This is a genomic window from Nodosilinea sp. AN01ver1 (assembly GCF_050565655.1).
In the GTDB taxonomy this organism is placed as follows: Bacteria; Cyanobacteriota; Cyanobacteriia; order Phormidesmidales; family Phormidesmidaceae; genus Nodosilinea.
Map to the genome: position 1 here is coordinate 1 of NZ_JBNXVS010000036.1, position 56,361 is coordinate 56,361.

Annotated in this window: 51 protein-coding genes and 1 tRNA gene (1 of these 52 only partly in view); 25 read left to right on the forward strand and 27 right to left on the reverse strand. The window is 58.5% G+C overall.

Annotation, left to right across the window (positions count from 1 at the left end):
- The 4 genes from ACQ4N7_RS21950 to ACQ4N7_RS21965 all read right to left on the reverse strand — a co-directional run.
- The coding region (locus tag ACQ4N7_RS21950) for a peptidoglycan-binding protein (protein WP_430713626.1) at window positions 1–1,082 on the reverse strand (1,082 nt) is incomplete at its 3' end.
- A gap of 123 nt (window positions 1,083–1,205) precedes the next feature.
- Complete coding sequence (locus ACQ4N7_RS21955) at window positions 1,206–2,522, reverse strand: MFS transporter (RefSeq protein WP_430713679.1); 1,317 nt, start codon at window positions 2,520–2,522, stop codon at window positions 1,206–1,208.
- Window positions 2,523–3,056: 534 nt separating this feature from the next.
- Window positions 3,057–3,704, reverse strand: coding sequence for an ATP phosphoribosyltransferase (hisG, locus tag ACQ4N7_RS21960; RefSeq protein WP_430713627.1), 648 nt, complete (start codon window positions 3,702–3,704; stop codon window positions 3,057–3,059).
- Between the two features lie 177 nt (window positions 3,705–3,881).
- Window positions 3,882–5,117, reverse strand: a complete 1,236-nt coding sequence (locus ACQ4N7_RS21965; protein WP_430713628.1) for an LL-diaminopimelate aminotransferase — start codon at window positions 5,115–5,117, stop codon at window positions 3,882–3,884.
- Between the two features lie 210 nt (window positions 5,118–5,327).
- Here ACQ4N7_RS21965 and purC point away from each other — a divergent pair, with 210 nt between their 5' ends.
- From purC to ACQ4N7_RS22030, 13 genes are all read left to right on the forward strand, one after another.
- Window positions 5,328–6,083 (forward strand): phosphoribosylaminoimidazolesuccinocarboxamide synthase, encoded by a 756-nt coding sequence (purC, locus tag ACQ4N7_RS21970; RefSeq protein ID WP_430713629.1) that lies wholly within the window; start codon window positions 5,328–5,330, stop codon window positions 6,081–6,083.
- Between the two features lie 130 nt (window positions 6,084–6,213).
- Window positions 6,214–8,610: a BamA/TamA family outer membrane protein gene (locus tag ACQ4N7_RS21975; RefSeq protein WP_430713630.1), complete on the forward strand. Its 2,397-nt coding sequence runs from the start codon at window positions 6,214–6,216 to the stop codon at window positions 8,608–8,610.
- Complete coding sequence (lpxC, locus tag ACQ4N7_RS21980) at window positions 8,610–9,527, forward strand: UDP-3-O-acyl-N-acetylglucosamine deacetylase (RefSeq protein WP_430713631.1); 918 nt, start codon at window positions 8,610–8,612, stop codon at window positions 9,525–9,527. Before ACQ4N7_RS21975 ends, lpxC begins: the two co-directional genes overlap by 1 nt.
- 106 nt (window positions 9,528–9,633) lie before the next feature.
- The gene (fabZ, locus tag ACQ4N7_RS21985; protein ID WP_430713680.1) at window positions 9,634–10,128 is read left to right on the forward strand and encodes a 3-hydroxyacyl-ACP dehydratase FabZ; all 495 of its coding nucleotides are present in this window, start codon (window positions 9,634–9,636) and stop codon (window positions 10,126–10,128) included.
- Between the two features lie 48 nt (window positions 10,129–10,176).
- A complete protein-coding gene (lpxA, locus tag ACQ4N7_RS21990) occupies window positions 10,177–11,001 on the forward strand; it encodes an acyl-ACP--UDP-N-acetylglucosamine O-acyltransferase (RefSeq protein WP_430713632.1) in 825 nt (274 codons plus the stop codon).
- The gene (gene lpxB, locus ACQ4N7_RS21995; protein WP_430713633.1) at window positions 10,991–12,220 is read left to right on the forward strand and encodes a lipid-A-disaccharide synthase; all 1,230 of its coding nucleotides are present in this window, start codon (window positions 10,991–10,993) and stop codon (window positions 12,218–12,220) included. Before lpxA ends, lpxB begins: the two co-directional genes overlap by 11 nt.
- Window positions 12,221–12,324: 104 nt before the next feature.
- On the forward strand, window positions 12,325–13,065 hold the full coding sequence (locus ACQ4N7_RS22000) for a MotA/TolQ/ExbB proton channel family protein (RefSeq protein ID WP_430713634.1): 741 nt from the start codon (window positions 12,325–12,327) through the stop codon (window positions 13,063–13,065).
- Entirely contained in the window at window positions 13,062–13,724 is a 663-nt protein-coding gene (locus tag ACQ4N7_RS22005) for a biopolymer transporter ExbD (protein ID WP_430713635.1), read from the forward strand. The genes ACQ4N7_RS22000 and ACQ4N7_RS22005 overlap by 4 nt, the downstream gene beginning before the upstream one ends.
- Before the next feature lie 317 nt (window positions 13,725–14,041).
- A complete protein-coding gene (locus ACQ4N7_RS22010; RefSeq protein ID WP_430713636.1) occupies window positions 14,042–15,283 on the forward strand; it encodes an ABC transporter substrate-binding protein in 1,242 nt (413 codons plus the stop codon).
- Between the two features lie 115 nt (window positions 15,284–15,398).
- Window positions 15,399–16,298, forward strand: a complete 900-nt coding sequence (locus ACQ4N7_RS22015; protein ID WP_430713637.1) for a carbohydrate ABC transporter permease — start codon at window positions 15,399–15,401, stop codon at window positions 16,296–16,298.
- Between the two features lie 95 nt (window positions 16,299–16,393).
- Window positions 16,394–17,281, forward strand: a complete 888-nt coding sequence (locus ACQ4N7_RS22020; RefSeq protein ID WP_430713638.1) for a carbohydrate ABC transporter permease — start codon at window positions 16,394–16,396, stop codon at window positions 17,279–17,281.
- Window positions 17,282–17,396: 115 nt separating this feature from the next.
- Window positions 17,397–18,464 carry an ABC transporter ATP-binding protein gene (locus ACQ4N7_RS22025; protein WP_430713639.1) on the forward strand — a complete coding sequence of 356 codons (1,068 nt, stop codon included), beginning with the start codon at window positions 17,397–17,399 and terminating at the stop codon, window positions 18,462–18,464.
- A 70-nt stretch (window positions 18,465–18,534) separates the two neighbouring features.
- The gene (locus ACQ4N7_RS22030; protein ID WP_430713640.1) at window positions 18,535–19,188 is read left to right on the forward strand and encodes an ABC transporter permease; all 654 of its coding nucleotides are present in this window, start codon (window positions 18,535–18,537) and stop codon (window positions 19,186–19,188) included.
- 104 nt (window positions 19,189–19,292) lie between these two features.
- Here ACQ4N7_RS22030 and ACQ4N7_RS22035 read toward each other — a convergent pair whose 3' ends face one another.
- The 4 genes from ACQ4N7_RS22035 to ACQ4N7_RS22050 all read right to left on the reverse strand — a co-directional run bounded on the left by ACQ4N7_RS22035 (window position 19,293) and on the right by ACQ4N7_RS22050 (window position 23,011).
- A complete protein-coding gene (locus tag ACQ4N7_RS22035) occupies window positions 19,293–20,309 on the reverse strand; it encodes an endonuclease/exonuclease/phosphatase family protein (RefSeq protein WP_430713641.1) in 1,017 nt (338 codons plus the stop codon).
- A 136-nt stretch (window positions 20,310–20,445) separates the two neighbouring features.
- A complete protein-coding gene (locus ACQ4N7_RS22040; RefSeq protein ID WP_430713642.1) occupies window positions 20,446–21,078 on the reverse strand; it encodes an ABC transporter permease in 633 nt (210 codons plus the stop codon).
- Window positions 21,075–22,034 carry an ABC transporter ATP-binding protein gene (locus tag ACQ4N7_RS22045; RefSeq protein ID WP_430713643.1) on the reverse strand — a complete coding sequence of 320 codons (960 nt, stop codon included), beginning with the start codon at window positions 22,032–22,034 and terminating at the stop codon, window positions 21,075–21,077. The genes ACQ4N7_RS22040 and ACQ4N7_RS22045 overlap by 4 nt, the downstream gene beginning before the upstream one ends.
- Before the next feature lie 62 nt (window positions 22,035–22,096).
- Window positions 22,097–23,011, reverse strand: coding sequence for a glycine betaine ABC transporter substrate-binding protein (locus ACQ4N7_RS22050; protein ID WP_430713644.1), 915 nt, complete (start codon window positions 23,009–23,011; stop codon window positions 22,097–22,099).
- A 197-nt stretch (window positions 23,012–23,208) separates the two neighbouring features.
- Here ACQ4N7_RS22050 and ACQ4N7_RS22055 point away from each other — a divergent pair, with 197 nt between their 5' ends.
- From ACQ4N7_RS22055 to ACQ4N7_RS22065, 3 genes are all read left to right on the forward strand, one after another.
- Window positions 23,209–23,337, forward strand: a complete 129-nt coding sequence (locus tag ACQ4N7_RS22055) for a hypothetical protein (protein ID WP_430713645.1) — start codon at window positions 23,209–23,211, stop codon at window positions 23,335–23,337.
- A gap of 70 nt (window positions 23,338–23,407) precedes the next feature.
- A complete protein-coding gene (gene pcrA, locus ACQ4N7_RS22060) occupies window positions 23,408–25,759 on the forward strand; it encodes a DNA helicase PcrA (protein WP_430713646.1) in 2,352 nt (783 codons plus the stop codon).
- 665 nt (window positions 25,760–26,424) lie between these two features.
- Window positions 26,425–27,123, forward strand: coding sequence for a tetratricopeptide repeat protein (locus ACQ4N7_RS22065; RefSeq protein ID WP_430713647.1), 699 nt, complete (start codon window positions 26,425–26,427; stop codon window positions 27,121–27,123).
- Between the two features lie 74 nt (window positions 27,124–27,197).
- Here the strand turns inward: ACQ4N7_RS22065 and ACQ4N7_RS22070 are convergent, their stop codons facing one another.
- Entirely contained in the window at window positions 27,198–27,416 is a 219-nt protein-coding gene (locus ACQ4N7_RS22070; protein WP_106921403.1) for a hypothetical protein, read from the reverse strand.
- Window positions 27,417–28,320: 904 nt separating this feature from the next.
- On the opposite strand from ACQ4N7_RS22070, the gene ACQ4N7_RS22075 reads away from it, so the two are divergent.
- A complete protein-coding gene (locus ACQ4N7_RS22075; RefSeq protein WP_430713648.1) occupies window positions 28,321–31,083 on the forward strand; it encodes a hypothetical protein in 2,763 nt (920 codons plus the stop codon).
- A gap of 103 nt (window positions 31,084–31,186) precedes the next feature.
- Here ACQ4N7_RS22075 and tatC read toward each other — a convergent pair whose 3' ends face one another.
- From tatC to ACQ4N7_RS22090, 3 genes are all read right to left on the reverse strand, one after another.
- Entirely contained in the window at window positions 31,187–31,975 is a 789-nt protein-coding gene (gene tatC / locus ACQ4N7_RS22080; protein ID WP_430713649.1) for a twin-arginine translocase subunit TatC, read from the reverse strand.
- Window positions 31,976–32,072: 97 nt separating this feature from the next.
- On the reverse strand, window positions 32,073–33,041 hold the full coding sequence (locus ACQ4N7_RS22085) for a helix-turn-helix domain-containing protein (RefSeq protein ID WP_430713650.1): 969 nt from the start codon (window positions 33,039–33,041) through the stop codon (window positions 32,073–32,075).
- A 118-nt stretch (window positions 33,042–33,159) separates the two neighbouring features.
- Window positions 33,160–33,429: a YciI family protein gene (locus tag ACQ4N7_RS22090; RefSeq protein ID WP_430713651.1), complete on the reverse strand. Its 270-nt coding sequence runs from the start codon at window positions 33,427–33,429 to the stop codon at window positions 33,160–33,162.
- Window positions 33,430–33,932: 503 nt separating this feature from the next.
- Here ACQ4N7_RS22090 and ACQ4N7_RS22095 point away from each other — a divergent pair.
- The 4 genes from ACQ4N7_RS22095 to ACQ4N7_RS22110 all read left to right on the forward strand — a co-directional run bounded on the left by ACQ4N7_RS22095 (window position 33,933) and on the right by ACQ4N7_RS22110 (window position 37,158).
- Window positions 33,933–34,244: a Mo-dependent nitrogenase C-terminal domain-containing protein gene (locus tag ACQ4N7_RS22095; RefSeq protein WP_430713652.1), complete on the forward strand. Its 312-nt coding sequence runs from the start codon at window positions 33,933–33,935 to the stop codon at window positions 34,242–34,244.
- Between the two features lie 311 nt (window positions 34,245–34,555).
- The gene (gene tadA, locus ACQ4N7_RS22100) at window positions 34,556–35,080 is read left to right on the forward strand and encodes a tRNA adenosine(34) deaminase TadA (protein ID WP_430713681.1); all 525 of its coding nucleotides are present in this window, start codon (window positions 34,556–34,558) and stop codon (window positions 35,078–35,080) included.
- A 196-nt stretch (window positions 35,081–35,276) separates the two neighbouring features.
- Complete coding sequence (locus tag ACQ4N7_RS22105; RefSeq protein WP_430713653.1) at window positions 35,277–36,074, forward strand: lysophospholipid acyltransferase family protein; 798 nt, start codon at window positions 35,277–35,279, stop codon at window positions 36,072–36,074.
- Between the two features lie 160 nt (window positions 36,075–36,234).
- On the forward strand, window positions 36,235–37,158 hold the full coding sequence (locus tag ACQ4N7_RS22110) for an L-lactate dehydrogenase (protein WP_430713682.1): 924 nt from the start codon (window positions 36,235–36,237) through the stop codon (window positions 37,156–37,158).
- A 141-nt stretch (window positions 37,159–37,299) separates the two neighbouring features.
- Here the strand turns inward: ACQ4N7_RS22110 and ACQ4N7_RS22115 are convergent, their stop codons facing one another.
- The 3 genes from ACQ4N7_RS22115 to ACQ4N7_RS22125 form a co-directional block, all read right to left on the reverse strand.
- Window positions 37,300–37,581 carry a TMEM165/GDT1 family protein gene (locus ACQ4N7_RS22115; protein WP_430713654.1) on the reverse strand — a complete coding sequence of 94 codons (282 nt, stop codon included), beginning with the start codon at window positions 37,579–37,581 and terminating at the stop codon, window positions 37,300–37,302.
- A 58-nt stretch (window positions 37,582–37,639) separates the two neighbouring features.
- Window positions 37,640–37,969: a TMEM165/GDT1 family protein gene (locus ACQ4N7_RS22120; RefSeq protein ID WP_430713655.1), complete on the reverse strand. Its 330-nt coding sequence runs from the start codon at window positions 37,967–37,969 to the stop codon at window positions 37,640–37,642.
- A gap of 286 nt (window positions 37,970–38,255) precedes the next feature.
- Complete coding sequence (locus ACQ4N7_RS22125; RefSeq protein ID WP_430713656.1) at window positions 38,256–38,612, reverse strand: YkgJ family cysteine cluster protein; 357 nt, start codon at window positions 38,610–38,612, stop codon at window positions 38,256–38,258.
- A gap of 160 nt (window positions 38,613–38,772) precedes the next feature.
- Between ACQ4N7_RS22125 and psb30 the strand changes: the two genes are divergently transcribed.
- Window positions 38,773–38,904, forward strand: coding sequence for a photosystem II reaction center protein Ycf12/Psb30 (gene psb30, locus ACQ4N7_RS22130; protein WP_106903744.1), 132 nt, complete (start codon window positions 38,773–38,775; stop codon window positions 38,902–38,904).
- Window positions 38,905–38,952: 48 nt separating this feature from the next.
- Here the strand turns inward: psb30 and ispD are convergent, their stop codons facing one another.
- Window positions 38,953–39,645, reverse strand: coding sequence for a 2-C-methyl-D-erythritol 4-phosphate cytidylyltransferase (ispD, locus tag ACQ4N7_RS22135; protein WP_430713657.1), 693 nt, complete (start codon window positions 39,643–39,645; stop codon window positions 38,953–38,955).
- Window positions 39,646–39,782: 137 nt separating this feature from the next.
- Between ispD and ACQ4N7_RS22140 the strand changes: the two genes are divergently transcribed.
- The 3 genes from ACQ4N7_RS22140 to ACQ4N7_RS22150 all read left to right on the forward strand — a co-directional run bounded on the left by ACQ4N7_RS22140 (window position 39,783) and on the right by ACQ4N7_RS22150 (window position 42,357).
- The gene (locus tag ACQ4N7_RS22140) at window positions 39,783–40,724 is read left to right on the forward strand and encodes a glycosyltransferase family 9 protein (protein ID WP_430713658.1); all 942 of its coding nucleotides are present in this window, start codon (window positions 39,783–39,785) and stop codon (window positions 40,722–40,724) included.
- Between the two features lie 99 nt (window positions 40,725–40,823).
- Window positions 40,824–41,342, forward strand: a complete 519-nt coding sequence (locus tag ACQ4N7_RS22145) for a hypothetical protein (protein WP_430713659.1) — start codon at window positions 40,824–40,826, stop codon at window positions 41,340–41,342.
- A gap of 331 nt (window positions 41,343–41,673) precedes the next feature.
- On the forward strand, window positions 41,674–42,357 hold the full coding sequence (locus ACQ4N7_RS22150) for a ferritin-like domain-containing protein (protein WP_430713660.1): 684 nt from the start codon (window positions 41,674–41,676) through the stop codon (window positions 42,355–42,357).
- Window positions 42,358–42,840: 483 nt separating this feature from the next.
- On the opposite strand, the gene glsA is transcribed toward ACQ4N7_RS22150, so the two are convergent.
- From glsA to lysA, 11 genes are all read right to left on the reverse strand, one after another.
- Window positions 42,841–43,797 (reverse strand): glutaminase A, encoded by a 957-nt coding sequence (glsA, locus tag ACQ4N7_RS22155; protein ID WP_430713661.1) that lies wholly within the window; start codon window positions 43,795–43,797, stop codon window positions 42,841–42,843.
- Between the two features lie 8 nt (window positions 43,798–43,805).
- On the reverse strand, window positions 43,806–44,870 hold the full coding sequence (locus ACQ4N7_RS22160; protein ID WP_430713662.1) for an LOG family protein: 1,065 nt from the start codon (window positions 44,868–44,870) through the stop codon (window positions 43,806–43,808).
- 198 nt (window positions 44,871–45,068) lie between these two features.
- The gene (gene trxA, locus ACQ4N7_RS22165) at window positions 45,069–45,389 is read right to left on the reverse strand and encodes a thioredoxin (protein WP_035985715.1); all 321 of its coding nucleotides are present in this window, start codon (window positions 45,387–45,389) and stop codon (window positions 45,069–45,071) included.
- A 545-nt stretch (window positions 45,390–45,934) separates the two neighbouring features.
- Window positions 45,935–47,644, reverse strand: coding sequence for an urease subunit alpha (gene ureC, locus ACQ4N7_RS22170; RefSeq protein WP_430713663.1), 1,710 nt, complete (start codon window positions 47,642–47,644; stop codon window positions 45,935–45,937).
- Between the two features lie 213 nt (window positions 47,645–47,857).
- Entirely contained in the window at window positions 47,858–48,814 is a 957-nt protein-coding gene (locus ACQ4N7_RS22175) for an RNA polymerase sigma factor, RpoD/SigA family (protein WP_430713664.1), read from the reverse strand.
- Between the two features lie 533 nt (window positions 48,815–49,347).
- Window positions 49,348–52,353 carry an AAA family ATPase gene (locus tag ACQ4N7_RS22180; RefSeq protein WP_430713665.1) on the reverse strand — a complete coding sequence of 1,002 codons (3,006 nt, stop codon included), beginning with the start codon at window positions 52,351–52,353 and terminating at the stop codon, window positions 49,348–49,350.
- Between the two features lie 140 nt (window positions 52,354–52,493).
- A tRNA-Ser gene (locus ACQ4N7_RS22185) sits at window positions 52,494–52,583 on the reverse strand.
- Window positions 52,584–52,705: 122 nt separating this feature from the next.
- The gene (gene pgsA / locus ACQ4N7_RS22190) at window positions 52,706–53,242 is read right to left on the reverse strand and encodes a CDP-diacylglycerol--glycerol-3-phosphate 3-phosphatidyltransferase (protein WP_430713666.1); all 537 of its coding nucleotides are present in this window, start codon (window positions 53,240–53,242) and stop codon (window positions 52,706–52,708) included.
- Window positions 53,243–53,321: 79 nt separating this feature from the next.
- The gene (locus tag ACQ4N7_RS22195; RefSeq protein ID WP_430713667.1) at window positions 53,322–54,077 is read right to left on the reverse strand and encodes an isoprenyl transferase; all 756 of its coding nucleotides are present in this window, start codon (window positions 54,075–54,077) and stop codon (window positions 53,322–53,324) included.
- Complete coding sequence (gene cdaA, locus ACQ4N7_RS22200) at window positions 54,074–54,994, reverse strand: diadenylate cyclase CdaA (RefSeq protein ID WP_430713668.1); 921 nt, start codon at window positions 54,992–54,994, stop codon at window positions 54,074–54,076. Before cdaA ends, ACQ4N7_RS22195 begins: the two co-directional genes overlap by 4 nt.
- A gap of 89 nt (window positions 54,995–55,083) precedes the next feature.
- Window positions 55,084–56,361 carry the 3' portion of a diaminopimelate decarboxylase gene (gene lysA, locus ACQ4N7_RS22205; protein WP_430713669.1) on the reverse strand. The gene runs 138 nt beyond the window's last position, so only the last 1,278 of its 1,416 coding nucleotides appear in the window; its start codon lies off the right edge, out of view; its stop codon occupies window positions 55,084–55,086.

Here is a 56,361-nt window from a genome sequence, read left to right on the forward strand (position 1 = left end):
TCTAGGAGCGAAATCAGCGTAGGAACTGTCTCCTTTGCATCAGCTCCTATCTCGCCCAGTGCGTTTGCCGCAGCGCTGCGATCTTGTTGATGTTGAGACTCTAGGAGCGAAATCAGCGTAGGAACTGCCTCCTTTGCATCAGCTCCTATTCCACCGAGCGCGTTTGCCGCAGCGTTGCGATCTTGTTGATTTTGAGATTCTAGCAGGGTGATGAGGGCAGGAACCGCCTCCCTTGCATCAGATCCTATGGCACCCAAAGTACCCGCTGCGTTCTGACGGTCGTCTGGATCCTGAGACTGTAGGAGTGCGGTGAGATTTGGAACGGCTTCTTTTGCATAAAGCCTCCTGCTACGTAGTTTCGCTATCGCAGCCTTCCGATGATCAGGGTTCTGAGACTCTAGAAGTGGAATGATCAAAGGAAGGATATCAGCTGGTGCTCCCTTAAGGTTTGGAAGCAGCGACGCTAGTACTTCTTGTCGAGGTTTCCAGAGCAGCGCAGAATCCAGTGGGTCTAGTATACTATCTGGCTTTAAGCCAAAAAAGTCTTCAAATTCCTTTAGAGCAACTTGGGTCGTTGGATCAAAGGTGCCAGTGGGCTGTAGGCGCTGCCCAGTCAGTGGAAAGCCCCAATTGCTAAGCTGAGTTTTTAGTAGGCGTACTTCCTCGCCCGCGTCTCCAAGCTTTAAGGCTGCGCTATCTTCTGGTGCATAACACATCTTGCCGTCTTCAATTACTTTAGCGGTCTGCTCATCCACAACGCCATTCATCAGCAAGCCATGCTGCCGCTGCAAACTTTTGACGGCTGCTGCTGTCACTTCGTCATAGTTATCATTATTCGTTATTGCTTGAGGTAAGCACCATGCTTTACGGAGGCGCTCTTTTAAGTACTCAACGCCTGCACCTGAATCTCCGGGCTGTAGAGTAGTGGTTGCCGCTTCGGTCGATTGGGAGCCTGTGATGTAGGCGCAAAATGCTAGTGACAGCCCCACTAAACCCTTGAGAGGTTTGAGGCTGATACGTGTTGTTTCATCGTTTTGTTCGTAGATGCAGCTACAGTGCAGGTAAGCTAAACCTTCCAGCATTGGCCAACCCTGTGGTAGTGAAAGGAAATTAACATATACCAGCAGGTTTAGTAAGAGAACAAGCGTTTTAGCTGCTTGCGACTACCTAAAGTGGCAAAGGCTTTGATCGCACCCAACACAGCCTTATTTCGCAACCGCCTCCGATTCCAGCGCCGATTGCAGCGTCGTTTGAACCACTGGTTGTGGAGTGGCTTCTTTCACCCGCAGCGTCAGAGGCACCGCGATCAAAAAGCAAACCCCACCCAGCATCACCGCCAGCAGACGATTGTTGTCGAGCAGATGGGCCATAATCCACCCCAGGCCCAAAGAAACAATAATCTCAGGCAGCACAATAAACATGTTGAAAATGCCCATGTAAATGCCGCCTTTGCGAGCCGGTAACGCCCCTGCAAGCATGGCGTAGGGCAACGACAAAAGGCTCGACCAGGCTATCCCCAAACCCAGCATGGGCAGCAGCACCCAGCGGGGCGACGGCACAAACCAGAGCGAAATCAACCCTAGCCCGCCGCAGGTTAGACAGAGCGCGTGGGCGATCGGGCGACTCGTAATCCTCGCCAGACGAGGCAGCAAAAACGACATGCCAAAACAGACCGCGTTGTAGGCTGCAATGCAGATGCCCGCCCACTCAATTCCCTGGCTGTAGAGGGCTGAGGCCTCATCAACTGCGCCAAACAGGTTATGGGCTACCGCCGTTGGAAAGTACAAAAAAACGCAGTACATGCCCAACCAGCTAAACCCCTGCACCCAAGCCAACTGCCGCATAGTGGCAGGCATTTGCCGAAAGGCGGTAAGAATTTCTCGGCCCGTGGCACCGATGCCCAACCGCCGTTCCTGCTGCTCTCGAAACGCATCCATATCGCGGGGAGGCCGTTCTTCAGTGGTGAATACGGTCCACAGAACGGTGCCCAGGAAGAAGACGGCTCCGGTGTAAAACGAAATTTTGACCGCTAAGGGAACATCGTTGGTGGTGCTGGCCTGCACCTTAAAGACATTGGACAACAGCCACGGCAGGGCGGAAGCGAGTACCGCCCCCAGGCCAATAAATAAGCTCTGCATGGCAAAGCCCTTAGTGCGCTGCTTGGGCGGTAGCAAGTCGCTGACAAAGGCCCGAAACGGCTCCATGCTGATATTGGCGGCGGTGTCTAAAATCCACAGTAGGCCAACGGCCATCCACAGGCTGCCCGCGTTCGGCATTAGCAGCAGCGCCAAAGAGCCGAAGATAGCGCCAACTAAAAAGTAAGGGCGGCGACGGCCCAATAGCCCCCAGGTGTTGTCGCTGAGGTTGCCGATGATGGGTTGCACAATCAGGCCGGTGAGGGGGGCCGCTAGCCACAGAATCGGAATTTGATCGGCATCGGCTCCCAGGTGTTCGAAGATGGCGCTGGTATTGGCCATCTGCAGCCCCCAGCCAAACTGAATGCCGAAGAAGCCAATGCTCATATTCCAAAGCTGCCAGAAGTTTAGCTCTGGCTTTGTCTGTGGGGAAGTCAAACGGGGTCTCCAAATGTCGCCGGGGGGGTGCGGTCGTCAGCAGCGACTGACTCGCTCGCAACTTATCGGCACCCAAATTTATGCCACAGCTGGTTGCAACAGATGGAAGGTCTTTATCTGCCGCTAGGCGCGGGATTGCCCAGCGCTATCTGACGGCAGCTCATATGATCTCGATAGGGGTCAAGATGCAACGTCATCTGGAGCCAGCATTGCCAAACAGACTACAGATGCCCCAACTAGGGCTTAGATGTACGGGCGGCGGCGGTTGCGCCAGCTCAAATCTGTAATCTGGATGCTTTAAACGCTAGCGCGTTTGCCGGATGCCGGAGCGGTCGATACACAAATCGTACTGCTGTCTTTATTGTGACGAAGTTTGGGCCAGAGCACCTGCTACCACAGACCGATTGACGGGGCGATCGCCCCCCAGTTTGCCTAAGTATTTCTCTATGAAAACGATTGAATTCAGGTGAATTTTCTGGCTGGTTACGCCGCAACGGCCTCGGCCTGCTCGCGCAGGCGATCGATCAGCTCCTTCAGACCGTAGGGGTTGACCCGGTAGCTGAGCGGGTGGGCGATCAGCCGGGCGGTGCTGTGGTAGAGCACTTCAAGTTCCATCAGGTTGTTTTCTTTCAAGGTTTTGCCGGTAGAGACCAGATCGACGATCGCCTCCGACATGCCGGTAATTGGCCCGAGTTCGACTGAGCCGTAGAGGGGCACAATTTCCACCGGCAAATCCAGGCTCTCAAAGTAGTCGCGGGCGCAGTTGACGTACTTGGAGGCGACCCGGCTGTGGGCGGGCAAATCTAGGGCCGAGCGGTAGGGGCTGTTGGTTTTGACCGCCACCGACAGTCGGCAGCCGCCAAAACCCAGGTCGGCCAGGTGAGCCACGGCGGGCTGTTTCTCGCGCAGCACGTCGTAGCCGACCATACCCAGCTGGGCCTGGCCGTATTCCACGTAGACCGGTACGTCTTGGGCGCGCACCAGCAGCCCTTTGGCCCGTCCGGTGGGGTCGGTAATTTGCAGCTGCCGGTTGGCGCTGTCCTGAAACAGGCTAAAGTCGAGGCCCACGGCCTGAAGCAGGCGAATGCTGTCTTTGAGCATGCCGCCCTTGGGCAGCGCGATGGTAAGCATGGGATTCTTCCTGAGCAATATCTGAATGGATAAGGACGCGCTGGCTGGTGGGCAATGACCACCCTACGGCAGCTCAATATCTTTGCAATTTACGGCGGTTCAGCTAGCGCCAGATCTTGTTAAAGGACTTTTGCTCTCAGCCCGGCCACTTCAGTGCCGGGCTGAGAGGGGATGTTGCTAAACCCGAAATTTTTCGGTGACGCGGCGCATGGCTTCGTTCACGTTGTCGCGGCTGTTGAAGGCCGAAATGCGGAAGTAGCCTTCGCCTGCGGCCCCGAAGCCAGAGCCGGGGGTGCCGACGACGTGGCAGCTGTGCAGCAGCTTGTCGAAAAAGTCCCAGCTGGTGAGGTCGTTGGGGGTTTTGACCCACACGTAGGGAGCGTTGACGCCGCCGTAAACGGCAATGCCTGCGGCGGTGAGCTGTTCGCGAATGATGCGGGCGTTCTCCATATAAAAGTCGATCAGCGCTTTGGTTTGGGCCTGCCCCTCAGGCGAGTAGACCGCCTCAGCTCCGCGCTGCACAATGTACGATACGCCGTTGAACTTGGTGGACTGGCGACGGTTCCACAGGCCGTGGAGGGCGACGTCGCTGCCGTCGGCGGCTTTGCCCATCAGGGTTTTGGGCACCACGGTAAGGGCGCAGCGGGTGCCGGTAAAGCCCGCATTCTTAGAGAACGAGCGAAACTCGATGGCGCAGTCCCGCGCTCCCTCGATCTCATAAATAGAGTGGGGAACCGCAGGGTCGGTGATGAAGGCCTCGTAGGCAGCATCGAACAGAATGATCGAGCCGTGGGCGCGGGCGTAGTTGACCCAGGCCTGCAGGTGCTCTTTACTGGCGACGGCCCCGGTGGGGTTGTTGGGGAAGCAGAGGTAGATCAGGTCTACCTTTTCGGTAGGGATGCTGGCGGTAAAGGCGTTCTCGGCGCTGATGGGCAGGTAGGTGAGGCCGCCGTACTCGCCCTTTTCGTTGGCGGGGCCGGTGTGACCAGCCATTACGTTGGTGTCAACGTAGACGGGGTAGACCGGGTCGGTGACGGCGATCGAGTTGTTGCTGCCGAAGATATCTAAGATGTTGCCGCAGTCGCACTTGGAGCCGTCGGAGATGAAAATTTCGCTGGCGTCGATGTCGCAGCCCCGGCTTTGAAAATCGTGCTGGGCCACTTTTTCGCGCAGCCACAGGTAGCCCTGCTCGGGGCCGTAGCCCTTGAAATTGTCGCGATCGCCCATATCTTCTACCGCTTTGACCATAGCGGTGCGGCAGGCCTCGGGCAGCGGCTCAGTAACATCGCCAATGCCCAGTTTGATAATTGGCGCGTCGGGGTTGGCCTCGGCAAAGGCCGCCACTCGACGGGCAATTTCAGGAAACAGGTAGCCCGCTTTGAGCTTGAGATAGTTGTCGTTGATGGTGGCCATGGGGCGTTGCGCAGTGGTTATGGGTAATGGTTACGGTTACTTAAACCAGGGTACAGCAAGGGTACAGCCCTACGGCGAACTGTTGCGTGTCCTAGGCCGCAAACCCTCGGTTACCGCCATCGTTGGGCCACTGCTTTTGGGTGTCACGGTAGATGCGTTGAGGAAATAGCCCCAAACGCTACTATGGGGTGTCGCTACTACGGCCCAACCATGTCCGGCAATACCTCTGGCGCGCCCCTGGGCGAAAAGCTCTACGAAGGCAAGGCCAAAATTATTTACGCCACCGATGACCCGGCGGTGTTGATCACTTACTTTAAAGACGACGCCACCGCCTTTAACGCTCAAAAGCGGGGGCAGATTGTCGACAAGGGGCCGATCAACTGCGCCATTTCTACCTATTTATTTCGCCAGCTGGAGGCAGCGGGGATTGCAACGCACTGGTTGGAAACCACGGGCGATCGCACTATGCAGGTCAAAGCTCTCCAGATCATTCCGCTCGAAGTGGTGGTGCGCAACCTGGCGGCGGGCAGCCTGTGCAAACAGACCGGCCTGCCCCTGGGCCAGCGCCTGGATCCGCCCCTGGTCGAGTTTTACTACAAAAACGACGAGCTGGGCGACCCGCTGCTGACGGGCGATCGCATTCGCGCTATGGCGATCGCCAGCGAGGAACAGATCGCCACCCTGCGCCGTCTTGCCCTCAGCATCAATCAAATCCTGACCGACTTCTTTGCGGGTTGCGCCATTACTCTAGTCGACTTCAAGCTAGAGTTCGGCGTTGACGCCCAGGGGCAGATCCTGCTGGGCGACGAAATCAGCCCCGACACCTGCCGTCTGTGGGATCAGTCCACCGACGACGAAACCCAGCGGGTGCTCGACAAAGATCGATTTCGGCAGGACCTGGGCCAGGTCGAAGCGGCTTACCAGCGTGTGCTAGAGCGGGTGCTGGCACAATCAACCAAGAATTAGCACCATCGATGCGGTAGAATTTGTCCGATTGCGGGGGCAGCGGCCCGCCCCAGGGCTATTTTCCCTGGCTCTAAGCCCGGGAGATGGGCCTTTGATTGGTGTGTGGACGTGTTTAGCAGGTGTGTTTTAGATGCGGGTATCTTCTAATTATTTATTAGCTGTTTTGGCGACTTCAGGGCTAGTAGGGCTGGCTCCAGCTCCAGCTCAGGCCAACCCAGCCGTTCCAGAACTGCGCCAAGACTCTTCTCCTGAATCTGGTCAGGCTGTTGATTCAGCCTATAGCCAGAGCGCCTCATCCCTAGCTGCCCCAGTAGTCGCCCCAGAGCCCAACTCCGCCGCAGCTAACGGTACCCTCGATTTTGGACTGACGCAGCCCGATGCGGGCAGTAGCCCTGTTGCTGAGGTACTGCAGGGAGCCATCGACAGCTACCGCGCTAGCGATGGCGAAGCGACGGCAGAGCCTGCGGCCGTTTCCTTGCCCATCGCCGGTCCAGACGCGATTCAGCCGCAGAGTGCCCAGCTAGCTCAGACCCCCAGCACTCCGCGCGAGATTAGCCCCGAAGAAGCCCAGCGCATTCTAGACGGAGCCGTGCAGCGCCGCAGTCAGCCTCAGCCTGCGCCCAACCAGCCGGGGCAAACCGAAACCCCTGACGAGTCAGACCCCGATAACGAAACCCCTGACGAAGCGGCGGAAGAAAATCCCGAAACTCCGGAAGAAGCAGCGGAAGAAACTGAGGAGGCTCAAGAAGCCGAAGAGCCTCGGGTGCTAGTAGCCGAGGTGCAGGTGCAGCCCACCCAGGGAGAGCTGGATCCCTCCCTCGAAAACCTCGTCTACAGCGTCATTGACACTCAAGCCGGACGCACAACTACGCGCACCCAGCTTCAGCAGGATATCAACAGTATTTTCGCCACTGGCTTTTTTGCCGATGTCGATGCCCAACCCGAAGACACCGACCTCGGGGTACGGGTGACATTCGTAGTGCAGCCCAACCCGGTGCTGACCGATGTGCGGGTGCAGGGCAACGAGGTGCTGCCCCAGACCGTAGTCGATGAAATTTTCGACGAGCAAAAGGGCGAAATCATCAACTTGATTGACTTCCAGGAGGGCATCCTAGAGCTCAACCAGTGGTATCAAGACCAGGGTTATGTGCTGGCCCAGGTAGTGGCAGCACCGCAGGTTTCGCCGGAGGGAGTCGTTACTCTAGAAGTAGCCGAAGGGGTGATCGAAAGCATCGAAGTGCGCTACATCAACGATCTGGGTCAGTCCGTTGATGATGAAGGAAACCCTGTTCGGGGACGAACCCGTCCGTTTATCATCACCCGAGAATTTGAAACCGAGCCCGGCGAGGTGTTCAACCAGGCCCGGATTGAGCAAGACTTTCAACGGGTGTTTGGCCTAGGCATTTTTGAGGATGTGGTGCCGGGGCTAGAGCCGGCAGAGGATGACCCCCGTCAGGTCAAAGTAATTGTCAACGTCTCTGAGCGCAATACGGGCTCGGTGGCGGCAGGTTTGGGCTTTAACTTTACCGGCGATCTGTTTGGTACCGTCAGCTTCCGGCAGGATAACTTTGGCGGTAACAATCAGAAGTTTAGCGCCGAGGCCCAGCTCAGCACCCGAGAACTTCTCTTTGATCTGTCCTTTACCGATCCCTGGATTGCGGGCGACCCCTTCCGCACCTCCTACACCGCTACCGCCTTTGCTCGTTCAGCCAACAACCTCAACTTTGAGGATGGCCCCAACCCCATTGATCTCCCTAACGGCGATCAGGTGCGCATTCGCCGTCTGGGTACCGGCATTACTTTCAGCCGTCCCCTCGACAACGGCTGGACGGTGGCCGTAGGTACTCTGTATCAAAACGTATCGGCTCGCGATCAAGGGGGCCGAGTCAACGCGGTAGATGCGGCGGGTAACCCCCTGACCGCCAGCAGTAGCGGGGTAGATGATCTGTGGACCTTCCCAGTTAGCGCTACTCTCGATCGCCGCAACGACGCCTTTAACCCCACCAGCGGCAGCATTCTGCGTCTCAATACCGAGCAGTCCATCCCGCTGGGGCGCGGCAGCATCTTTATGAACCGGCTGCGGGGCAGCTACAGCTACTACATTCCCCTCAGCCTGCTGAACTTCTCCGAGGGTCCCCAGGCGCTGGCTTTTAACATTCAGGCGGGCACCATCATAGGCGATGTACCTCCCTACGAAGCTTTTGCGCTGGGCGGCACCAACTCCATTCGCGGCTATGACGAAGGCGAGGTGGGCAGCGGCCGCAGCTACGCCCAGTTCACCGCCGAGTATCGGTTCCCACTGTTTTCGTTCCTGGGTGGGGCCCTCTTTGTAGACGTCGGTAGCGACCTGGGCAGCGGTAATGCCGTACCCGGTGCCCCCGGACCATCGCGGGGCAAGCCCGGCTTTGGTATTGGCTATGGGGCTGGGGTACGGCTCTCAACTCCACTAGGCCCTCTGCGCATTGACTACGGCTTTAGCAATGAGGGGCAAGGACGGATTCACTTCGGCTTTGGGGAGCGTTTCTAATGGCTCAAACCAGTTCTGAGGCTGCGATGTCGCGCCAGGACGGCTGGAGCTATACCCCAGCTCAAACTACCCTGGCTCGTGCTGTGACCCGCGAGGGCATTGGGCTGCATTCTGGGACTACCACCGCTGTCACCCTGCATCCGGCAGAACCTGGTCAGGGGCGCTGCTTTGTGCGTACCGATCTGCCAGGGCAGCCTACTGTGCCCGCCAATCTGGAGGCAGTGAAACCGACCATGCTCTCCACCGAGCTGCGCCAGGGAGAAGCGGCGGTGCGCACCGTCGAGCATCTGCTGGCGGCCCTGGTCGGTTTGGGTATTGACAATGTTCGCATTGAGATTACTGGCCCGGAGGTGCCGCTGCTCGACGGGTCGGCCCTGGGCTGGGTTGAGGCACTGCGTCAGGCTGGGCGACACATTCAGTCTGAGCCCCGGTCTGTAGCCCGCCTCAGTCAGCCCGTGACGGTTACCCACGGCGATGCCTTTGTGGCGGCCTTCCCGGCCCCAGCGCTGCGGTTTACCTACGGTATTGACTTTGAGGTGGCGGCCATTGGCAATCAGTGGTTTAGCTGGTCCCCCGAGGCTGACCCCTTTAGCCTTGAGGGATTTGCCACCGCTGTAGCCCCAGCCCGCACCTTTGGTTTGGCCCACCAGGTCGATCAGCTGCGGGCCAGCGGGTTAATTCAGGGCGGTAGCTTAGACAACGCGCTGGTGTGTGGTGAGGAGGGCTGGCTCAACCCGCCCCTGCGGTTTGACAACGAACCCGCTCGCCATAAAATGCTGGACTTAATCGGTGATTTAAGCCTGCTGGGCAGTCTGCCGATCGCCCACATTGTGGCCTACAAAGCTAGCCACCGTCTGCATGGCGAGCTGGCAGCCGCCCTGGTTTCGGCCCTGGACTACGGCGAGGGTACCCTCTAGTGGCAAAATCAAGCTAGACAACTTGCCTATTTCACCTATTGTTCTTGATCCATCTACTGTGATTGACGTAACTGCATCCAGCCCTGTGACTACCACCCTAGATCCAATCGAAGCGGCCCCGGCAGAGAGTACTGCGGCAAATTCCTGCAAGACCTGCTATAGTGCCGAAGAAATTTATGCGCTACTGCCCCACCGCTACCCCTTTGCCTTAGTCGATCGCATCATTGACTATGTGCCGGGTAAGCAGGCCGTTGGCCTCAAAAACGTCACCTTCAACGAACCTCATTTTCAGGGGCATTTTCCCGGTCGGCCGATTATGCCGGGGGTGCTGATTGTTGAAGCCATGGCCCAGGTTGGCGGCATTGTGCTGATGCAGGTGCCGGGGGTTGAGGGGCTGTGCGTTTTTGCCGGTATTGACAAGGTGCGGTTTCGCCGTCCGGTGGTGCCCGGAGATCAGCTGGTGATGACCGTCGAACTCCTGGCCATGAAGCGGCTGCGGTTTGGCAAAATGCACGGGCGGGCCGAAGTTGATGGACAGCTGGTCTGCGAGGGCGAGCTGATGTTTTCGGTGGTGGAGTCTCCGACTCCTCAGGGGAAATAGGTAAATAATGTGTCTATGTTGCAAACCCTGGGTTCTGGAGGCGGGCCGTTGACTACCCTGATTCATCCCACGGCAGTGGTTCATGAGGGCGCTCATCTGCATCCTACGGTTAAGGTTGGCCCCTATGCGGTTATTGGCGAGCAGGTAACGATCGGCCCCGGTACCGAAATCGGGGCTCACGTGGTGATCGACGGTGACACCACAATTGGAGCCCAAAACCGGATTTTTCCGGGAGCGGCCATTGGCTTAGAATCGCAAGACCTCAAGTATGACGGCTCCATGAGCCGGGTGGTGATTGGCGACAACAACCTGATCCGCGAGTACGTCACCATCAATCGGGCTACCGATGCGGGGGCTGCCACCCTGCTGGGCAGCAACAACTTGCTGATGGCCTACTCCCACGTGGCTCACAACTGCGTGGTAGAAGACCATGTGATCATTGCCAACTCGGTGGCCCTGGCTGGGCATGTATACGTGGAGTCGGGGGCGCGCATTAGCGGTTTAGTGGGCGTGCATCAGTTTGTGCATGTTGGCCGGCTAGCGATGATTGGCGGCCTCAGCCGCATCGATCGCGATGTGCCGCCGTTTACGCTGATCAACGGCAACCCGGCCTACGTGCGGGGGCTCAACCAGGTGGGTTTACAGCGGGCGGGCCTGACGGCTGATCCCCAGGCCTATCGGGAGCTGAAACAGGCCTATCGTCTGGTCTATCGCTCGGGCGAATCGCTGAGTAATGCGGTCGCCAAGCTGGGCCAGAGCGGTGGCAATGAGCTGGTCAGCCACTTTAGCCAATTTTTGCAGGCGGCTATCCAGCCCGATCGCCGGGGGTTGACCCCAGGCCGACGGCTGAGCAAGCACAGCGATGACGACTAGTCTGGGAGCGGCACGAGGCATGGATCAGCCCAGCCGAAAGCGAGTCTTTATTAGCACCGGCGAGGTGTCTGGCGATTTGCAAGGGGCGCTGCTGATCGAGGCGCTGCGCGATCGCGCCCGCGATCGCCACATTTCCCTCGACATTACCGCCCTGGGCGGGCCGCGTATGGCGAAAGCTGGGGCGACGCTGGTGGGTGAAACCACAGGTATTGGCTCAGTGGGTATTTTTGAGGCGCTGCCCTACCTGCTGCCCACCCTGCGAATTCAGCGCCAGGCCAAACAGGCTCTGGACGCTAACCCGCCCGATATCGCCGTTTTGATCGACTACATGAACCCCAACCTGGCGATGGGTGACTACCTCAAAGACCAACATCCCCAGGTGCCGGTGGTCTACTACATTGCCCCGCAGCAGTGGGTGTGGGCCTTTTCAGAAAAAGATACCCAGCGGCTGGTGAGCTGTAGCGATCGCATTCTGGCCATCTTCAGAGCCGAGGCCGACTACTACCAGGGCTTTGGGGCCGAGACTACCTGGGTGGGCCACCCCCTGGTCGATCGCTACCCCGGCCCTGCCGACCAGGCCGCCGCTCGCCAGCAGCTGGGGATATCGCCAGTTGCCCCGGTCGTTACCCTGCTGCCCGCCTCTCGCCGCCAGGAGGTCAAGTATCTAATGCCCGCCATCCTCAAAGCGGCCCAGAGCATTCAGGCCCAGTGCCCTGAGGTCACGTTTTTGCTGCCGGTGTCGATACCGGCGCTGCAGGCCAGCTTTGAGCAGGGGGTGGTGGCCCACGGGCTGAACGGGCGAGTGATCACCGAAGACAGCCAGGTTGCGATCGCCGCCGCCGATGTCGCCATTACCAAGTCGGGCACCGCTAACTTAGAAATCGCCCTGATGGACGTGCCCCAGGTGGTGGCCTACCGCATTCATCCCCTCAGCGCCCGCATTGCCCACTATCTGCTCAAGTTCGACGTGCCCTACGTGTCGCCGGTCAACCTGGTGGTCAACCAGCCGGTGGTGCCCGAGTTTTTACAGTGGCAGGCGACACCAGAGGCGATCGCCGCCGCCGCCCTCACCCTGCTACACGACGAAACCGCTCGCCAAACCATGCGATCGGGCTACGCCAAAATGCGCGCAGAACTGGGCCCACCTGGTGCTTGCCAGCGCACGGCGGATCTGATTCTAGATGCTCTGGCCGAACGCCAGCCGGTAGAATTGGCCTGAAACTGTTGAAGCGTTCCTAAAGTCACTACAATTGTTATGCTTTGCCGGAGAGAGGCCGGGCTGTCACATTCAGACAGAGCGGTCCGTGGTGATAGGAGGATCTAGTGAATATAACCGAGCTATTTGCCCGTGGCGGCATTGCCATGTGGCCGCTGCTCTTACTGTCAATTTTGGCGGTAGGCACCATTTTGGAGCGGATTTGGTTCTGGTCGCGCATTTTGACCCGCGAGCGCGAAGTCTCGGGTCGAGTGCTGGAGGCCGCCCGCCGCGACTGGCCCGCCGCTGGCGAGATTGCCCAACGCTCTAGCCTCCTGCCGATGGGGCGCTTTCTCTCGGCCCCCCTCAAACTGCAGACGCCCGACCCCGAAGTGTTTCGCCTGGCCCTAGAAACCGCCGCCAACGAAGAACTTGCCATTATGGGGCGAGGCGACAAAATTTTAGAGGCCGTCATTGCCCTGGCCCCGCTGCTGGGGCTTCTGGGTACGGTGCTGGGGCTAATCAACTCCCTGGGGTCGATTCAGATTAGCGACCTGGGCAGTGGCGACGCCACCGCAGGCACCTCCCTGGGCATTAGCGAGGCGCTGATTAGCACCGCCGCTGGCCTGATTATTGCCATTACGGCATTGGCTTTTTACCGGCTGTTTCAGGGATTTATCTTTGGTCAGGCGAAGATGTTTCGCCAGGCGGGCAGCGAGCTAGAGCTGCTCTACCGTCAGAGCTGGGCGCAGCGCTACGGTCTGTCTCCAGTGCCTGAACCCCTGCCTGCGGTAGCCCCAGTGCCTTCCGGTGAGCCCAATTCGTCTACTGCCGACGCTGCGCCTTCGACGGAGATTCCCTCGCCATGAAAGTAGACCTGCTCGACACGCCTTCCCAGGACGTGCGCCTGGAAATTGTGCCGCTGATCGACGTTATTTTCTGCATTCTGACCTTCTTTATTCTGGCGGCGGTGGGCCTGACTCGTCAGCAGGCCATTGATCTCGATCTGCCGACGGCCAATACGGGGCAGCCGCTGCCCGGCCAGGTAGGAGAGGGGGCCGATCGCCTCTACGTCAGCGTTGATGGTTTGGGCCAGGTCTACCTCGACCAGCAGCCGGTCACCCTCGATCTGCTCACCGATGTGCTGCTGCAGTTTAACCAGGTCAACCCCGGCGGGCTAATTGTGCTCTATGCCTCCCGCGATGCTCGTTACGAAGACGTAGTGACGGTGCTCGATCAGCTGCGGGCGGTGGGGGGCGATCGCGTTGCCCTGGCCACCTTACCCAGCGATACCACTCTAGGGCCTGGAGAAGCTGAGCCCAGCCTGCAAGATCCCAACCTGCCGGAAGGGTTGCCCCAGGATGGCCTGAATGGATTTCCCCAGGATGGCCTCGATGGTCAAGAACTACCCCCCGGATTTGAGCAGCCTGGTGGCGATCCCTTTGCGCCTCAGTCGCCGCTTTTCCCTAGCGAACCAGCGTCGCCGCGGCAGCCCGCCCCCAGCCCAGAACCACAGCCCGACAACTAGGGCGTGCCATCAAGCCTGGCTACAATCTCGATTCGCAGCATTATCACGTTCGCTGCAAAGAACAGGCTAAACCCGTCCAGAAACAGGGCCAAAACTCAGCCCTAAGATAGATACCAGCAGTCCAGCTTTCCAGTTTGATGGGGGAGCCTGGGTTGGCCGGTACTGAGTCTCAGGGCTCAGATTGTGCATAGACTGCATATAGATTGCGTTGGTTGTGCGGCGAGCCTGGGAGCGATAGATTTCCAGGCTTTGTTTTGCGCAATAGATCCTTTTTAAGATGGCTAAACCTCAGCCGCAAAAGGCTGAGTCTGATTCTGTTGGCCCTGGTCATTGCGGCTGGGGCGCTGCTGTTTGGGGCCTACGTGCGAGCCCAGCAGCCCGTCACTATTTCCTTTTTGCTGCGGGCTGTCGAAGCCGACCAAATGCAGGGGCTAGCCGACCAGTTCATGGCCGAAAATCCCGACATTCGCATTGAGATGGTGCGCGGCCCTAACGCCGCTGATGCGGTTGAAAACCTCTACACCACCTCTTTTTTGCTGGGCGATTCGCCCTACGACATCCTCTTTTCAGACGTGGTGTGGATTCCCAAGTTTGCCGCCGCCGGGTGGCTGATGGATCTCTCCGATCGCGTCAGTGAAGCTAACCTGGCTGACTTTCTAGAGGCCGATGTCGCTGCTGGTATCTATCAAGATGGCTTTTACCGCATGCCCTTTCGCTCCGACATGGGCATGCTCTACTACCGCACCGACCTGCTCGATCAGGTGGGGCTACAGCCCCCCGAAACCTTTAGCGATTTAATTGCGGCCTCTGAAACCATGCAGGGCCAGACCGACGTGAACTGGGGCTTTGTGTGGCAAGGCCTGCAGTACGAGGGGCTGGTCACCAACTTTGTTGAACTGGTGGCGGGCTACGGCGGCTTTTGGATTGACCCCGAAACCTTAGAAGTCGGCCTCGATCAGCCCGCTGCAATTCAGGCCACCGAATTTATGAAAGGCGTGATTGCCCAGGGCATTTCTCCCCCCGGTGTGACAAATTACATTGAGGAAGACGCCCTGCGACAGTTTGAGAACGGCAATGCGGCGTTCATGCGCAACTGGCCCTACGCCTGGGCCGAGGCTAATGGCGAGGGCTCGCCGGTAGCGGGCAACATCGCGCTCAAACCCATGGTACACAGTGCCGACGAGCAACCTGCCGCCTGCTTGGGCGGGTGGGGTTTCGGCATTTCTGCCACCACTCCTCACCCTGAGGAGGCGTGGCGGGTGGTGGAATTTTTCACCAGCCCTGGCCCAATGAAGGATTTCATTACCGAATTTGCCTACGTACCCAGCCGCCGCGCCCTGTTTACCGACCCGGAGGTGCTGGCGGTATTCCCCCACTACGAACAGCTGCTAGAGGTGGCCGATACCGCTGTTCCGCGACCCCCAGTGGGGCAGTACGCCCAGCTCTCAGACATTCTGCAGCGCTACCTGAGCGCTGCCATCACCGACCAGATGACCCCTGAAGCTGCTATGACGGCGGCTGCAGGCGAAAGCCGCCGTGTCCTGGGCGTTGAGGGATAGGCGATTTTGGTCTTTAGAACAGATGGCCTAAATATAAGGTTCAAAATTCAGAGTTCGACACTCTCTACCGACTACTTATCCGCCCATTCATCCACCCACCTACTCACCCACTCTCATGACCAGGGATTACATTCGAGAACGACAACAGCGAACCGGCTTGCTGCTGCTGCTGCCGGCGGCGCTGCTGCTGCTGTTGGTCTATGCTTTCCCCATTTTGCGGGCCTTCTGGCTGAGCTTTTTTACGGAGAACCTCAGCAATAACCTGGAGCCTGTGTTCAGTGGCCTGGACAACTACGCGCAGATGGCCCAGGACGGGCGGTTTTGGCAAAGTATGCGAAATACGGCTGTTTTTACCGTATTCACCCTGATTTTTGAGCTGATTTTGGGTCTGATTATTGCCCTCTGCCTCGACCAGGCCTTTCGGGGTCGGGGCTGGGTGCGAACGATCGCCATTCTGCCCTGGGCTTTGCCCACCGCCCTGATTGCCCTGGCCTGGCGCTGGATTTTTAACACCGAGTTTGGCGTCTGGAACGACCTGCTGATGCGGCTACAGCTGATCGCTGGCCCGATCAACTGGCTGGGCGAACCCCTGTGGGCCATGGTGGCGGTGATCGGGGCCGACGTTTGGAAGACGACCTCGTTTGTGGCAATTTTGCTGCTGGCGGGGCTGCAGTCGATTTCCCAAGACCTCTACGAAGCCCACGCCCTGGATGGGGCCAGCCCCTGGCAGAGCTTTCGGCAGATCACGCTGCCGCTGATTGCGCCGCAGATTGTGATTGCCCTGCTGTTTCGCTTCGCCCAGTCCTTTGGCATTTTCGACCTGATTCAGGTGATGACGGGCGGTGGCCCTGGCGGTGCGACAGAAATGGTGTCGATCTATATCTACGCCGCTGTCATGCGCTATCTCGACTTTGGCTACGGCGCGGCCCTGGTGACGGTGACGTTTCTGGTGCTGGTGGCGGTCGTGGCGCTGGCGGCGCTCTACATTTCGCGCCTGCGGGCCAGTACGGAGTGAGCTTAATTTTGGATTTTGGATTTTGGCGCAGAAGCCGCTTAATCCCTAATCCAAAATCCGCAATCCCCAATCCCCAATCCCCAATTCAAAATCCCATGACCACCGTTCCTCAAACCACTCCCGCTCCTTCTCAAACCAGCGATCGCGGCATTCCCTGGATGCGGGTGCTGCTGTGGGTGGCGATCGCCTTTACGGTCATCTTTAGCCTGGCCCCGGTGCTGTGGCAAGTGCTGACCTCGATCAAAACCAACGCCGCCATCACCGCCGACTCGGTGGTGTACTTTCCTGGCCTCGACCAGCTCACCTTTGACCACTACCTAGATCTGTTTCGGCGCAACCAGTTTCACCTCTACATGTTCAACAGCGCCCTGGTCGCGATCGTGTCTACGGTGCTGTGTCTGGCGCTGGGGTCCCCTGCGGCCTATGCCCTGGCTCGCCTGCGGGTTCCCGGAGAGCAGGTGATTTTGGCGCTGGTGCTGGTGGTCACGCTGTTCCCGTACATTTTGCTGTTTTTAGGCCTGCTCGAAGTGGTGCGGGCCTTTGGGTTGGCTAACAACTACCTGGCGCTGATTATTCCCTACACCGCCATTAACCTGCCCCTGACTATTCTGGTCATGCGCAGTTTCTTTCAGCAGCTGCCCAAAGATTTAGAAGACTCGGCCCGCGTGGACGGCTACAACACCCTGCAAATGCTGGGCCGCATTGTGCTGCCCATGACCCTACCCGCCCTGGTCACCACCGGCATTCTAGCCTTTATCTTTGCCTGGAATGAGTACCTGTTTGCCCTCACTTTCATGACCCGCGAAGAGATGAAAACCATCCCCGTCGCCGCCGCCCAGCTCGGCGGCACCACCCTGTTTGAAGTACCCTACGGCCCTCTGGCCGCCGCCACCGTAGTTGGCACCCTGCCCTTGGTGCTGCTGGTGCTGTTCTTCCAGCGCCGCATTGTGCAGGGCCTCACCTCAGGCTCAGTGAAGGGATAAGTAGGTGGATGGGTAGATGGGTGGATGAGCCTAGAAATTTCAACCCACTCGCCCACCCATCCACCCGCCCACCCATCCACTCGCCCACTCACCTACTCACCTACTCCCCAAGATCATGGCTAAACTCGAACTGCAAAACCTCACCAAAGCCTACAGCCGCGACATTGTGCCGGTGAAAAAGCTCAACCTGACGGTGCAAGACAACGAGTTTTTGACCCTGGTGGGGCCGTCGGGCTGTGGCAAGTCAACGATTCTGCGGTTGATTGCGGGGCTGGATCAGCCCACTGAGGGCCGGGTGATGATTGGCGATCGCGATGTCAGTCCGCTACCACCGGGCGATCGCAACATCGCCATGGTGTTCCAGAGCTATGCTCTTTACCCCCACATGACGGTGGGCGAGAATGTGGCCTCAGGTCTCAAGCTGCGCCATCTGCCAGCGGGCGACATTCAAAAGCGGGTGCAGGAGGTATCGGCGGTGCTGGGTCTCGACCCCCTGCTCGATCGCAAACCGGCCAAGCTGTCGGGTGGTCAGCGGCAGCGGGTGGCCCTGGCCCGCGCCCTGGTGCGCAACCCCGACGTGTTTTTGCTCGACGAACCGCTCAGCAACCTGGATGCGCTGCTGCGCGAGCAGGTGCGGGCCGATCTAAAGCAAATTTTTGCCGACCAAAAGTCGCCCATTGTCTACGTCACCCACGACCAGACCGAGGCCATGACCCTCTCAACTAAGGTGGCGGTGCTGAGCAACGGCTATCTGCAACAGCTGGGCCACCCCCACGAGATCTACAAAACCCCGGCTAATCGGTTTGTGGCCAGCTTTATCGGCAGCCCGCAAATGAACCTGATTCCCCTCAGCCGCACGGGCAATGATGTGGCGATCGGCAATTTTCGGGTGCCGCTGCCCGCTGGGGTGCAGTCCCCCTCGGTTGTGCTCGGCATTCGCCCCGAGCACCTGCGGCTGCCTCGCCCAGATGATGCGCTGACCGTCACCGGCGACGTATTTTTGGTCGAAAACCTCGGCATGAGCGACCTGGTCAGCTTGCGGGTACAGGGCGACCCCAGCCTCACCCTGCGAGCGCTGCTGCCCGCCGATGCCACCTGGAGCAAAGAAAACCTTACCCTGGCCCTGCCGCCAGAAACCATTCACTGGTTCGACGGCGAAACCGAACAGCGGCTCAACGCCTGATATTCCGTTGAACTTTTCTCACGCCAAACGTGGGGTAAGGTAAGGAATTTAATGCCATTAGGTCTGCCCAATGCTGCCGACTCTGCAAAACGCCTACCAGTACGCGCTGGACAACAGCGATCGCCTCATCGCCGCTCTGCAACAGCACCTGCTGCTGGTGGCGGTGCCCCTGGCGATTGGGCTGGTGGTGGGCCTGCCGCTGGGTCTGTGGAGTGCGCGATCGCGGATTGTTTCTACCGTTATGCTCAACAGCTTCAACGCGCTGCGGGTGATCCCTAGCCTGGCGGTGCTGTTTCTGGCGGTGCCGGTGCTGGGGCTGAGCTTTTCGGCGGCGGTGCTGGCCCTGACGCTGCTGGTGATGCCGCCGATTCTCATCAGCACCGACGTGGCCTTCAGAAACATTAGCCCCGCCATTCGCGAAGCAGCGACAGGCATGGGCATGCCCCCCAGCGACATTCTCAAAACCGTTGAAATTCCCCTGGCGCTGCCGGTGATCATCGCAGGCATCAAAACCGCTACGGTAGAGGTAATCGCCAGCGCTACCCTGGCGGCCTTCGTGGGCGCGGGCGGATTGGGAGCCTTTATTGTGCTGGGCTTTGCCGCCTACGACCCGGCCATTTTGCTGGTGGGGGCGGTGCCCGTGGCACTGCTGGCGCTGCTAGCGGAGCTGGGTTTGAGTGCCGTGCAGCGAGCCGCCCAGGCTCCAGGGGTACGATCGGCGTAAGGTTACGGTTGGATTGTGCTAAAGCCTTTTAATGTTGAAAGCTGACCTTTGGCACCGTGCATATTCGACTTTTAACGGCCATTCTTTAAAGTCTGCCCTAAAGCTTATTTTTGAGCGAATTGCAGTTGTGTAATTACAGGTTGATGGTCTGAGCCACCGTGATCGCCCACATGAGCTTTTATAGCTTGTAGGTCGGCAGTGTGCCATACATAATCGAGCCTTTGAACTGGAAAAGGGATAGCACCAATTCGTAATGTATGCCCCAACCCCCATGCAACGTCTTGAAAGCTATCGACCAGAATGGAGCGCAACTGAGCGTAGGTTTGGGAGGTGTCAGTCATGTTGCAGTCGCATACCACTACTGTAGGATAACGGCGGTTTTGAATTTCCTGACTCAGGGTTTCTACTTCAGCAGCACGGCGGGTATAGCGATCTTTTGTCTCAGCAGCAAACCGATTCAACGGAAAGAGCGGCATATTGTTGGGGGCTAGATGAGCAACAATAACCGACAGCAATTCACCATTAATATCAACGACAACCTCAATCCCTCGTTCTAGGGGCGGGTTAGGTAAAGGCTGCGTCGAAACAATCGGAAATCGACTGACGAGGCCAACGGTGTGATAGAGGTCGCTCTGGTGAAAGGTGGTGTAGGGGTAATCGGGTAAAGCCGCCGTTAGCACCGCTGTGTTGGGGAGACGAATTTCCTGAAAGCCAACAATATCTGCATCGGCGGCTGCGATCGCCTGCGCTATTCGATCATAATTCTCATTGCTCCACAAAATATTGAAGCTCATAACGTTGACCGTTGCTTGTGGCGTTAACCCCGACCTTGAAAAGGACGGCAGCAGCAGATCGCCAAAAAGACCTACGAATATGGCAATAGGAATCGCCAACCCAAAGACCAAACGCCGCTGCCGAAACAGCATTCCTAGGGGAAGCAAAAAGACAACGGGTACAAATAGGTAGAATGCGATCGTATTCAGCAGCGCCAGCCACCAAAACTGGTCAAAGAAAATCAGGCGCAAGCCAAACCAAACTATGATTGAACCGATATAAAACCAGCCCAGAAACTTTAGTGAATAAGAAAGGTTAGCTTTAAGTTTTCTGCGGGATATAGGCATAACAAAAATAAGTTTGCTCTGATAATTTACCGCAAACGTCCATCGGGTCAGGACAAATTTACCGTAGGGGCATCGCACTGCAATGCTCCTACCAAAGGATGCCGCATCAGGATGACTCTTACATAAAAAAGAACTTTTACAATTTCTTCAGGCGTCGCTGGGGTTGGGCGTAGTGCTCCAGGGCCAGCAGCAGGCCGTTGATGACCAGGGCTAGGAGGGCTACCGCGATCGCGCCCGCCACGATTTTGTCATAGCGGTTGGTCTGAATGCCGTCGAACAGCAGCTTACCCAGGCCGCCCGCGTTGAACTTCGCACCAATGGTCGCGATCGCAATCGCGACAATCGCCGCAATTCTCACCCCAGCCAAAAACACCGGCAGCACCAGGGGTACCTGCACTCGCCACCAGCGCTGGCTGACGCTCATGCCCATGCCCCGCGCCGCCTCCAGCACGGCGGGGTTAATACCCGCCAGGCCCACGGTCAGGTTGCGCACCAAAATGACCTGGGTGTAGAGTACCATCGCCACAATCACCGAGGTGGCGTTAAGGCCAAACAGGGGTACCAAAAAGATAATCAGCGCCAGGCTGGGGACAGTGTAGAGCACGCCTAAACTGCCCAGTACGGGAACGGAGAGCCAGCGCAGCCGCGAGACCAAGAGCGCGAGGGGAACCGCCAGGGCGATCGCAATGCCCAGCGAGATTCCCGTCATCCGCAGGTGTTGCAGCAGCAGGTTCAGCATTTCTCCGGGCTGGCTCAGCAGGTAGCTCATCGCCCGTTCACCGCCGACTCGCGAATGTGGTCGAGGGTGAGCAGCCCCACCGGGTTGCCCTCCTCCATCACGGTCAGCGCCGGGGCTCCGGTTTTGAGAATCAGCGACAGCGCATCCCGCAGGCTGTCCAGATGAGAAAGTGTAGGGTTGTGGCCGTTGCTGTAGTTGGGCGGCAGGGCCATCATCGCTGCACCGACTCGCAGCAGACCGAGCTGGCGCACCATGTCGTCGGCCCCCAGCAGGTTGTAGACAAACTCGTCGGCGGGCTGGGTCAGCAGGTTAAAGGGGGTATCAAATTGCACCACTTCCCCCAGGCGCATGACCAGAATGCGATCGGCCAGGCGCAGGGCCTCTTCCACATCGTGGGAGACAAACAAAATCGTCTTTTTGAGCTGGCCCTGGAGGCGCAAAATTTCGTCCTGTAGGGCCGTGCGGGTAATTGCGTCGATCGCCCCAAACGGCTCATCCATCAGCATGATGCCAGGGTTGCCCGCCAGCGCCCGAGCGATGCCCACCCGCTGCTGCTGCCCGCCGGAGAGCTGAGCGGGGTAGCGATCGCGAAACTCCCCCGGCGGCAGCTTCACCAGCTCCAGTAGCTCGTCAATGCGGGCCTGAATCTGGGGTTTGCCCCAGCCCAGCAGCTTGGGCACCACCGCCACGTTGTCGGCCACGGTCATGTGCGGAAACAAACCCGACTGCTGAATCACGTAGCCAATCTGCTGCCGCAGCTTAGTGGCCTTGATCTTGCGGATATTGACGCCATCCAAAAAGATGTTGCCCCCGGTCGGCTCGTAGAGGCGGTTGACCATCTTCAGCAGCGTGGTTTTGCCGCAGCCCGATGGTCCCAAAATCACCACAATTTCCCCCGCGTTGACCTGGCAAGTCACCCGGTTGACCGCCGGACGCGCCCCCCCGGCAAACCGCAGCGAAACGTCGTCAAACTGAATGGTGCCCATGGGTATCTTTGGGGATTCCTTTAGATGTTTGGGGTCTACCGGGGATCGCTCAAATAAAGGGGCTACTCAGAAATCAGGCCCGCATCGACCAAAAATTCTTGAGCAACCTCCGCCGGTTCGCGCTGGTTGCCGCTCACCTCGTAGTTGAGCTGGCGCATCACGTCATCGGTCAGCAGGGGCGACACCTGGTTGAGGGCATCGGCAATGCCGGGGTTAGCATCGAGCGCCGCCTGACTCACAATTGGGGCCACCTGGTAGGGCGGAAACAGCCCTTTGTCATCTTCGAGCAGCACCAGGTTAAAAGCGCTGATTTCGCCATCGGTACCAAAGGCCACCGCCACATCGGCTTCGCCATCGACCAGGCCCTTGTAGCGCAGACCCGCATCGACAGGTTTGTAGCTCTTGAGGGTAAAATCGCCGTAGGCTTCTTGCAGCCCAACCAGCCCGTCTTCGCGGACTTCAAACTCTGGCGGGCCAATCAGGGTCAGGTTACTGGCCTGGGCGGCAAAGTCTGAGATAGTGCGAATGTCTAGCTCAGCGGCGCGCTCTTCGGTCATCGCCAGCGCCTGGGTGTTGTTCATCGGCGAGGGGTCAAGCCAGACCAGGTTGAACTGATCCTGGTAGGCCTGCTTCACGGTGTCGTAAACGGCCTGCTGGTCACTGCTTACGGGCAGCTTGAGCACCGTCAGCAGGGCTGTGCCGGTGTACTCGGGGTAGAGATCAATTTCACCGCTCTCGATCGCGGCCTGGGCCACCGGAGTGCCGCCCAGATTTAGCTTGCGCTCGACGGTGAAGCCGTTTTCTTCTAGCACCAGGGCGTACATTTCGCCAATGATCAGCTGCTCGGTAAAGTCTTTGGAGCCAACGCTAACCACGTCATCACCACCACCGCCGCCGCCACCGGCACAGGCTACCGCCACCAGCGCCGTCGCTACCCCCAGGCAGGCCTGGTTAAACCACCGTCGAGAGAACGTCATAGAGTTAAAAAGACTGACATTGAGCAAAATTCTCAGCCGCCGGGCTGTTCCCCTGAGAATATCACAGGATTTTTGGCCACGGGTTTTCCTTCCGGCAGGTTTTTGCCGGGCAAGGCAGGCAGGATGCCGCTAACGCTTTCTGTAGGGGACGGGCGATCGCAGCGCTATGATTGAGCCAGCTCTGGTAGTTAGCTCCCATGACCTCCGGCGAGTTTTTGGTCAACGTCTTTGAGGGCAGTGGCACGGTGCTGATCGCCCCAATTCCCTACTGGCAGGTGCTGCTGCTGCGCCAGGTAGCCGCCTCGGCGGTAAGAACCTCCAGCTAAGGCAGGCTTGGGGCCTCGTTCCCCTACGGCCAGTGTCATACTAGATAGGCAAAAACCCCACCCGGCTGCAATGACTGACTTTCTCGCCCCCCTCAACCCCGCCCAACGCCAGGCCGTCGAGCACTACTGTGGGCCGCTGCTGGTCGTGGCGGGGGCGGGGTCAGGCAAAACGCGCGCCCTCACCTACCGCATTGCCAACCTGGTTCTCACCCACAAAACCGACCCCGACAACATTCTGGCGGTCACTTTCACCAACAAAGCCGCCAAAGAAATGAAGGAGCGGATTGAGGTGCTGTTTGCCGAGCAGGATGCCCAGGCCCGCCACGGCAAATCGCTCTCGGCGCTGCCCCAGTACGAGCAGACCAAGCTTAAGTCGCAGGTCTACAAGTCCATCACCAAGCACCTGTGGATTGGCACCTTTCACGCCCTCTGCGCCCGCATTCTGCGGTTTGACATTGAGAAGTACCAGCATCCGGCGGGTTACCAGTGGACCAAGAGCTTCTCGATTTTTGACGAATCTGACGCCCAGAGCGTGGTCAAAACCATCGTCACCCAGACCCTGAACCTGGACGATAAGAAGTTCAACCCCCGCTCCGTGCGCTTTGCAATCAGCAACGCCAAAAACCAGAAGCTCACCCCCGACGACCTCGAAAAAGAGCAGCCCAACTACCGGGGCCGGGTGATTGCCGATGTCTACCGCCATTACCAGAAGGCGCTGGCCGAGAACAACGCCCTCGATTTCGACGACCTAATTTTGATGCCGGTGTTTCTGTTTCAGCAGAATGAGCAGGTGTTGGCCTACTGGCACAAGCGCTTTCGCCACATTCTGGTCGATGAATACCAGGACACCAACCGCACCCAGTACGAGCTGATCCGGCTGCTGGCGACAAATGGGGAATCAATCGCCACCTACAGCGACTGGAACCACCGCTCGGTTTTTGTGGTGGGCGATGCCGATCAATCCATCTATTCTTTCCGCGCTGCCGATTTCACCATTCTGATGAACTTTCAGGATGACTTTGGCGACGGGCTGCCCGACGACGACACCCGCAGCATGGTCAAGCTGGAGGAAAACTACCGCTCGACCTCAAACATTCTTGAAGTCGCCAACCACCTGATCGAAAACAATACCGAGCGCATCGACAAGGTGCTGCGCGCCACCCGGGGCGAGGGCGAGAGCATCTACTGCTACCGGGCCGACGACGAAACCGCCGAGGCCGACTTTGTGGTCAGCCAGATTCGCAACCTGGAAACCCAGCACCCAGAGCTGCACTGGGGCCACTTCGCCATTCTCTACCGCACCAACGCCCAGTCCCGCGCCTTTGAGGATGTGCTGACCCGCTACGGCATTCCCTATCAGGTGGTGGGGGGCCTGCGCTTCTACGATCGCCGCGAGATTAAAGACGTGCTGGCCTATTTGCGGGCGATCGCCAACCCCTTCGATACCGTCAGCCTGAAGCGCATCATCAACGTGCCCCGGCGCGGCGTGGGCAAGGGCACCCTCGACAAGCTGGAGCAGGCCACCCAAACCCTGGGCGGCATTCCCCTCTGGGAAATTTTGGCCGACGAAACTTCGGTGAAAACGCTGGCGGGCCGCTCCGCCAAGGGCGTGCTGGAGTTTGCCGACATCATCAAAAAATACCGCCAAAACCTCGATGAGCAAAAAGGCTCCGAAATTATCCAGGGCGTGCTGGAGGACAGCGGCTACCTGGCGGCTCTGAAGGCTGAGGGCACCGACGAGGCCGACGATCGCTTTGGCAACGTGCAGGAACTTTACAACGCCGTCCTCCAGTTTGAAGAAGAAAACGAAGACCCATCTCTCCTGGCCTTTCTCGCCAATGCCTCGCTGGCTTCTGACCTCGATGACACCAAAGAGGGCAACAAGGCCGTGTCGCTGATGACCCTGCACTCCTCCAAGGGGCTAGAGTTTCCGGTGGTGTTCCTGGTCGGCTTAGAGCAGGGCCTCTTCCCCAACCACCGATCGCTGGAAGACCCCGCCGCCACCGAAGAAGAGCGTCGCCTCTGCTACGTGGGTATTACCCGCGCCAAAGAGCGCCTGTTTATCTCCCACGCCCGCGAGCGCCGCCTCTACGGCAACCGCGAACCCGCCAGCCCGTCGCTGTTTTTGGCCGAGCTGCCCACCGATTTAATCAGCGGCAACAGCGCTCTGAGTCTGCCCCAAAAGTGGAGCACCCCCATTCGCGAAGCCCGCAAAAAGAGCGAAGCCGCTGCCCAGCCCGGCAGCGGTGCCCACGAGTCAGACTGGAGCGTAGGCGATGTCGTGGTGCATAAATCTTACGGGGCTGGCGAAGTGACCCACATTTTTGGCGCGGGCAACAAGATTTGCCTGGCCATCTATTTTCAGGGCCAGGGGCGCAAAATCATCGATCCTAAAATTTCGGCTTTGCAGCGGGCGGAGTAGGTGTAGCCATCGCTGCGCCAGTTAGGACGTTCTGGAGTTTCTGGCGCAATGGCTGGCGCTATATTTACGCCGCTGCCGTGGTTTGCGGCGGCGATCGCCGGAAAGCTGTAGACATTCTTCAGATTGTTTCAGCCAGGGCCTCTGGGCCGCGATATGTAGCCAGAGTCACCTGGGTTCGGACATTCGTAAAGCTTGAGGAGACCGTTCAAACGTTTGAACGGTTTCCGGGAAACCGTCCTCACCAGACTGGCTACCGCTAAAAATACTCAGGCGGTCACGAAATCCTCACCTAAGGATAAGAAACTATATGGAGATCTTCCGTATATTCGCTTAGGTAAAGGCGTTTAACCCCAATTACCCCATAAAAAGGGGGTTTAACCTCCGTTGTTTTGCGGTTTAGCCGCCACAACGTAGATGCGACTATAGCGGCATCAGCTCAGGGTGAATGGTTTAACTACCAAATCGGGGCCAGGGTGAACCCCTGCGACTCGTGAGTTTGGGTTAGCCAGCTCGATAACTGCCACAGGTAGGATGAAGTCCCACCAGCCTAGATGGGATTCTATGAAAAAGGTTCCTGCGTAGACGGTAAGGGTTGAGGGGTGTTAGTACCTCCTACCCTACTGGGTTAGTTTCACGGTTTATGAGCACACTACAGGGATACAGCCATGCACATCTACCGCTCACAGCAACCCCTGGTTTGCACGCTGCCGCAAGGGGAGCCAGCCAATTTAGTCGCCCTAACGGCGGCCTCTGATCTATCCTCCACCTACCCCACTGCCGCCGATACCTTGAGTCGGCTGGCAGCGGCGGCGGTTAAGCGGCAGCAGTACCCCCAGGCGCTGCATCTGCTGAACCAGCTGATCGAGCGCCACCCTGACCGGGCTATGTACTACAGCAATCGCGGCCTGGTCTACCTGTGGATGGGGCGGCCCAGTGCGGCTCTGGTTGACTGCGATCGCGCCGTCACGCTGGGCCCAGACCTGGATCAGGCCTACAACAACCGAGCCCTGTGCCATGCGGCCCTGGGTGACCTGGCCGCCGCCCTCGACGACTACGAACAGGCCGTTGACCTCAACCCTTTCAACAGCCGCGCCCGCATTAACCTGGGGGCCACGCTGCGCCAAATGGGTGCCCTAGATCTGGCCTTAGACTGCTTTGACGAAGCGCTGATGTTTCATCAGCTGCCCGAGTTTATCTACGCTGAGCGAGGCCGCACCTACCACCTGCGCGGCGACTGGAACTGCGCGATCGCCGACTACCGCCGCGCCTTAGCTGCGGCTCAAGTCTCAGACGCCTCGCAGCAATTGGTAGAGCGAGTCAAGCGCTGGGCTGCCGAACTGCTGCCTCAGCAGAGCTGGGCCTGAGTGTAATAGAGAGAGACGCTGCTACACCAGACTGTTGCGTGAGGCAGCGCTTTGGCTTCGACTAGTCCACTCGACTAGTCAATGGAAATGCTCTGAGGGCCGCCGTTGCGGGAGCTGGCGCGGCTGGCGGCGCTATCGGTAGCGGTCGGGGCAACGCCCTGATTTTGGAGCCAGCTTTTGACCGGGTCATCAGACAAACTGAGCCGCAGCAGACCCGAGCTGAGCCCGCCCAAAAACGCCACAGGGTGGGCCGTTAGCTCTTGCACGAATGGGGTTAGTTCATCGAGAAACATAGGGTTAGGGAGTTAGCAACGGCTTGATCCTAACCTGAAAGCTCTCTGAATAGGTATCTATCCTCAGCCCGTGCAGACAATCTGTTTCTACTGACTGAGGGGAGTTAGGTGCTGCGGGTAAGGGGATGCGATCAGCGGTATCCATAGCGATCGCCCGCCGAACGGGGCTACCCTGTGGGATAAGTACCTTGCCCGTGGTAGAACATCTACCTAACAGGTTTTTGCCCTTCACCGATGGCTGGCTATAGCTAGTTAGCACTATAGCTAGAAAGACTACGCTCTAAACAGTCCTAAATCTTTTCAAGCCGGACATTCTTGTGTTCAATTGACAGGCCAGCAGGTCAGTTAATTGGAATTTTTTGTTGCCAAAGTTTTTAAGCACTAAGGCATCGAAAAGTTGGCTTGAAAGAGATTCAAAATTTGGCTTCGGCGCAGCTTGCTGCTCAGGTGATACTGCAAATATGTACTGTGTCGTACATGTTCGCTGTAGGGGTATTGCACTGCAATACCCCTACTAGAGGCCTCTGTCACTTGAAGTCTTCTAATTAAACTGACTGCCGCAATAGATGTTGCTGAAAAGGATCTATTGGAACATTGCAATACAGATCATCTGGTCAAAGTTTAAGACTGTCGATAGTTAGAGGTAGCCGTGGCAAAAATAAACGCTAAGCCTGTAGGGCATCTGTGACGGAAATCACGTAGAGGCGTGGGAGTAAACACAGGACTGGCGGGGTAAAGCTAGGTGGATTCACTGTTTCTTTATTTAGAGACAAAGATTCCCCCCCCAGGAGATACCCCCATGACTACGTTTGCCCCCAATTGTTCTAAGCAAATTTACTCTCTTGCTTCGCTAACTCTACTAGCAACTGGTGCCAGTTTTCTTTCTCCTGCGATCGCGCAGGCTATGCCCCAAGTTAATAATGATGGCACTGTTAAAATTGAGAGAAATGCGTTCACGTTGACCACTGGAGAGCTAGAAAATACATCTAATATTCCGTTGCCAAGCGGGCTAATTCATAACCCTCGGGAGGGTCGCGCGCAGCCTGTAGATACTAGTCGGCAGGCTCCTAATACGGTCGATATCAGAGTCGATATTGAAAATATAAATGAGCAATTTCAGCCCCTAGCCCCTGGCTTTGAGCTTGACCCCAATTCGGTTTCGCTTTCTACAGAGTTTAACCTGCGCTACGTACCCAACGCTCACTCCTACGGGGAAGGCATTGAGGTAACTGTTTACGGCCCAGACGGAACCGAAAAAGCCAAGAACACAGCCTTTGTGCGCGGCGATCGCGTCGTCACTGGCCCCAATGGTACTCTGCCCACTCGTGCCGCCTTTGAAGTCACTTATGGAGCCGCAGATACTGTAGAACTACGGGTGCTGCACCTGCGAACCAACAGTGGTCAGCCCCAAGAATCAGCTATTTACTTCACTCAAACGGGTCAACTTGCGGTCGAAGATTTGCCCAACGGTGGCGATCGCGACTTCAACGACGGCGACTATTTCAAGCTTTCGGGTGGCGAGGGTCGCGCCGTGATCACAGACGAAACTCAGACAATTTCCGAAACCATCAGCTATCGCACCGAGGTTGTCGAAACCCCCATCGATCCGCTAGTGCGCCAGGAGCAGGAGGTGGTTGACGTGCCGGTAGAAAGCGATACTCCTGTTACCCACACCGAAGAACAGCGTGATTACGGTCAGGTTGAACTCACTGGCCTCAGTGCCGCTGCCCTGGCCCACGGGTTGGGAGCCCGAGCCAGCAATGACGAGCAGCTGATTTATAACCGCTATGCCGGAGCCGCTCAGGTGCGTTTGGGCAGCGATGGTGGCAGCCTGGTGGGTCAGCTCCCTCCTCTGGTCGACAATCCGGCGGTGCCCCCCACCCTGGTGACCGGCACCCTGCGGTTTAACCCCGGTGCTGGGGTCAACCAGGCGGGGCTCAGCGGCACCGTCAGCCTGACTCAGTTCTTGCACCCTACCCACCGCGAAGCAATTGACATGTACGGCCAGGTGGTTACAAACCCCGACCCCAACGGCCCTCGCCTGGTGCAGCCAGCCGGGCTGCTGGCCAACACGCGGCTGGTGGGCTACGTGCCCGGCACCCCCGACCAGGTGGTTACAGGTCGTGCTCTGAGCTCAATCGACGGTATCTTTGAGCTGCCAGAGAGCGAGGCTGTGATCATTGCGCCCCCCAACCCCGACCAGGTTGGCCCCGGCAACGCCGCCTATACTCACAACGTTGGTGGGCTGGTAATTGAATATGCCGACGGTAGCGCCAAGTTTGTGCCTCAATGGACCCGTCAGGGCCATGCCACTGAGTCTATTGCCCTGGCCGCAGGCGAAGCTCGCCGAGTGATCTACGCCCTGGTGCCGCAGCAGGCTGAGCAAGACTTACAGCTTGGTCAAACCTATCCTCTCATTGTTGACCCGGCCGCGGGCTACCGCGTTGAGGCGGGCAGCTGGCAGGTGATCGCCGCCGACTACCACCGCGACAACTTTTTGCAGGAAGCGGCAGAAATCTATGCCGTAGAAGACACCCTGGCTCAGCAAAACGCTGTCACCGAGCGGTTTAACGGTGTGCGGGGCCTGTATCGTCAAGAAGCCAGCGGTGACCTGGTCGCCACCCTGAGTTTGACCGATCCAGCCGGTGTCGATGCCCGTGTCGGCAACCGTTTGGCTACTGCCGACACCACAGTACCGGGAGAACCGGGGCAGCCTGGCTACTACATCACTACAGTGGCGGCGGGGCTCTATGCGCGGGGGTCGCTCTCCCTGGGCCTGGGTAATCAGCAGGATGTCATTACGACAACTACGATAACCCAGCGCAATCAGGCTGACGGACTGCAGCGCCAAACGACAACCCGGTACTTTGCTACCCCCAGAACCCAGATCGAAACCCGCACCACCGAGGCGATTACTCGGGTGACCGAAACCACAAACCGCTCAGGGGCCGCTACTTTTAATATCGACACCGACGGTCTGCTCCGCAATGTGCAGATTGGTTTTGATCCTGACCAGGTCGATCGCCAGGTGGTTACCTTTGACGGGGCTACGACTACCGCTGTTACCCTGCGCCACGGCGTCGAGTCTTTGATCGCTGAAGTCACCGAGACTGAGTTTATTTCAGGGGCAGGGGGCGATCGCGCTCCCCAGGTCGATCGCCAGGCTACCACCCGTACCGAGACTTACCCCAACGTCTCGCCGCTGCTGGGCGAACTGGCGGTGGGCGGCGTGCTCAACTTTGGCAACACCCCCTGGACTCCGGCCGCCAATACCCTGCGGGCTGAACTGTTTACCCAGGGCCTGGCGCTGGGTCGCGGCAGCGGTGGAGAGACCGGCTGGCGGCTTGAGGCGGTGATCAACCCCTTTGGCGAAGAGCAACGCCCCGCCTACGGCTATGATCCGAGCGGCAACCTGACTGCCCTTTACAAAACCGAGCCCCTGGTGGATGAGTTTGGTGAGCCAGTTATGGCCCTGGTGGCCGATGCCAGCGGCGGCAGCCTGCCAATTGTCACCCATCGGTTTATTACCGATGAAGCGGGCGATCGCATTCCCCTGACCGTCGGTACCGGACGCGCCATTGGCCCCGGCATCTACCTCCGCCTTGAGGATGCGTTTAGCGGTCAAACCAGTCCCTCCGTGATTGGCGGTCTGAAGCTTGACCTCTAGGGCTACCGCAATGGCCCATAACCACAGGTTTAGGGTTCAGGCACCTGCTTGCAACCCTAAACCCCTAGCCTTGAATATCGTGTTTACGAATATCGCGTTTGCCCTATCGCCCGATCGCCTTGACCAGGCCAATACCGCCAAAGTAGAGAAACAGCACCGCCCCTGCCAGCAGGCTCTGGGTGACCGGGTCGGTCGAGGGGGTCAGCACCGCCCCCAGCACCGCTGCCCCCAGCAGCACGTAGCGCCAGCCCTTCACCATTTGCTCAGAGTTGACAATACCCAGCAGCCCCAGCAGCATCTGCAAAATCGGAATTTGAAAGGCTAGCCCGGTACTAAACAGCAGCAGCAGCACAAACTCAAAGTAGCGATCGATCGACCACAGCTGCTCGACCACATCGGCCCCGTAGCTAATGAAAAAATTCAGCGCCGCCGGAATCAGGGCCACGTAGGCAAACAGCAGCCCGGCAAAAAACAGCACGCTTGACCCCAGCACCAGCGGCCCAATCAGCCGACGCTCGCGGCGGGTTAGCCCCGGCAGCACAAACATGACGATCTGGTAGAGAATAAACGGGCTGGCGGCCACCAAGCCGCTGTAGCCCGCTACCTTAAACGAGACAAAAAAGTACTCCCCCGGCGAGAGCTGCAAAAACTTGACCCCCTGAGCCGGTACTTCCAGCAGAGCCACAATGGGCTTCACTTGCCAGAAACAGACCACAATGGCCAGCACCACCGCAATCAGGCTGTAAAAAATGCGCAGCCGCAGTTCTTCCAGGTGGTCAAACAGCGACATTTCGACGTCATAGGGTACCTCGTCGAGGTCAACCGCCGGGTTGGCAGCGGCACCGGGAGCCGGCTGGGTAGCGGCGGTGTCAAGCTCGGTGGGCGGTGTCATAGGTCGGGCGGATGAACGTTAAGAGGATCGCTTCTATTGTAGGCTCATAATTTAGGGGTGTTCAGGCCTAGGGCTGAAGCAAGACCTGAAGCGGTACCTAGGGCGACTCAACAGTTTCCATATCGGAGTCAGGGGTTAGGGTTAGCGTTCTAACCACGCCAGAGTTACCCAACACCACCGCCCGATCACCATTTACCGACAGCTCTACCCCACCCGCATTGCCAGTTCTAAAGACCAGGCTGCTCTGGGCCGTCCAGGTTTCTTCAAAGCCGCTCTCGGCAATGCCCTCATAGACGTTTCTGCCATCGGCGACAACGCTTAGCCAGGCGCGATCGCTCAGGTTAGCGCTCACCACCACGGGGGCCTCAAGCGGTTCACTGGGGCTATCGTCTGACGCCTCTAAGGGGTCTGAGGCTCCAGCCGCATCAGCATCGGTGCCTTCAGCATCGGTGCCTTCAGCATCGGTGCCTTCAGCATCCAGAGCCGGGGCATCAGCCGTGGGTGCAGGCGCATCGATCGCGGGTTCATCTCCCAAATTGCTGTTGTTGGCTTGCGAGGTCACGCTGTTGCGACCCAACAGGCCCCAGGCCCCCAGGCCCAGGACCACCGCCAGCGCTCCCAACCCCAGCAGCAGCGGCAGCGGCGATCGCTGTGCCGATCGCTCCACAGCAACAGGAGAAGCCTGCTCTCTTATCCCTGGACTAGAGCGCAGCTCGGGTTGAGGCTGTGGCTGACGCTCGGGCTGCCTGACAGCACCGTTAGCACGGACCGGTTCGACTAGCTCTGGAGTAGGCACCACCTCGACCGGCGTTACCCGAAATTCTTTGGCAATGGTCTGGCCATCTAGCCCCAGGGCTTCGGCATAGCGGCGAATGAACCCCTGAATAAAGACCGGTTCAGGTAGGGCCGCGTCTTGTCCCGTCTCCAGCGCCTGCAGCAGGGCTGGGCGGATAAAAATCTGGTTGGCCAGCATGTCAATAGACAACCCCTGCTCCTGTCGCACCTGACGCAGATACGCCCCGATGCTCTGGAGCTGCTCGATTTGGGTAGGAGCTAATTTAGCCACGGCACCTCATTGAACCACGCTATGGGGAACTATGCCTTGGGCAACGAACCCGAACGAAGCTATTCTAATGGGAAATGGTCGCCAGCGTATGTGGGCGGCTTGAAAACCTCTGTGCCGCTCAAAATACCTGGTTCCAGGCGTAAACTTCGTAGCCGGTCCAAATGCCGTTTCGCCAGTAGGGGTCGCTCTCTACGAGCTGCCGCACCGCCGCCTCGCTCTCGGCCTCGTAGATGCCAAAGACTTTAGTATTGTCAACGGTGGGGCCAAGGGCAACCAATACACCGCTGTCTTTTTGCTGCTGTAGCCCCTGCAAATGCTCGGCCCGATAGGGGGCACGTTTTTCGAGCACGTTCTCGCAGTAGGTGCCCCACATCACATACTTTGCCATGGGTTTTGGTGCCGTTAACGCAGTCACCGCTGATGGTACCAGATTGAGTAGCACTCTATACAAAAAGAACGGCTTCTAGCGCGATGATATTAGGTGCTTTTGCCCGGTTGCAAAAGTGTCATGGCTTTCACGTAAAAAAACAGATCTGCTGAAATAATCGATGACAGACAGGATCAGTAAAACTACCTGAAAATGATGCCCGGAGGAACGTGCTAAAGGGAGCCTTCAACGCCTTGTGACCCATATATCACAAACCTTTCCGGAATTTGATCTCCATCCGTTGAAGGTTCTCTTTACTGGAGCTTTAGTTGAAAACAAGAGAGCTTTGCTGATGCTTTACCCGATATCTGAGGGAATTCTTTAGCTTGAGCAAAGGCTTCACTAAGGTCTGTTGTTGTCGCTCTGTTCCTCGGGTCAAGTATTGAGTTTTTATATCAAGTCCAGCTCAATGCTCGATGCTTTCTCAGACAGTCTCAATTGTTGGACTTGCGAGAGGTTTAACCATGAAACGTTTAATGTCTACTCTCAATCAGGGATTTCGCGCTGCAGGTCGCGCCCTAGACCTGTTTCGGCCACTCCGTCAGTGGGTTAGCCATCTGCGCGTTGAAACGCCCCGCCGAGCCCGCAAGGTAGCCGAACTGATTCCGGCCCAGTGCCCCTTTGAACGCGATATTGTTCTCTGCGGTCGCTCCGTGGCCCACATTCCACCCCTGTGCAAGCTCAACCCCCTCTACAACGAACTGGTCGAGCTGCGGTTTCGAGCTCTGTGCTACCTAGCCGACGAGTGCGGCGAAGACATTTCGGCCTACATCTAGCAGAACAGTGGCTGTCCTGCTACCGAGGGTCTCGCTCTGACGGTGAATGACTTTAATTGAGCTGGCTGTATTGCCGAGACGGGTCAGAATTGGACAGAACTGCCTCTGAAAACGGCCCCGTAGATGGTGCATCATCGCGCGAATGCACCCTGAAACTTTCATTTTGAGGGCAGCAGTGCCAGCGGCATGGACGGTCAATGTGAAAATTCAGCCGTAGATTGGCCAAAATCTTTGTAGGCTTTGGGGGAAGGCATCCGATCTGTCGTGACTAGACAGTTGGGATGGCCATTTCACAACACTATGCCCCCGCCATGCCCTACGACATTCCGCCCATTGACCAGGAGGACGAGGTTGCCCTGCGCCACCGCCGCTGGATGCTGCGGGCGCTAGAACTGGCGGAGCTGGCGGGGAATGCTGGTGACGTGCCGGTGGGCGCGGTAGTGGTTGGCCCCGGCGACGCGGTGCTGGCCGAAGCCGGTAACCGCCGCGAGCAAGACCAAGACCCCACCGCCCACGCCGAGGTGCTGGCGCTGCGAGCGGCCGCTCGCCAGTTGGGCAACTGGCATCTCAACGAGTGCACGCTCTACGTCACCCTAGAGCCCTGCCCTATGTGCGCTGGGGCGATTATTTTGAGTCGGCTGGGGCTGCTGGTGTACGGTACTGCTGACCCCAAATCTGGAGCGGTGCGATCGGTGCTCAACCTGCCCGACGCCCCCTCTTCAAACCATCGGCTGGCGGTGGTGACCGGCATTTTAGCCGACCCCTGCCGCGAGCAGCTGCAGCGATGGTTTCAGCAGCGTCGCCAGGCGCACCGACGCAAACCCCTCTCGACTTAACGCATGACACCGGCTGAACTGTCCTGAGCAGGGTTGCGCCTGTGGAGAAGGGCTATAGGGTGGTGATATAGACCAGGGCTGGCCCCCTTTTGTTTCCGGTTGCAGGCTATGAGGCCGCTAAGCCGGGCATACTGGGAAGGCCTGGTATCGGCACTATAGGGTTTAGCTGACCATGGCTCCTGCAATTCAACTTCCTATGAAATCGTCTGAGTTCTCTGAATCGTCTGCTGCTGGGTCGAAGGGAGGCGCGATCGCAACCGTGCGATGTTCAAAGACCGGCCCTCATGGGCCATCGCGCTGTTCGCCCGTGCTAACCCCGCTGGCCTATTTTTTGGGTCAGCATCTGGTAATACCCGCTTACTTTGGTCCGATTGCGATTACAGGGCAGCAGCGGGTGCCGACCCGTGGCCCGGTGATCCTAGCCCCCACCCACCGTGCCCGCTGGGACTCTATTTTGCTGCCCTTTGCTACGGGGCGACATGTCACCGGGCGGGACCTGCGCTTCATGGTGACAGCCGACGAGGTCAAGGGATTGCAGGGCTGGTTTATTCGCCGTTTGGGAGGCTTTGCGGTAAACGTGCGGCGGCCTACGATCGCCAGTTTGCGCTACGGCATTGAGCTGCTGCTGGGAGGTGAAATGCTGGTGATTTACCCGGAGGGTGGCATTCGCCGCGACGACCAGATTCACGGGCTAAAACCTGGCCTAGCCCGGCTGGCGGTGCAGGCCGAAGCGGCTAAATCGGGCCTGGGGTTGCGGGTATTGCCCGTCGATATTTTCTACGGTGAGGCCTACCCGAGCTGGCGCTGCCCGGCCCAGATTCACATTGGCGAGCCCCTGCTGGTGCAGGATTATCTGCAGGGGCAAGATACTCCCGAGGTGCTCAAGGCCGGGGCGCAGCAGCTCACCAAAGACCTCCGGGCCCGACTAGAGGCGATGGTGGCTGACCGACAGGCGATCGCCGCTGCTGCCCCATCCCTACCGGCGCAACCTTAGCCAAACATCTTCGCTACCGATTGATTTGCCAACTACAGGACAATCGGCTAGCGCCGTGGTTTATTAAAGGCATTGGCCCCGTAAACCAGGATGTCCGATGTTTGATAGCCTTTTTACCACCAATCCGCTGCCCAATTTGCGCCTCGACCCGCTGCGACCCCTGAAGGGGGTGATTGTGGGGGCGGGCCAGGTGGGCCTGGCCTGCGCCTACGCCATGATGATTCAGAACGTGCTGGATGAGCTGGTGCTGGTAGACATCAATCAGGAGAAACTGATTGGCGAGGTGATGGATCTAGAGCAGGGCATGTCGTTTGTAGAACCGACGGCCATTACGGCGGGCACAATGGCCGATGGAGCCGGGGCCGACGTGGTCATCATCACCGCTGGAGCGGCCCAAAAAGAGGGAGAAACTCGGCTAGATCTGGTGCAAAAGAACGTCGAGATTCTCAAAAACCTGATCCCCGATATTGTGGCCCACTGCCCAGAGGCCATTTTGCTGCTGGTGTCTAACCCCGTCGACGTGCTCACCTACGCGGCCTGGAAACTGTCGGGATTGCCCAAGGCGCGGGTTTTTGGTTCAGGTACCGTGCTGGATACCGGGCGGTTTCGCTACTTGCTATCCCGTCGGTTGGGGATCGATCCACGCAGTTTGCACGCCTATATTATTGGCGAGCACGGCGACAGCGAGGTGCCCTTTTGGAGCCATGCTAACGTCTGCGGTACTCCGCTCTACTACGATGGTATGCCCGCCGCCGATCGCGCGGTCATGGATGAGATTTTTCAGCAAACGACAAACGCGGCTTACGAAATTATTCAGCGCAAAGGGTATACCAACTACGCCGTGGGTTTGGCGGTGACCCAAATTGTGCAGTCGATTGTGCGCGACCAGAACCGGGTGCTGACGGTGAGCTGCGTTATGGACGAAATTTTTGGCGTTGGCGATGTGTGCCTCAGCGTGCCTGCAGTGGTCGGGCGCTTGGGCATTACCCGTCGCCTCAACCTGGCGCTCAGTCAGCAGGAGCAGGCGCTGTTGCAGCACTCGGCACAGACGCTGCGCGATGTGATCGATCAGATTAAGTTTTAAACGGGTTGATCCAGACATCCGGGTACTTATACGAGAACCGGATTGGAAAACCCCGATTCAAAACAGGGATCTCGTAGGGAGCATTGCACTGCAATACCCCTGCAAATCGGGTGCAGGCAGATAGGATTTGGTATCAGCCGTCTAGTCGGCGCTCTCCTCTGGCCACAGCAGCCTGACGGCCAGCAGGGCAAACCCGATCGCCGCTACGGCCTTGACCAACCGCTCGGGCAAAATCTGGGCGGTGCCTTCGCCAATGATGACCCCCAGCAGGCTGGCCAGCAGCAGGGCAGCCGCAGTACCCAAAAATACCGCGCGGGGAGAGTTAGAGCTGCCGCCGAGGGCGATCGCAGCCAGCTGACTTTTATCCCCCAATTCTGAAATGAAGACGGCGGTAAAGCTGAGGGCGAGGAGGTTCCAGTCCATGGGGAATCGGGGAGTGGGTGGGTCGGCAGGTAGGTAAGTGAGCGGGTGAGGCGAGGGGCTAGAGGTGGGCGATGTCCCAGAGGAGCCAGACGGTGATGCCCAGCAGCATGGCTCCGGCGGCGGTGTCGAGGGTGGCGGGGGGCACGCGGCGGGCCAACCACTGCCCCAGCAGCACACCGATTAAGCTGGTGGTCACCAGGGCGGCACCAGCCCCTAAAAAAACCACCAGGGGTGCCTGGGATTGGGCACTCATGAGCAGCGTGGTGACCTGGGTTTTGTCGCCCAGCTCAGCCAAAAAAATGGTGATAAACGTAGAACCAAAAATTCGCCAAAAAGCCGCTCGACTAAGGGTCTCAGCGGGCTTAGCCTCGGTGGTAGGCTGGGACACAGGGCTAGAGATAGACACAATAAAAATAAGCGGCAGAGCAGTTTAGACAGTCAATTTAGCCGGGTTCGAGCAAGCCAGGTAAGCCACAGGGGCAGACCCGTTGAGTGCCGCCGAATATTTCATAATGCTTTCATTATCTGCAAGCAACCGCAAAACCGCAACCCTTACACACCACGCATCACACACTCACCCACCCCCTTTCTCCCTACGGGAGACGCTAGCGCGAACGACTCCGCTCAGGGACCATCACCCATCCACGCTCCTACGCTCCCACGCTCCCACCCACCTACTCCCCCACCCCCACCGCTCGGTCAAACCGCTCCATCTCAGGGCTCTCGTCACCGTAGATATCGGCAATGTGCTCCTGGCAGCAGTCGATGGCGAAGTCGTCTAGCTCATCGCTGGCGATGCCAAACATGGTTTCGAAGGTGCTGAACGTGACCCGGCAAAAGTCGGGGCGGTCGGGGTAGATAGTGCAGGTGCGATCGCCCTTGTCGTAGTGAATGCACCAGCCGTCTTCACCCACCAGACTGAGGTATAGGGCCAGCTGGTCGGGGTCGAGGTACGACTCCAGATCAGGGCGCTCGTCGGGAGCCAAAAAGCAGCATGCTCCGCAAGATTTCACACATTGCCAGGTGGCCATCGATTTCTCCTTGGGCCATACCTAGCCCAGCATTTCGACGACAGCGGAAGCTGCCTTAGAATTTTGTTAAGTTATCTAAAACGGGTGCCGCATTAGCAGGTAAAATAAGCACCGAAAGCAAGTCTTACTTTAGTCTAATCGCCTTGTGTTGGGAGGATCCATGAGCTTTCTGAGCAATGTTTTAAGCAATATTAATTTTGAGCTAATTGCCCAGTTAACGATGCTCGGTATGATCGTTATTGCTGGCCCAGTGATTGTGTTTCTGCTGTATCTCCGCGGCGGTGACCTCTAAAGCCTTCGGGGTTCAGGCCTCAAAGCTTATCTGTAAGCAGCGTCTGGGCTAGCCCAAACGCTGTTTTAGTATGAATTCTGCGATCGCGAGATCGACAGGCGTTGTGACCTTCAGGTTGGTTTCTTCGCCCGGCACTACCTGCACCGGCAGATCGCTTTTTTCAAACAGAGCGGCATCGTCGGTGACGCTCCAGCCCAGCTCTAGGCCCTGGCGGTGGCACTGTTTGAGTAGGGCGACATCGAAGCCCTGGGGCGTTTGGGCGGCCCACAGGCGCTGGCGATCGGGGGTGGCCTCAATGCGCTGGTCGGCATCGACCACTTTGATGGTGTCTTTGACCGGCACCGCCGCTACCAGGCCGGGGCAGGTGTCTAGGGCTGCAGCACAGCGGTTGAACAGGTCTGGAGTAGCCAGGCAGCGGGCTCCGTCGTGGATCAGCACCCGAGTGGCCTCGGTGGGCAGGCTTTGCAGGCCGTTGTAGACCGACTGCTGCCGGGTGTCGCCGCCGGTCACTAGGTGGATGGGTTTGCTCAGGTGCAGCGCTTCAGCGATGGCGGCGAGGAAGGGGCGATCGCTGGCCTGACAAATTAGCCCAATCCAGACTACGGCTTCGGCCTGGTCGGCGGCCTGCAGCGTCCAGGCAATGATCGGCTGCCCCAGCAGCTCTAGCAAAACCTTGTTGCGATCGGCCCCCATACGACGACCGCTACCAGCGGCGGGAATGAGCAGGTGAACAGGTGTCATAGGGGTAGTGGCATAAGAGAATTTGGGGTTAAATTATCCCCTTTGGTGAAATTTAATGCATTTTGTCGGCCAGATATCCCTTAAACCTTGACCAGGTTCCACTACAATAGCTTGCGAACAGGCATGGGACGTAATGTATGCGGGTACTGGCTCTTGTTCCAGGGGAAACGGAAACTCAGCTGGGTTTCTTTCCGGTGATCAGTCAAATTAAGCAGAGCTTTGCAAACGCCGAGGTTTCTGTGGTGGCGTCTCCAGGGGCCACAGCAATTTATCAGCTTTCTAAGGGGGTCGCCGAGGTTGTGCCCTACAACTTTGCGGCCCCCAACAGCCCGGCTGACTGGGCCAACCTGCTCGGCATTGTGCGCGATCGCGAGTTCGATGTCGCCTTCACCCTCACCCAATCCTGGTCGATTGCCCTGCTGCTGTGGCTCAGCGGCGTGCCCACTCGCCTGGGCTATAGCGGTGCCGCTAACGATCTGCTGCTCACCACCACGGTGCCGCGCCGCACCGGAACGGCTGCCCATAGCGACCTGCTCAGTCTGATCAACATCACGGGTGCCCCTCCGGCTCTCTCGGTGAACGTGCCCCGTAGCGATCTGACCGCCGTTGAGTCGATACGTCAGGGGGCCGGGCTTGAGAATGGCTATGTCCTGATTTCCCCTGGCCCTACCTCTAGCGGCACCACCTACCCCACCGCGAGCTGGATTGCCATTCTCAACGATTTTCAGCAGCGCCAGCCGGGCTTACCCCTGGCCTTGCTGCAGACCAATGAGGCGGGCTCCCAGGCCGCTGAGCTGGCCAGCGCAGTGCCAGATCTCAAGATTTTGCGCCCCGAAACGCCGGGGCAGACAGCGGCCATGGTTGCTGCGGCTAACCTGCTGGTCGGGGTGGCGGGCTACCCGCTGGGGCTGGCGATCGCCCTCAATGTCTATGCGGTGGGTCTGCTCTCAGCTAGCGATACCGTGCTGCCCAGCAGCCCAGAGGGCGATCGCCTGGTTACCCTCACCTCTACCACAGGCACCCTGGCCGACATCGCCCCTGATCAGGTGCTCAAAAAAATCTGGAGCGAAGACGCCTAGCGCCGTATTCTCCTACCTATAGCCCCATGACTGTTGTGTAGACCCTGGCTAGTATCTAAGTGCAAGGCCACCCGCCCAGCCATTGGAGAATTGACACCTATGGACAAGATTAAAGAACAGGCTAACGTCGTTAGTCAGCTATTGTTTTCTGCCGATACCAGCGACATTTATAAAAAAACTCTCGCCCGCACCTGGGATATTGTGCGCGAAGTTGGCATTTTGCTGTGGCTGGTCATCTGCCTCACCTTTGTGGGCGGCGAATGGTTCTACCGCACCGCCGTTGGCCTAGGCCGCAGTACCCGCGCCTGGTACATCGGCCTCAGCGAAAAGGACCCCAATGCCGATGCCCAGCCAATCACCTCCACCGGCCAGGCTCTGCTGGATACAGTGCAGTCGGGTACATCCTACCTGCTGGCTCAGGCTCGCCAGCAGCTGGGTATTCCAGCCCCAGACCCCCTGACCTCTGCTGCACCGCCTCCGGCCAAGCCTCCCGCCGACCCGCCGACCCCAAGTGGTCCGCCCGCCCCAGCGGAGCCTCTCGCTGTCACAGAACCGCCACCGTCGCCGGTTGCAACCGTGACCGCTGACCTTGAAGAAGAGGAGGATGACTTGGCCTAAGGGCCAAGTACTGAGCTGGAGCTTTGACCAACTTGGCGAAGCAATACCAAAACGGGGCTGGCTACAGTCCAACCTCATAGATAATCGCTAAGCCGCAGTAATCAACGTGCTGCGGCTTAAAGATTTATGCTGAATTCGCCCTGGCTGCCCCGGCTGGGCTGGGCGAATGCCTCAAAGCCTTTGGCTTGGCTGCGCCTCTGCCCCTACGCCAGCCGCCGATTGAGAACTGGGGCTATGCGATTTGGACTGTATTACAGGGTTGCTCAGGCGTAGCCAAGCCAGAAGTTCTACAATAGCTGGCAGGATCCACAAGTCTCAACTACCCCCAGACATGCTTCAGCACCTTCTGTTTATTGGTTTTAGCGCTATTTACTATAGCCAGAGCACCGCTAACCCCCAGCGGCGGCCCCACCTGTTTGCCTCACTGGCACTACAAGAGGCCGAGGGCAGCCGCACCGTTGCCCACATTCGCGCGGCCAAGGCGGCAGAGATTCCGCTCTGGCTTGATGAGCAAATGCAGCGCCACATCAGCGATGAGGTGCGCCATGCTCAAATTTTCACCAAAGCTGTTGAGCGGGAGGGCTACTTTATCGATCTAGACGGCGAAGCCGCTCAGCAGTCGCTCTCCAGCGTGGGCGAAGCCTCGATGCGGCGTTATCACCAGGTCGATGACCTGGCTGCGGCCCCCCTGCCCCACCTGCTGGCCAGCGTGCTGCTAGCCGAAGAAATGGGGGTGCGTGGGTTTCGCTGCATTCTCAAGGCACTGCCTGACCACCTAAGCACGACTCGGGCCGCGATCGAATCGGTACTCAAGGATGAGGAACGCCACGTGCGGTATCTCGCCGATGCGCTGCACTACTTTCGTGCCACTGCTGTAGTAGACGCCTACCGCCGGGATATTGAAAGCAAAATGTTCAAAGATTTGGGTAAAGTGGTGGAATTTATGACCAAGCCAGCCGCAGAGCGCCCTAGCCTGGTGCAGCCTGGCCAAAAGCCCGAGCTGTCTTTAGTCTAGTTCCACTCATTTCGTCAGGTTTTGACTGAGTTCTCGCCATAAGCATTAGGCCTGGAAGCAAGTACCATTGTCTCTCTGAGTAGTTGAAGCGCTGCCGATAAGAAACTGTAACACTGACCTTTGCCGAGATCTAATACTGAATCCGCCTTGGCTTATCCCCGGTTGGGCTAGGTGAACGCCGTTTGCCCCTAGGCAATCCGCCTGTTTGGAATCGGGGCTATGCGATTCGGATTTGCCCTGAAAATAGCCGCTCCCTTCGACTCTGCTCCGGGAACGGCTATATCTGTTTTCATTGTGGGGGGTGCCGCATTAATGGCATGGACGATTGGTATAAGCACTGATAAATTACTCGCTGTCTGCCTCAGCCCGTGTCAAGAAAACCTGGTGGGGCAACCAAGATAGTGCGCTTTACGCTGGAGCTTGGATCGGTGCGGGGTATCAGGTTAGCTCTGTCGCTCTAGATTCGTGACCCCTGGTTGGCTCTCAATCTCTAGCGGCAAAGTGGCAGCGTCCCAACGAGAGGTCAAACAGGTGAAACCCGTACTGCTGAGAGAGCGCTTCAAACACTTTTACTCCCCGCACGCTGTTGCCGCGACCATCGAGCAGGGGCGAAAACACGGCGATGCCCGCCTGATTGGGCACTACCGCCATAATTCCTCCCGACACACCGCTTTTGGCCGGAATGCCGACTCGGAAGGCCCACTCTCCGGCAAAATTGTACATGCCGCAGGTGTACATCACGCTGAGAATATCGCGCACGTGCTCGGCTCCGACCGCCCGCTGCCCAGTAACAGGGTTGACGCCCTGGTTAGCCAATGTTGCCGCCATCACGGCCAAATCGTGGGCGGTGACTAGCACAGAACACTGCTGAAAATAGAGGTCGAGCGCTTCCTCAATCGGCTGCTCAATCATGCCGAAGTTGAGCATCAGGTGAGCCATCGCCCGGTTGCGGTGGCCCGTTGTCTTTTCGGAGATAAAGGTAGACACATCGACAAACACTTCGCTGCCCACGTAGCGCTCAAACATAGCCAGCATGCGGTTGAGCCGCTCGGCAGGGTCGCTGCCGGTAATCAGGCCGGTGGTGGCGATCGCCCCCGCGTTCACCATTGGGTTATCGGGGCGTTTGGAGTCTTCATCGAGGCGAATGAGTGAGTTAAACGGGTCGCCCGTCGGCTCTACTCCCACCTTCTTGAGCAGCTTTTCGCGGCCGTAGTCTTCTAGGGCCATGCCGTAGACAAACACCTTAGAAATCGACTGAATGGTGAACTTTTGGTTTACATCTCCCACCTCAAAGCTGCGGCCATCGAGGGTAACTAGGCTAATGCCGAACCAGTCGGGGTTGGCCCGCGCCAGTTCAGGAATGTAGGACGCTAGCTTACCAGTCGAGAGTCCTTTGAACTCGTGGTAGAGCTGCTCTAGAAAGGCTTGCACCTGGGGCATGGGGGTGACTACTTCTGCTCCGGGTGCTGAGCCTCGGGGCGGTGGTCGCCCAGGTCATTAAGCCGCCAGATAAACTGGTGCAGTCGGCCAAAGTCACGATGGTTAAAGTGCATTACCAGCCTGGGTAGGGGGGCGGTTTCGTCACTGTGCTCTTCGGGAAGGGCTGCAGATTTCTCGATGCTGCCCTTGGCTAAGATGTCGCCAAATTCATCGTTGAGCAGGGCGACAGCGCCATCACTCAGGTCGCACTTAAGCCGAATAATTAGGCGATCGCCCGCATAGCGGCAGGAGTGGTAAACCCGGTAAAAGCTGCTAATGGCGTGGCAGGCGTCGTCTACGTTGTCAGTAATAGTGTAGAGGCTGGGGTCGTCGGGGCTCACTAACCCACGGTTGAGCAGATGAGTGCGAATGTAGCTATCCCAGCCCTGCCAGTAGTCGCCACCGGGGTGGTCGACCAGCACGACGGGCATGGGGTCAGCCTTACCCGTCTGAATCAGCGTGAGCGACTCAAAAGCCTCATCCTGAGTGCCAAAACCACCCGGAAACAGCACCAGGGCATCGCTTTCACGCAAAAAGAAGAGCTTGCGGGTAAAGAAATACTTGAAGTTAATTAGCTTAGGGTCGCCCGCCATAATCGGGTTCGCCCCCTGCTCAAAGGGCAGCTGAATATTGAGCCCAAACGAGTGCTCAGAGCCTGCCCCAGCGTTACCCGCCTCCATAATGCCTCCCCCGGCTCCGGTCATCACCATAAAGCCTAGCTCGGTAATTTGTTTGGCAAACTGCTCAGCCAGCTTGTAGTCGGGGCTAATCGCGCCGGTACGGGCCGAGCCAAAAATAGTGATTTTGCGGATGTGGCGGTAGGGGTAAAAAATCTGAAATCCCTGCTCCATATCGAGCAGGGCGTAGTTCAAGATCTTCCAGTCTAGGCGGTCTGCCTCTCGCCCCATCATTCGCAGGATGGTTTCTAGCACCTGACGAATGAGCCTGCCGTGCTCTAGGTTGGGCAATTTCTCCAGCACTGTGGCTAGGTCAGCCTGAACGCTAGAAGGCAAATCTGAGGGGAGCGCAACCATACGCTGTTGTGTCCATAGAGGCAGCACTCTATTTTAGCGACAATTTCGCCCCTTACCTTGCAAGAACCCTCTAGGGAGAGACTAATGCTTCTCTAGAGGGTTCGGGTTGATCAATTTTGAGTTAGCCAGTTTAGCTCGTCTTCAGCCCCGGCGAAACATTCGTAGGGTTCTTTAGTCTAAACGGGCTAGCCAGGCGGGTTAGAGATACTTTTCAAGGGTGTTAGCCAGGGTCGTTTTGGGTACAGCGCCCACAACCATGTCAACCCGCTGCCCCTCTTTGAAAATCATTAGGGTGGGAATGCTGCGGATACCGTACTGGCTAGCCACGCTAGGGTTTTCGTCGGTGTTGACCTTAACTACCTTAATTTGGCCGTCGTATTGCTCAGCAATTTCTTCTACAACCGGGGCCACCATACGACAGGGGCCGCACCAAGGGGCCCAGAAGTCGACTAGTACGGGGACGGTGCTTTCGAGAACTTCTTGCTTAAAAGTAGAATCTGTTACCTGAGCGGCTGCCATGCCTAGTGTTCCTTGCCGTTGTTAACCACACGCAATCTTACCATAGCCAACCCACAGCTAACCTCAGTCCTTAGGTAACTCTGGTTTGCAAACCTTATTTACCTCATTAGGAATAGCGCCAGGGCAGCTATTCGAAATGTTAAGTCAGATTTTTTTAGACCCTTAAATAAGGAACCGCCCAGACCATTGGTCTGGGCGGAGTGTGGTGTGAGGAGTGAACTCAAACATAAATGTTTGAGCGCTCCTATATTGTACTGTGGACACTTGAAAATCTGCCACCGCTTGATGTCATTCGCAACAAATTTGTGGTAACAACAAATTATTGTCACCACCGGGAACCTGCGCTCGCTGAAGGTGGCGTTTTAGCGCTGTGTGTCAATGCCATTTAGTTTATTGTAAACAGTTTCGAAAATATCGTGGGCCAGAGCACCGGTACAGGACGGCCAGAATCTGATTTCTGAGCCAGAGTACGCATGATGCTAGAGCAGTGACCCCAGGGCAGCGACACAGAATCCGGAGTGCTGTACCGGCGCTGTAGGATGCGGCTAGAACAGAAAGTACCGCTGCGCCATGGGTAACACCTCTGCCGGTTCGCAGGTGAGAAGCTGGCCATCGGCCCGCACCTCGTAGGTTTCGACGTTGACCTCCATGTGGGGCTGGTAGGCGTTGAGCTTCATGTCGGCTTTGCTGAGGCTGCGGCAATGGGCTACGGCGGCGGTGGCTTTCGTCAATCCAATCTGCTCAGGAATGCCCAAATCGATCGCGGCCTGGGAGACAAAGCTGAGGGAGGTGGCGGCGATCGCGCCCCCAAAGCTGCCAAACATGGGCCGCATGTGCACCGGCTGCGGGGTGGGAATACTGGCGTTGGGGTCGCCCATCTGGGCCCAGGCGATCGCGCCGCCCTTGATCACCAGCTCGGGTTTTACCCCAAAAAAGGCAGGTTTCCACAGGCAAAGATCGGCCAGCTTGCCCACCTCAATCGAGCCCACGTGGTTAGCGATGCCGTGGGTGATGGCGGGGTTGATGGTGTACTTGGCCACGTAGCGCTTGGCCCGGTGGTTGTCGTTGCGATCGCTGTCCTCCGCTAGCGGCCCCCGCTGCACCTTCATCTTGTGAGCGGTCTGCCAGGTGCGAATGACTACCTCGCCCACCCGGCCCATGGCCTGGGAGTCGGAGGCAATCATGCTGAAGGCCCCCAGGTCGTGAAGAATGTCTTCGGCAGCGATGGTTTCGCGGCGAATGCGCGACTCGGCAAAGGCAATATCTTCGGGAATGCTGGGGCTGAGGTGGTGGCACACCATCAGCATGTCGAGGTGCTCGTCGAGGGTGTTGCGGGTGTAGGGCCGGGTGGGGTTGGTCGAGGAGGGCAGCACATTGGCCTCGCCGCAGACCTTAATAATGTCGGGCGCGTGGCCGCCACCGGCCCCCTCGGTGTGATAGGTGTGAATGACTCGATTTTTAAAGGCCGCGATCGTGTCTTCCACAAAGCCCGCCTCGTTCAGGGTGTCGGTGTGGATCGCGACCTGTACGTCATACTCGTCGGCGACCCCCAGGCAGGTGTCGATGGTGGCCGGGGTCGTGCCCCAGTCTTCGTGCAGCTTGAGGCCGATCGCCCCGGCTCTAATCTGTTCCACCAGGGCTTCGGGACGGGCGCTGTTGCCCTTGCCCAAAAAGCCCAGGTTGATTGGAAAAGCATCCGCCGATTGCAGCATGCGGGCCAGGTGCCAGGCACCGGGGGTGCAGGTGGTGGCGTTGGTGCCGGTGGCAGGGCCAGTGCCGCCGCCGATCATTGTAGTTACGCCGGAGGCCAGGGCGGTCTCGATCTGCTGGGGGCAAATAAAGTGAATGTGGGTGTCAATGCCTCCCGCCGTAGCGATCATGCCCTCCCCAGCTACCACCTCGGTGCCGGGGCCAATGATGATGTCGATGTTGTCCTGAATGTAGGGGTTGCCCGCCTTGCCGATTTTGGTGATTCTGCCGTCCTTGAGACCGATGTCGGCCTTGACAATGCCCCACCAGTCCAGGATCAGGGCGTTGGTGATCACCGTGTCCACGGCCCCGGCGTCGCGCCCGATCGGCGACTGCCCCATGCCGTCGCGGATCACCTTGCCGCCGCCAAATTTCACCTCGTCCCCGTAGGTGGTGAAGTCTTGCTCGACTTCAATGATGAGCTCGGTGTCGGCCAAGCGAATGCGATCGCCCACCGTCGGGCCAAAGGTCTCGGCGTAGGCACGCCGGTCCATGCGGTAGCTCATGGGAACTCCTCAGTTGGGGCAAATATAGCTAGAACCACTCTAGAATGCGGGATTTCCCCAGTTTGGTCAATTGGCATACGGTTGCCGGTACTGAAGCGAAGGATTTTATGCTGTTATGCTGCGTTCGCCAAAAGGATAGCCCGAGGGAACGCTTCCCTCGGGCCATAGGCTCAGTACAATTCGCACAGTGGTTCGGCAGTCAGCGCGGCTGCTCTAGCTGGCCAGATATTCACGAATGTCGGACTGGCGCTTGCGGAGTTTGGTCAACGCCTCGCGCTCAATCTGGCGCACTCGCTCACGGCTGATTGAGAGCAGGTCGCCAATTTTGGCCAGGGTCATGGTTTTGCCATCGGACAGTCCAAAGCGCAGGGAAAGCACTTCGCGCTGCTGGGGGGTCAAGTCGCCCATGAGGCGCTCTAGATCTTGGCGCAGCGACACCTGAGTGGCGAAGTCTTCTGGTGAAGGGCCGTCATCTTCGAGCAGTTCACCCAGCTCTGTATCCTGGTTATCGCCCACCTTCAGATCAAGGGAAAGGGGCTGGCGCGATTTTTCGAGGTAGTCGCGCACCTGCTTGGTGGTGAGATCGCATTCAATGGCTAGCTCGGCTACCGTGGCTGCTCGCCCGTGCCGCTGCGAGAGGGTGCGCTGGGCTTTCTTCAGTTTGTTGAGCTTTTCGGTAATGTGGATGGGTAGGCGAATGGTGCGGCTTTTCTCGGCGATCGCGCGGGTAATGGCCTGACGAATCCACCAGTAGGCGTAGGTGGAGAAGCGATAGCCCTTGGTGGGGTCAAACTTTTCAACCCCGCGCTGCATACCAATAGTGCCTTCCTGAATCAGGTCGAGCAGATCGACGTTGCGCTTGATGTACTTCTTGGCCACCGATACTACCAGGCGCAGGTTGGCCTCCACCATCTTGCGCTTAGCCAGGTTGCCCTGACGGACAATCGTAGATAGCTCAGCTACGGGTAGCTCAACAGCCTCGGCCCACTGCTCTAGAGTTAGGCCATGCCCGACGGTCTCTTCGGTGGCCTGCCGCTTTGCTTCCAAGGCTGTCAGTTTTTGCACCTGCTTGCCCAACACAATCTCTTCTTCGTGGGTGAGCAGAGGCACCTTACCAATCTCCTTCAGGTAGGTGCGCACCAGATCGGTGGAATTTTGCACAGCTCTCATAATAAATCGACAACCTTAGGGAACAGCGTCGCAGGAACAATCGAACAGGTGGGCAGGCTACGGGCAGATGAGAAAATTACCGGTCAAAGGGTAATCGCTTCGAGAAACCCCAGCGGCAGGTTTACAATCCGCAACTCTTGCCCTAGGCCTAAGGACGAGACCGAACCGGGACCGGGATTGGCTCGGCTTCGAGAGCCGCTTGCTCAGCACGACGCTTAAGAATCGCACCGGCTACAGCTAAAGCGGCACCAGCTTCTAAAAGAATCTCAACAGTACTCATGGGTAAAGGCTTGTTAATTGCTTATGTAAACAAGTGTAACATTTATTAAAGAGAGCGTGAATGGTTATTAATACTCAGGCCGACCTCGGCAGCTGGGGCTATACTCCCTAGACTAAAGCCCTTGAAGTGGGTGTGTTGCATTCCAGAAGACATATTTTCAGGATTATTGAGAATAGGATTCTTAGAATTTAGGAGGAATGTTAATAAAAGTCTGAGTATCGACTCATTTCCTTAAGCATTGCTGAAATGCTCCTCAGGCGGAGAGAGACAGCTGAGAGCCCTGGGCGGTTTTAGCGACATCGATGCGGGTCTGAAAGGCTGCCCGAAAGTGGGGAATATGAGTGACGGTGAGAATGCAGGCGAAGTCGGCGGCGATCGCGTTGATGGCGGCAATCAGGCGATCGCAGCCCTGCTGGTCTTGGGTGCCAAAGCCTTCGTCAATAATCAGCAGTTGTAACGCCAGGCCCGATCGCTGGGCCAGCAGCCGCGCCAGGGCCAGCCGCAGAGCAAAGTTGACTCGAAACGCCTCGCCGCCCGAGTAGGTTTCGTAGGGGCGGGTGCCGTGGGCATCGGCAATCAAAATATCTAAGGTGTCGATCACCCCCTGACCGCGTTTGGTCGCCCGCTGGGTGACAAACTGCACGTGCAGCTGATGGGCGCTGAGGCGACCCAGCAGGTGGTTCGTTTCGGCCTCCAGCTGGGGCAGCAGGTTTTCGATCATCAGGGCCTGAATGCCGTTGCGGCCAAAGGCATGGGCCAGCTCCTGGTAGACTCGCTGCCGCTGGCGCACGGCAGCCAGATCCTGCTGTTTTTGAGCCAGCCCCTGCTGCAGGTCTTCCAGGTGCTGGCGGGCCTGGTCTAGGGCACCGAGCTGGGCCAGCAGGGCATCGCGCTGGTGCTGACGACTGGCGATCGCGCCTTCCAGATTCTCCAGGGCGCTGGGGTCGTAGGCCAGGGCCTGACCCTCGGACTCCAGGGCTGTAAGGGCGGCGCTAAGCTGGGCCAACTCCTGCTGCTGCTGCTGGTACTGGGTCTGTAGGCTGGCCAGCTCAGCCGTCTGGGCCGCGTGCTGCTGGTGGGCCTGCTCGAGGTCGCGGTGGCGCTGTCGCCAGACCTGGGCTGCCGATAGGGCCTGGCGCACCTGCTGATGGCGATCGATGCGGTAGTTGAGCTGATCGAGGGCGGTCTGGGCCGCCGCCAGCGCCGGCCCCGGCTCGCTCTGCTGGAGCTGGGCCAGGTCGGCTTCGTGCTGAGCGAGCTCGGCCTCCAGGTGCTGCTGCCGCTGGGTAAGCTGCTGTCGCCGCCGCTGCCCCTGCACCAGGTCTCGGTGTTTGATTTCGGCCCAGCGCAGGCGATCGACCTGGCCCCGCACCAGGGCGTGGTCGCGATCGTCGTAGGCCAGCTGGGCCAGAGTTTGGTCAATATGGTGCAGCTCAGCGCGGCGATCGAGGGCGTACTGGTTGGCGCTCAGGCACTGCCCCAGCCGCAGCTGTTCGGCCTCCAGGGCCTGCAACTGCTCTTGCACCGTCGCCTGGGAGGCCATTTGAGCGCTTAGCTGTCCCTGCTTTTGCAGCACCGGGGCGTAGGCCTCCAGCTCGGCCTCGACGGCGCGATACTCCTGCCTGAGCACCTGAATTTCTCGCTCTGAGACGGCCAGCTGTTCTCGAATCACCCAAATTTCTTCCTGCAGCTCCTGCTGCTGCTGGCGGTGGCGGCCTTCTACTATGGTGCGGTGGTGGGCGGTCAGGGGGCGATCGCAGAGGGGGCAGGCCGCTTCGGGCAGCCCCAGCAGCCCCAGCTTTTGGCCAATCTGGGCAATCTGGGTCTCGCAGCGGCGCTGGTTGGCCTGCAACACTTCCATAAAGCTGCGCCGCTCCAGCCCCTTTTCGCGCACCTGCTCCTGGTAGGCCCGGCGCTGCTCCAGGTAGCCGAGGGTGTCAGAAACCTCCTGGGCCGTGGCGACCAGCTGGGGGCGATCGCCCTGGTGCTGCTGCAGCTGCTGAGCGCTGGCGGCCAGTTCTTCGAGACGGGTCTGTAAGCGGGTCTGAGCCTGTTGTAGCTCGGCCTCCAGCTGTCGTCGCCGCTGCTGTAGCGGCTCGGCCTGAAGCTGAAGGGCATCGAGATGCTTGAGCTGCGCCTTAGCGGCTAAAAACTGCTCACGACTGGCGGCGATCGCATCGCTCTGGCTCAGAAGGTCGTTGAGATCGGCGAGTTGAGCCCGCACGGCGGCCAGCTGCATCTGGGTCTGACTCAGACGAGTGCGAAGGTCTTGGGAGTGAGCCTGCCAGGCGGCCTCCAGGGTCTGCCGCTGGGCCTGGAGGACCTGATACTGCTGAAACTGCTGGTTGAGCTGGGCATCTTCGGCCTCCAGGGCCGCTAGCTCAGTGATGCCCGCTTCGATCGCGGCAGCCTGAGCCAGTAGGGCCTCTCGCTGACGCTGTTCGGCAGTGCGGGTGGCCAGGGTAGCCTCGGTTTGGTGCAACAGGGTGTTGAGGTGACGCTGCTGCTGGCGCTGCATCTGAATCTGCTGCTCAACGCTACGGTGGCTTTGCGACCGGGCGCGCAGCTGAATCAGCCGCTGGCGATCGCTCGACTGCTGCTGATCTAGCTCGTGCAGGGTCTGCCGCAGCTGGGCCTGACGCAGCAGCGTCGGCTCGTAGTCGGTTAGCGTGGCGGTTAGCTCATCGAGCTGGGTTTGGCGCAGGGTGACCTCAACCTTCGCCTGGCGGGCCTGATCTTTGGCCCGTTCGGCTAGCTGGTCGTAGTGATTGAGCTTGAGCAGATCCGCTAGAATTTGCTTGCGATCGCCGGGCCGCTTCAGCATAAAGTCGTCGGCACCGCCCTGGCGCAGGTAGGCCGAGTTGATAAATGTGTCGTAGTCAAGCCGAAGGTGGCGGCAGATCAGTGCTTGGGTTGCCCGCACCCCCCGCTGGGTCAGCACCCGCCAGCCCGCTTCAGTGTAGACCTGAAACTCCAGGCTGGTGCCCTGGCTGCGGTGGCGGCTGCGAATCACCCGGTAGGTGTGCTCGCCCTGCTGAAACTGAAAGCTAACGCTGGCCTCCATCGCGCCCTGGTGAATGATGTCGTCATCGGTGGCGACCCGGCTTTGGCCCCACAGCGCCCAGGCGATCGCCTCCAGCAGCGACGATTTGCCAGCCCCGTTGGGCCCGGCCACGCAGACCACGTGCAGCCCGCTAAAGTCGAGGCTGGCATTGCGGTAGCTGAGAAAATTCTTGAGAGCAATGTGCTTAGGAATCATGGGTACGTTAGCACCACTGCCCTAAGCCTACAGTACAAGCGAACCCTGAGTACACCTGTATTTTGAAAAGCCAGCTGGTTCTACAACAAAAAGCGGCTGAGATGAGCACTCATCTCAGCCGCTTTTTTAGGTTCAAAATACGGAAGCGGTGGGATTTGAACCCACGAGGGAAGGTTTACTCCCCTACCTCCTTAGCAGGGAGGCGCTTTCGACCACTCAGCCACGCTTCCAAGAACAAGAAGTTCCTTGTTAGTTTAGCAGACACTTGGCCGAGACTTGATCGAACCGGACAACTTTTTTGGCCTGTTTGTCGATCGCTTAAGCGGATGGCTCACATAGTCGTGTCAAAACCCTACGCAGCGCGGCGCGGCTGCAGCTGCGGCCAGAGATAGACCAGCCCCGAAATCAGGGTGAGCGCCACCGCCAGCCAAAACAGCCCCAGGGCAGGCAGATCCCAGGCGGGTGGGTGAGGGGCAATCAGCAGCGCGATCGCCGCGATCTGCACCACGGTTTTGGCCTTGCCCCACAGGTTGGCCCCAGGCACCGCGCCGCCCGCCTGCAGCACCGGGTTGACGCGCCAGCCTGCGATCGTAATCTCCCGCGCCACAATTAAAAACACGCCCCAGGCGGGCACCTGGCCCAGTTCGATCAGCATCAGCAGCGGAGCAAACACCAGCAGCTTGTCTACCAGCGGGTCTAAAAATTTGCCCAGGTCGGTGACCTGGTTCAGCCGCCGGGCCAGGTAGCCGTCGAGCCAATCGGTGCCCGCCGCCACCACAAAAAGGGCTGCCGCCCACCAGCGCTGGGTTTCCGTCGGTGCCTGCAATAAGATCAGCAGCAGGGGCACACCCAGCAGCCGCGATACTGTAATCCAAGTCGGTAAATTCATGGCTCTAGGGTATACCGAGCCCAGCCGCTTTTACATCCTCTTCTGGGCGGGTACTGGCGAGGCAGCGGTGGCTAAACGGTTACCCTTTGACTTTGCCAAACCGGCGATCGCGCTGTTGGTAGGCGTAGATCGCCCGGTGAAACTCCGAGGCATCGAAGTCGGGCCACAGGGTTTCGGTGACATAAATTTCGGCGTAGGCCAGCTGCCACAGCAGAAAATTGCTGATCCGCATTTCGCCGCTGGTGCGAATCAGCAGGTCGGGGTCGCTAATGCCGGCGGTGTACAGGTGGCGGCCAAACAGATCTTCACTGATGTCGTCGGGGCTGAGCTGGCCCTGCTGCACCTGTTCAGCGATCGAGCGGCAGGCCTGCACAATCTCCTGCCGACCGCCGTAGTTAGTTGCCACCGTAAACTCAATGCCGTGGTTGTCCTGGGTTTGGGTAACGGCCTGGTGAATCTCGCCCTGCAGCGATCGCGGCAGCGCCGCCAGGTTACCCACAAAGCGAATGCGGACGTTTTCTTCCATCATTTCCAGCAGTTCCTGGCGCAGCACTCGCTCAAACAGCGCCATCAAAAAATCCACTTCTTCAATAGGGCGACCCCAGTTCTCCGTCGAAAAGGCGTAGGCCGTCAGCGCCCCGATCCCCCAGTCGCGGCAGCAGCGCAGCAGCGTTTTGAGGGTATCAACCCCCCGGCGGTGGCCCATAATGCGCGGTAGGCCCCGCTGTTTGGCCCAGCGCCCGTTGCCGTCCATAATGACCGCTACGTGCTGGGGCAGGCGATCGGGCTGGAGGTCGGCGGGCAGGGCATAGCGAACAACAGGCTTGGTGGTCATTTTTTCTCTCGGGGAGACGATGAGGGAAGACGAAACAAGCGCAGCACGTAGGCAGTCCCAAGGCTGCTCAGCCGCCGACCAAGGCTTCTGAGCTGGGGGGCCACCGCCTCGCGATCGACCGATTTCGAAAACTTAGACCGCAGAATACTGCGCAGGCGGCTGCTGGTCAGAGGCCGATCTAGGATACCGCCTTCCGCCAAAGAAATAGACCCCGTTTCTTCGGATACCACAACACAAAGACAGTGCTCCACCCGTTCGGTAATGCCCATCGCCGCCCGGTGGCGGGTGCCCAGCTGGCGTGAGGCCACCCGCTCAGAGATCGGCAAAATTACCCCCGCTGCCGCAATCCGTGCTCCCCGCACGAGCATTGCCCCATCGTGGAGCAGGGTGCTGGTTTGAAAAATAGTTTGAATCAGCTCCTTAGAGACCTCGGCATTGATGCGCACCCCCGGCACCGTAAAATCTCGCTCGTCGATCGGCTTATCAATTTCAAGAATTAAGAGAGCCCCAGTGCGGTTTTGCGACAGTTCCTTGACCGCATCGACAATTTCATCGATCACGTTGTCGGGCTGGGGCATCGTTTCGCGCGAAGGGCTGAGCAACTCCCACACCCGCCCCTGGCCCAGCAGCTCCAGCAGCCGCCGAAACTCCCCCTGAAGCATAAAGGCCATGGCCACTGCTGAGCCAATCACCAGTTTGTCGAGCACAAAGCCCAGCAGCGCCAGGCCCAAAAACTTGCTCAGCGCCGCCGCCAGCATTAAGAAGATCAGCCCCCGCACCATCCACAACGTGCGGCGCTCGCCAATAATGACTAGCACCACGTAGCTCAGCAGCAGCACCAGCACAATGTCCAGCGCCTGAAGCACGAACCTAACCTGGTCAAGGTTTGTTAGCCATTGCTCCCAGAGGTAGTTCATGCAGCGTTAGAGGATGGTGCCTGAGCGGCTGTGCGATAGGTGGCCTGATCAGCCCCCGGCAAAACCCTGTCCAAGGCTGGCTGCTGGGCTTAGGGTGACTTGGCTTTGGGCCGCAGGGCTTCAGGTAAGCAGTCCTGACGAAGCAGATCGGCTACGGTTTCCCGACGAATGATCAAGGTGGCGTCACCCTCGGTCACCAGCACTGCCGCAGGCCGAGGCACCCGGTTGTAGTTCGAAGCCATGCTGTAATTGTAGGCACCTGTGCCCGCAATAGTAACTACATCGCCGCTCTTCAACTCGGGCAGAGCCGCATCCTTAATTAAGATATCGCCTGACTCACAGTGTTTACCGGCCAGGGTAATGGTTTCGGCCAGAGGCGCAGCCATGCGGTTGGCTACCAGCGCTCGGTACACCGACTGATAGGTAATCGGGCGCGGGTTGTCTGACATACCGCCGTCGACTGAGGCGTAGGTGCGCAAACCAGGAATCACCTTTTGACTGCCGACGCGATAGGCGGTGACGCAGGCAGGGCCCACCAGCGATCGCCCCGGTTCGCACAGCAGCCGCGGCAGCGGTATACCCTGAGCCTCGCAAGCCGCTACTACGCTCTCGCACACGGTCTTCACCCAGGTATCAATGCTCGGTGGGTCGTCGCCCTCGGTGTAGCGAATGCCCAAACCGCCGCCCACATCCAGTTCCGTCAGCGTCAGGCCGTAGCGCTGAGCCGTCACCAGCCACTGGGCCATAACGCCGCCCAAGTCGGTGTGGGGGTTGAGTTCAAAAATCTGCGAGCCAATGTGGGCATGTACCCCCAGACAGCTGAGCTGGGGTTGCCCAGTCAGAAACTCAAACACCGCCTCGATCTGGTCGGGGTCAAAGCCAAACTTGCTGTCGAGGTGGCCGGTGCGAATGTATTCGTGGGTGTGGCACTCAATGCCGGGGGTCACCCGCAGCAGCACGGGCACGGTTTTGCCTGCACGAGTCGCGACTTCGCCCAGGGTTTTCAGCTCTAGCCAGTTGTCGACGACAATGCGGCAGCCCACGTCTACCGCCAGAGACAATTCTTCTAAAGACTTGTTGTTGCCGTGAAAGTAAATTTTTTCAGGAGCTGCTCCGGCTTCAGTGGCGGTCAGCAGTTCTCCCGCTGAGACAACATCAATGCCCAGCCCCTCATCGGTGACGATCGCGCAGATCGCCATACAGCTCCAGGCTTTAGAGGCATAGAGCACCAGCGCCTCGCCCGGATAGTAGCGCTCAAAGCCCTGACGGTACTGACGACAGGCCGTCCGCAGGGTGTGATCATCCAAAATATAGAGAGGGGTGCCAAACCGCTCGACTAAATCAACGACATCGCAGTCGCCGACGCT

Bases quoted from the DNA above. Each gene is read 5' to 3' on its own strand.
- ACQ4N7_RS21955 (WP_430713679.1), bottom strand. From the start codon at position 2,522: ATGAGCATTGGCTTCTTCGGCATTCAGTTTGGCTGGGGGCTGCAGATG.
- hisG (WP_430713627.1), bottom strand. From the start codon at position 3,704: ATGCTTACCATCGCGCTGCCCAAGGGCGGCATGCTCAAAGACAGCATT.
- ACQ4N7_RS21965 (WP_430713628.1), bottom strand. From the start codon at position 5,117: ATGGCCACCATCAACGACAACTATCTCAAGCTCAAAGCGGGCTACCTG.
- purC (WP_430713629.1), top strand. From the start codon at position 5,328: ATGTCCGGCAATACCTCTGGCGCGCCCCTGGGCGAAAAGCTCTACGAA.
- ACQ4N7_RS21975 (WP_430713630.1), top strand. From the start codon at position 6,214: ATGCGGGTATCTTCTAATTATTTATTAGCTGTTTTGGCGACTTCAGGG.
- lpxC (WP_430713631.1), top strand. From the start codon at position 8,610: ATGGCTCAAACCAGTTCTGAGGCTGCGATGTCGCGCCAGGACGGCTGG.
- lpxB (WP_430713633.1), top strand. From the start codon at position 10,991: ATGACGACTAGTCTGGGAGCGGCACGAGGCATGGATCAGCCCAGCCGA.
- ACQ4N7_RS22005 (WP_430713635.1), top strand. From the start codon at position 13,062: ATGAAAGTAGACCTGCTCGACACGCCTTCCCAGGACGTGCGCCTGGAA.
- ACQ4N7_RS22015 (WP_430713637.1), top strand. From the start codon at position 15,399: ATGACCAGGGATTACATTCGAGAACGACAACAGCGAACCGGCTTGCTG.
- ACQ4N7_RS22020 (WP_430713638.1), top strand. From the start codon at position 16,394: ATGACCACCGTTCCTCAAACCACTCCCGCTCCTTCTCAAACCAGCGAT.
- ACQ4N7_RS22025 (WP_430713639.1), top strand. From the start codon at position 17,397: ATGGCTAAACTCGAACTGCAAAACCTCACCAAAGCCTACAGCCGCGAC.
- ACQ4N7_RS22030 (WP_430713640.1), top strand. From the start codon at position 18,535: ATGCTGCCGACTCTGCAAAACGCCTACCAGTACGCGCTGGACAACAGC.
- ACQ4N7_RS22035 (WP_430713641.1), bottom strand. From the start codon at position 20,309: ATGCCTATATCCCGCAGAAAACTTAAAGCTAACCTTTCTTATTCACTA.
- ACQ4N7_RS22040 (WP_430713642.1), bottom strand. From the start codon at position 21,078: ATGAGCTACCTGCTGAGCCAGCCCGGAGAAATGCTGAACCTGCTGCTG.
- ACQ4N7_RS22045 (WP_430713643.1), bottom strand. From the start codon at position 22,034: ATGGGCACCATTCAGTTTGACGACGTTTCGCTGCGGTTTGCCGGGGGG.
- ACQ4N7_RS22050 (WP_430713644.1), bottom strand. From the start codon at position 23,011: ATGACGTTCTCTCGACGGTGGTTTAACCAGGCCTGCCTGGGGGTAGCG.
- ACQ4N7_RS22055 (WP_430713645.1), top strand. From the start codon at position 23,209: ATGACCTCCGGCGAGTTTTTGGTCAACGTCTTTGAGGGCAGTGGCACG.
- pcrA (WP_430713646.1), top strand. From the start codon at position 23,408: ATGACTGACTTTCTCGCCCCCCTCAACCCCGCCCAACGCCAGGCCGTC.
- ACQ4N7_RS22065 (WP_430713647.1), top strand. From the start codon at position 26,425: ATGCACATCTACCGCTCACAGCAACCCCTGGTTTGCACGCTGCCGCAA.
- ACQ4N7_RS22070 (WP_106921403.1), bottom strand. From the start codon at position 27,416: ATGTTTCTCGATGAACTAACCCCATTCGTGCAAGAGCTAACGGCCCAC.
- ACQ4N7_RS22075 (WP_430713648.1), top strand. From the start codon at position 28,321: ATGCCCCAAGTTAATAATGATGGCACTGTTAAAATTGAGAGAAATGCG.
- tatC (WP_430713649.1), bottom strand. From the start codon at position 31,975: ATGACACCGCCCACCGAGCTTGACACCGCCGCTACCCAGCCGGCTCCC.
- ACQ4N7_RS22090 (WP_430713651.1), bottom strand. From the start codon at position 33,429: ATGGCAAAGTATGTGATGTGGGGCACCTACTGCGAGAACGTGCTCGAA.
- ACQ4N7_RS22095 (WP_430713652.1), top strand. From the start codon at position 33,933: ATGAAACGTTTAATGTCTACTCTCAATCAGGGATTTCGCGCTGCAGGT.
- tadA (WP_430713681.1), top strand. From the start codon at position 34,556: ATGCCCTACGACATTCCGCCCATTGACCAGGAGGACGAGGTTGCCCTG.
- ACQ4N7_RS22105 (WP_430713653.1), top strand. From the start codon at position 35,277: ATGAAATCGTCTGAGTTCTCTGAATCGTCTGCTGCTGGGTCGAAGGGA.
- ACQ4N7_RS22115 (WP_430713654.1), bottom strand. From the start codon at position 37,581: ATGGACTGGAACCTCCTCGCCCTCAGCTTTACCGCCGTCTTCATTTCA.
- ACQ4N7_RS22125 (WP_430713656.1), bottom strand. From the start codon at position 38,612: ATGGCCACCTGGCAATGTGTGAAATCTTGCGGAGCATGCTGCTTTTTG.
- psb30 (WP_106903744.1), top strand. From the start codon at position 38,773: ATGAGCTTTCTGAGCAATGTTTTAAGCAATATTAATTTTGAGCTAATT.
- ispD (WP_430713657.1), bottom strand. From the start codon at position 39,645: ATGACACCTGTTCACCTGCTCATTCCCGCCGCTGGTAGCGGTCGTCGT.
- ACQ4N7_RS22140 (WP_430713658.1), top strand. From the start codon at position 39,783: ATGCGGGTACTGGCTCTTGTTCCAGGGGAAACGGAAACTCAGCTGGGT.
- ACQ4N7_RS22145 (WP_430713659.1), top strand. From the start codon at position 40,824: ATGGACAAGATTAAAGAACAGGCTAACGTCGTTAGTCAGCTATTGTTT.
- ACQ4N7_RS22150 (WP_430713660.1), top strand. From the start codon at position 41,674: ATGCTTCAGCACCTTCTGTTTATTGGTTTTAGCGCTATTTACTATAGC.
- glsA (WP_430713661.1), bottom strand. From the start codon at position 43,797: ATGCCCCAGGTGCAAGCCTTTCTAGAGCAGCTCTACCACGAGTTCAAA.
- ACQ4N7_RS22160 (WP_430713662.1), bottom strand. From the start codon at position 44,870: ATGGTTGCGCTCCCCTCAGATTTGCCTTCTAGCGTTCAGGCTGACCTA.
- trxA (WP_035985715.1), bottom strand. From the start codon at position 45,389: ATGGCAGCCGCTCAGGTAACAGATTCTACTTTTAAGCAAGAAGTTCTC.
- ureC (WP_430713663.1), bottom strand. From the start codon at position 47,644: ATGAGCTACCGCATGGACCGGCGTGCCTACGCCGAGACCTTTGGCCCG.
- ACQ4N7_RS22175 (WP_430713664.1), bottom strand. From the start codon at position 48,814: ATGAGAGCTGTGCAAAATTCCACCGATCTGGTGCGCACCTACCTGAAG.
- ACQ4N7_RS22180 (WP_430713665.1), bottom strand. From the start codon at position 52,353: ATGATTCCTAAGCACATTGCTCTCAAGAATTTTCTCAGCTACCGCAAT.
- pgsA (WP_430713666.1), bottom strand. From the start codon at position 53,242: ATGAATTTACCGACTTGGATTACAGTATCGCGGCTGCTGGGTGTGCCC.
- ACQ4N7_RS22195 (WP_430713667.1), bottom strand. From the start codon at position 54,077: ATGACCACCAAGCCTGTTGTTCGCTATGCCCTGCCCGCCGACCTCCAG.
- cdaA (WP_430713668.1), bottom strand. From the start codon at position 54,994: ATGAACTACCTCTGGGAGCAATGGCTAACAAACCTTGACCAGGTTAGG.